The sequence below is a fragment of the Rhodovulum sp. MB263 genome (assembly GCF_002073975.1).
GTDB lineage: Bacteria > Pseudomonadota > Alphaproteobacteria > Rhodobacterales > Rhodobacteraceae > Rhodovulum.
In genome coordinates this window covers 3630001-3683013 of record NZ_CP020384.1, presented here as the reverse complement: position 1 = coordinate 3683013, position 53013 = coordinate 3630001, and the positions used below count along the sequence as shown (strand labels likewise).

General features: G+C 67.4%; 57 protein-coding genes, 1 tRNA gene and 1 pseudogene (2 of these 59 cut by a window edge). 24 read left to right on the top strand and 35 right to left on the bottom strand.

Features of this window, described 5'->3' with window-relative positions; all coding sequences use genetic code 11:
• The 7 genes in view from B5V46_RS17210 to B5V46_RS20295 are tightly spaced (at most 6 nt apart) and all read right to left on the bottom strand, a layout consistent with a single transcriptional unit that may run on beyond the window.
• Window positions 1-285 carry the 5' portion of a phage tail tube protein gene (locus B5V46_RS17210; RefSeq protein WP_080614696.1) on the bottom strand. The gene continues 117 nt to the left of window position 1, outside the view, so the window shows 285 of its 402 coding nt (coding positions 1-285); it begins with the start codon at window positions 283-285; its stop codon lies beyond the left edge, outside the window.
• 6 nt (window positions 286-291) lie between these two features.
• Window positions 292-693, bottom strand: a complete 402-nt coding sequence (locus B5V46_RS17205; protein WP_080617729.1) for a DUF3168 domain-containing protein — start codon at window positions 691-693, stop codon at window positions 292-294.
• A 1-nt stretch (window position 694) separates the two neighbouring features.
• Complete coding sequence (locus tag B5V46_RS20015; protein WP_155774112.1) at window positions 695-847, bottom strand: hypothetical protein; 153 nt, start codon at window positions 845-847, stop codon at window positions 695-697.
• Entirely contained in the window at window positions 844-1233 is a 390-nt protein-coding gene (locus tag B5V46_RS17200) for a hypothetical protein (protein ID WP_155774111.1), read from the bottom strand. Before B5V46_RS17200 ends, B5V46_RS20015 begins: the two co-directional genes overlap by 4 nt.
• Window positions 1230-1580 carry a phage head closure protein gene (locus B5V46_RS17195; protein ID WP_080617727.1) on the bottom strand — a complete coding sequence of 117 codons (351 nt, stop codon included), beginning with the start codon at window positions 1578-1580 and terminating at the stop codon, window positions 1230-1232. The genes B5V46_RS17200 and B5V46_RS17195 overlap by 4 nt, the downstream gene beginning before the upstream one ends.
• Window positions 1565-2047: a head-tail connector protein gene (locus B5V46_RS17190; RefSeq protein WP_080617726.1), complete on the bottom strand. Its 483-nt coding sequence runs from the start codon at window positions 2045-2047 to the stop codon at window positions 1565-1567. The genes B5V46_RS17195 and B5V46_RS17190 overlap by 16 nt, the downstream gene beginning before the upstream one ends.
• Window positions 2044-2202, bottom strand: a complete 159-nt coding sequence (locus B5V46_RS20295) for a hypothetical protein (protein ID WP_196774284.1) — start codon at window positions 2200-2202, stop codon at window positions 2044-2046. The genes B5V46_RS17190 and B5V46_RS20295 overlap by 4 nt, the downstream gene beginning before the upstream one ends.
• Window positions 2203-2243: 41 nt before the next feature.
• Here B5V46_RS20295 and B5V46_RS17185 point away from each other — a divergent pair, with 41 nt between their 5' ends.
• On the top strand, window positions 2244-2792 hold the full coding sequence (locus tag B5V46_RS17185) for a hypothetical protein (RefSeq protein WP_155774110.1): 549 nt from the start codon (window positions 2244-2246) through the stop codon (window positions 2790-2792).
• 63 nt (window positions 2793-2855) lie between these two features.
• Here the strand turns inward: B5V46_RS17185 and B5V46_RS17180 are convergent.
• The 6 genes from B5V46_RS17180 to leuC all read right to left on the bottom strand — a co-directional run bounded on the left by B5V46_RS17180 (window position 2856) and on the right by leuC (window position 8725).
• A tRNA-Pro gene (locus tag B5V46_RS17180) sits at window positions 2856-2932 on the bottom strand.
• 762 nt (window positions 2933-3694) lie between these two features.
• Window positions 3695-4798, bottom strand: a complete 1104-nt coding sequence (leuB, locus tag B5V46_RS17175; protein ID WP_080617724.1) for a 3-isopropylmalate dehydrogenase — start codon at window positions 4796-4798, stop codon at window positions 3695-3697.
• A 58-nt stretch (window positions 4799-4856) separates the two neighbouring features.
• Window positions 4857-5969 (bottom strand): endonuclease/exonuclease/phosphatase family protein, encoded by a 1113-nt coding sequence (locus tag B5V46_RS17170; protein ID WP_080617723.1) that lies wholly within the window; start codon window positions 5967-5969, stop codon window positions 4857-4859.
• Window positions 5970-5974: 5 nt separating this feature from the next.
• On the bottom strand, window positions 5975-6580 hold the full coding sequence (gene leuD / locus B5V46_RS17165) for a 3-isopropylmalate dehydratase small subunit (RefSeq protein ID WP_080617722.1): 606 nt from the start codon (window positions 6578-6580) through the stop codon (window positions 5975-5977).
• A gap of 48 nt (window positions 6581-6628) precedes the next feature.
• A complete protein-coding gene (locus B5V46_RS17160; RefSeq protein WP_080617721.1) occupies window positions 6629-7162 on the bottom strand; it encodes an HdeD family acid-resistance protein in 534 nt (177 codons plus the stop codon).
• A 147-nt stretch (window positions 7163-7309) separates the two neighbouring features.
• Window positions 7310-8725, bottom strand: coding sequence for a 3-isopropylmalate dehydratase large subunit (gene leuC / locus B5V46_RS17155; RefSeq protein WP_080617720.1), 1416 nt, complete (start codon window positions 8723-8725; stop codon window positions 7310-7312).
• Between the two features lie 542 nt (window positions 8726-9267).
• Here leuC and B5V46_RS17150 point away from each other — a divergent pair.
• The 11 genes and pseudogenes from B5V46_RS17150 to B5V46_RS20000 form a co-directional block, all read left to right on the top strand.
• The gene (locus tag B5V46_RS17150) at window positions 9268-10641 is read left to right on the top strand and encodes a mechanosensitive ion channel family protein (protein ID WP_080617719.1); all 1374 of its coding nucleotides are present in this window, start codon (window positions 9268-9270) and stop codon (window positions 10639-10641) included.
• A 3-nt stretch (window positions 10642-10644) separates the two neighbouring features.
• Window positions 10645-11235, top strand: coding sequence for a heme-binding protein (locus B5V46_RS17145; RefSeq protein ID WP_080617718.1), 591 nt, complete (start codon window positions 10645-10647; stop codon window positions 11233-11235).
• Between the two features lie 157 nt (window positions 11236-11392).
• Window positions 11393-11761, top strand: coding sequence for a ribosome silencing factor (rsfS, locus tag B5V46_RS17140; protein WP_080617717.1), 369 nt, complete (start codon window positions 11393-11395; stop codon window positions 11759-11761).
• The gene (gene rlmH, locus B5V46_RS17135) at window positions 11761-12231 is read left to right on the top strand and encodes a 23S rRNA (pseudouridine(1915)-N(3))-methyltransferase RlmH (RefSeq protein ID WP_080618097.1); all 471 of its coding nucleotides are present in this window, start codon (window positions 11761-11763) and stop codon (window positions 12229-12231) included. The genes rsfS and rlmH overlap by 1 nt, the downstream gene beginning before the upstream one ends.
• Window positions 12232-12399: 168 nt before the next feature.
• Window positions 12400-13920, top strand: a complete 1521-nt coding sequence (gene gpmI / locus B5V46_RS17130) for a 2,3-bisphosphoglycerate-independent phosphoglycerate mutase (RefSeq protein WP_080617716.1) — start codon at window positions 12400-12402, stop codon at window positions 13918-13920.
• Complete coding sequence (locus B5V46_RS17125; protein ID WP_080617715.1) at window positions 13917-15092, top strand: murein hydrolase activator EnvC; 1176 nt, start codon at window positions 13917-13919, stop codon at window positions 15090-15092. Before gpmI ends, B5V46_RS17125 begins: the two co-directional genes overlap by 4 nt.
• A gap of 15 nt (window positions 15093-15107) precedes the next feature.
• On the top strand, window positions 15108-16457 hold the full coding sequence (locus B5V46_RS17120) for a S41 family peptidase (RefSeq protein WP_080618096.1): 1350 nt from the start codon (window positions 15108-15110) through the stop codon (window positions 16455-16457).
• A gap of 44 nt (window positions 16458-16501) precedes the next feature.
• On the top strand, window positions 16502-17005 hold the full coding sequence (locus tag B5V46_RS17115) for an RNA pyrophosphohydrolase (protein WP_080617714.1): 504 nt from the start codon (window positions 16502-16504) through the stop codon (window positions 17003-17005).
• Between the two features lie 1350 nt (window positions 17006-18355).
• The gene (locus tag B5V46_RS20005; RefSeq protein ID WP_155774109.1) at window positions 18356-18532 is read left to right on the top strand and encodes a hypothetical protein; all 177 of its coding nucleotides are present in this window, start codon (window positions 18356-18358) and stop codon (window positions 18530-18532) included.
• Between the two features lie 4 nt (window positions 18533-18536).
• Window positions 18537-19967 carry a mannitol dehydrogenase family protein gene (locus tag B5V46_RS17110; protein ID WP_231119168.1) on the top strand — a complete coding sequence of 477 codons (1431 nt, stop codon included), beginning with the start codon at window positions 18537-18539 and terminating at the stop codon, window positions 19965-19967.
• A 154-nt stretch (window positions 19968-20121) separates the two neighbouring features.
• Window positions 20122-20334 (top strand): annotated as a pseudogene (locus tag B5V46_RS20000) (hypothetical protein); the annotation flags it as partial.
• Window positions 20335-21273: 939 nt separating this feature from the next.
• On the opposite strand, the gene B5V46_RS20290 reads toward B5V46_RS20000, so the two are convergent.
• The 7 genes from B5V46_RS20290 to dapA form a co-directional block, all read right to left on the bottom strand.
• Complete coding sequence (locus tag B5V46_RS20290; protein WP_196774283.1) at window positions 21274-21441, bottom strand: hypothetical protein; 168 nt, start codon at window positions 21439-21441, stop codon at window positions 21274-21276.
• 609 nt (window positions 21442-22050) lie between these two features.
• Window positions 22051-23580, bottom strand: a complete 1530-nt coding sequence (locus B5V46_RS17095) for an AMP-binding protein (RefSeq protein ID WP_080617712.1) — start codon at window positions 23578-23580, stop codon at window positions 22051-22053.
• A complete protein-coding gene (locus B5V46_RS17090; RefSeq protein WP_080617711.1) occupies window positions 23577-23993 on the bottom strand; it encodes a DUF3830 family protein in 417 nt (138 codons plus the stop codon). The genes B5V46_RS17095 and B5V46_RS17090 overlap by 4 nt, the downstream gene beginning before the upstream one ends.
• Before the next feature lie 11 nt (window positions 23994-24004).
• Window positions 24005-25291 carry a TRAP transporter large permease gene (locus B5V46_RS17085; RefSeq protein WP_080617710.1) on the bottom strand — a complete coding sequence of 429 codons (1287 nt, stop codon included), beginning with the start codon at window positions 25289-25291 and terminating at the stop codon, window positions 24005-24007.
• Window positions 25291-25806, bottom strand: a complete 516-nt coding sequence (locus B5V46_RS17080; protein WP_080617709.1) for a TRAP transporter small permease — start codon at window positions 25804-25806, stop codon at window positions 25291-25293. Before B5V46_RS17080 ends, B5V46_RS17085 begins: the two co-directional genes overlap by 1 nt.
• A gap of 69 nt (window positions 25807-25875) precedes the next feature.
• A complete protein-coding gene (locus B5V46_RS17075; protein WP_080617708.1) occupies window positions 25876-26850 on the bottom strand; it encodes a TRAP transporter substrate-binding protein in 975 nt (324 codons plus the stop codon).
• 68 nt (window positions 26851-26918) lie between these two features.
• The gene (dapA, locus tag B5V46_RS17070; protein WP_080617707.1) at window positions 26919-27800 is read right to left on the bottom strand and encodes a 4-hydroxy-tetrahydrodipicolinate synthase; all 882 of its coding nucleotides are present in this window, start codon (window positions 27798-27800) and stop codon (window positions 26919-26921) included.
• Window positions 27801-27917: 117 nt separating this feature from the next.
• Between dapA and B5V46_RS17065 the strand changes: the two genes are divergently transcribed.
• The 4 genes from B5V46_RS17065 to B5V46_RS17050 all read left to right on the top strand — a co-directional run bounded on the left by B5V46_RS17065 (window position 27918) and on the right by B5V46_RS17050 (window position 30635).
• Window positions 27918-28283: a hypothetical protein gene (locus B5V46_RS17065; protein ID WP_080617706.1), complete on the top strand. Its 366-nt coding sequence runs from the start codon at window positions 27918-27920 to the stop codon at window positions 28281-28283.
• Between the two features lie 67 nt (window positions 28284-28350).
• On the top strand, window positions 28351-29493 hold the full coding sequence (locus tag B5V46_RS17060) for an acyl-CoA dehydrogenase family protein (RefSeq protein ID WP_080617705.1): 1143 nt from the start codon (window positions 28351-28353) through the stop codon (window positions 29491-29493).
• On the top strand, window positions 29490-29933 hold the full coding sequence (locus B5V46_RS17055) for a MaoC/PaaZ C-terminal domain-containing protein (RefSeq protein WP_080617704.1): 444 nt from the start codon (window positions 29490-29492) through the stop codon (window positions 29931-29933). Before B5V46_RS17060 ends, B5V46_RS17055 begins: the two co-directional genes overlap by 4 nt.
• A gap of 3 nt (window positions 29934-29936) precedes the next feature.
• On the top strand, window positions 29937-30635 hold the full coding sequence (locus tag B5V46_RS17050) for a GntR family transcriptional regulator (protein ID WP_080617703.1): 699 nt from the start codon (window positions 29937-29939) through the stop codon (window positions 30633-30635).
• Between the two features lie 66 nt (window positions 30636-30701).
• On the opposite strand, the gene hydA is transcribed toward B5V46_RS17050, so the two are convergent.
• From hydA to B5V46_RS17030, 4 genes are all read right to left on the bottom strand, one after another.
• Window positions 30702-32114: a dihydropyrimidinase gene (hydA, locus tag B5V46_RS17045; RefSeq protein ID WP_080617702.1), complete on the bottom strand. Its 1413-nt coding sequence runs from the start codon at window positions 32112-32114 to the stop codon at window positions 30702-30704.
• Between the two features lie 77 nt (window positions 32115-32191).
• Entirely contained in the window at window positions 32192-33157 is a 966-nt protein-coding gene (locus B5V46_RS17040) for a TRAP transporter substrate-binding protein (protein ID WP_080617701.1), read from the bottom strand.
• Between the two features lie 37 nt (window positions 33158-33194).
• A complete protein-coding gene (locus B5V46_RS17035; protein ID WP_080617700.1) occupies window positions 33195-34475 on the bottom strand; it encodes a TRAP transporter large permease in 1281 nt (426 codons plus the stop codon).
• Complete coding sequence (locus tag B5V46_RS17030; protein WP_231119167.1) at window positions 34472-35029, bottom strand: TRAP transporter small permease; 558 nt, start codon at window positions 35027-35029, stop codon at window positions 34472-34474. Before B5V46_RS17030 ends, B5V46_RS17035 begins: the two co-directional genes overlap by 4 nt.
• Before the next feature lie 307 nt (window positions 35030-35336).
• On the opposite strand from B5V46_RS17030, the gene B5V46_RS17025 reads away from it, so the two are divergent.
• Window positions 35337-36029: an HpcH/HpaI aldolase/citrate lyase family protein gene (locus tag B5V46_RS17025; RefSeq protein ID WP_369822845.1), complete on the top strand. Its 693-nt coding sequence runs from the start codon at window positions 35337-35339 to the stop codon at window positions 36027-36029.
• Here B5V46_RS17025 and B5V46_RS17020 read toward each other — a convergent pair.
• The 9 genes from B5V46_RS17020 to B5V46_RS16980 all read right to left on the bottom strand — a co-directional run bounded on the left by B5V46_RS17020 (window position 36024) and on the right by B5V46_RS16980 (window position 43005).
• The gene (locus tag B5V46_RS17020; RefSeq protein WP_080617698.1) at window positions 36024-36950 is read right to left on the bottom strand and encodes a LysR family transcriptional regulator; all 927 of its coding nucleotides are present in this window, start codon (window positions 36948-36950) and stop codon (window positions 36024-36026) included. The two genes, B5V46_RS17025 and B5V46_RS17020, sit on opposite strands and share 6 nt — an antisense overlap.
• A gap of 31 nt (window positions 36951-36981) precedes the next feature.
• Entirely contained in the window at window positions 36982-37272 is a 291-nt protein-coding gene (locus B5V46_RS17015; protein ID WP_080617697.1) for a DUF4286 family protein, read from the bottom strand.
• Window positions 37265-38191 carry a dihydrodipicolinate synthase family protein gene (locus B5V46_RS17010; protein WP_080617696.1) on the bottom strand — a complete coding sequence of 309 codons (927 nt, stop codon included), beginning with the start codon at window positions 38189-38191 and terminating at the stop codon, window positions 37265-37267. The genes B5V46_RS17015 and B5V46_RS17010 overlap by 8 nt, the downstream gene beginning before the upstream one ends.
• Window positions 38191-39120 carry a dihydrodipicolinate synthase family protein gene (locus tag B5V46_RS17005; protein WP_080617695.1) on the bottom strand — a complete coding sequence of 310 codons (930 nt, stop codon included), beginning with the start codon at window positions 39118-39120 and terminating at the stop codon, window positions 38191-38193. Before B5V46_RS17005 ends, B5V46_RS17010 begins: the two co-directional genes overlap by 1 nt.
• A complete protein-coding gene (locus B5V46_RS17000; RefSeq protein WP_080617694.1) occupies window positions 39117-39551 on the bottom strand; it encodes a MaoC/PaaZ C-terminal domain-containing protein in 435 nt (144 codons plus the stop codon). Before B5V46_RS17000 ends, B5V46_RS17005 begins: the two co-directional genes overlap by 4 nt.
• A 6-nt stretch (window positions 39552-39557) precedes the next feature.
• Complete coding sequence (locus tag B5V46_RS16995; protein ID WP_196774282.1) at window positions 39558-39947, bottom strand: MaoC/PaaZ C-terminal domain-containing protein; 390 nt, start codon at window positions 39945-39947, stop codon at window positions 39558-39560.
• Between the two features lie 16 nt (window positions 39948-39963).
• Entirely contained in the window at window positions 39964-41124 is a 1161-nt protein-coding gene (locus B5V46_RS16990; RefSeq protein ID WP_080617692.1) for an acyl-CoA dehydrogenase family protein, read from the bottom strand.
• A 5-nt stretch (window positions 41125-41129) separates the two neighbouring features.
• A complete protein-coding gene (locus B5V46_RS16985) occupies window positions 41130-42344 on the bottom strand; it encodes a CaiB/BaiF CoA-transferase family protein (RefSeq protein WP_231119165.1) in 1215 nt (404 codons plus the stop codon).
• 235 nt (window positions 42345-42579) lie between these two features.
• Window positions 42580-43005 (bottom strand): helix-turn-helix domain-containing protein, encoded by a 426-nt coding sequence (locus tag B5V46_RS16980; RefSeq protein WP_080617690.1) that lies wholly within the window; start codon window positions 43003-43005, stop codon window positions 42580-42582.
• A 102-nt stretch (window positions 43006-43107) separates the two neighbouring features.
• Here B5V46_RS16980 and B5V46_RS16975 point away from each other — a divergent pair, with 102 nt between their 5' ends.
• The 4 genes from B5V46_RS16975 (at window position 43108) to B5V46_RS16960 (ending at window position 47055) form a co-directional block, all read left to right on the top strand.
• Complete coding sequence (locus tag B5V46_RS16975) at window positions 43108-45393, top strand: heavy metal translocating P-type ATPase (protein WP_080617689.1); 2286 nt, start codon at window positions 43108-43110, stop codon at window positions 45391-45393.
• 90 nt (window positions 45394-45483) lie between these two features.
• Window positions 45484-46377, top strand: a complete 894-nt coding sequence (locus B5V46_RS16970; protein WP_080617688.1) for an SPFH domain-containing protein — start codon at window positions 45484-45486, stop codon at window positions 46375-46377.
• Window positions 46377-46643, top strand: coding sequence for an NfeD family protein (locus B5V46_RS16965; RefSeq protein WP_080617687.1), 267 nt, complete (start codon window positions 46377-46379; stop codon window positions 46641-46643). The genes B5V46_RS16970 and B5V46_RS16965 overlap by 1 nt, the downstream gene beginning before the upstream one ends.
• Complete coding sequence (locus B5V46_RS16960; RefSeq protein ID WP_080617686.1) at window positions 46633-47055, top strand: NUDIX hydrolase; 423 nt, start codon at window positions 46633-46635, stop codon at window positions 47053-47055. Before B5V46_RS16965 ends, B5V46_RS16960 begins: the two co-directional genes overlap by 11 nt.
• A gap of 10 nt (window positions 47056-47065) precedes the next feature.
• Here the strand turns inward: B5V46_RS16960 and pyrF are convergent, their stop codons facing one another.
• Window positions 47066-47776, bottom strand: a complete 711-nt coding sequence (pyrF, locus tag B5V46_RS16955; protein WP_080617685.1) for an orotidine-5'-phosphate decarboxylase — start codon at window positions 47774-47776, stop codon at window positions 47066-47068.
• Window positions 47777-47976: 200 nt separating this feature from the next.
• On the opposite strand from pyrF, the gene clpB reads away from it, so the two are divergent.
• The gene (gene clpB, locus B5V46_RS16950; protein ID WP_080617684.1) at window positions 47977-50592 is read left to right on the top strand and encodes an ATP-dependent chaperone ClpB; all 2616 of its coding nucleotides are present in this window, start codon (window positions 47977-47979) and stop codon (window positions 50590-50592) included.
• 76 nt (window positions 50593-50668) lie between these two features.
• On the opposite strand, the gene B5V46_RS16945 is transcribed toward clpB, so the two are convergent.
• The gene (locus B5V46_RS16945) at window positions 50669-51115 is read right to left on the bottom strand and encodes a DUF302 domain-containing protein (RefSeq protein ID WP_080617683.1); all 447 of its coding nucleotides are present in this window, start codon (window positions 51113-51115) and stop codon (window positions 50669-50671) included.
• Window positions 51116-51227: 112 nt separating this feature from the next.
• On the opposite strand from B5V46_RS16945, the gene B5V46_RS16940 reads away from it, so the two are divergent.
• Complete coding sequence (locus B5V46_RS16940) at window positions 51228-52727, top strand: FMN-binding glutamate synthase family protein (protein WP_080617682.1); 1500 nt, start codon at window positions 51228-51230, stop codon at window positions 52725-52727.
• Between the two features lie 67 nt (window positions 52728-52794).
• On the top strand, window positions 52795-53013 hold the beginning of the coding sequence (gene msrP / locus B5V46_RS16935) for a protein-methionine-sulfoxide reductase catalytic subunit MsrP (protein WP_080617681.1). It continues 687 nt past the right edge of the window; only the first 219 of its 906 coding nucleotides appear in the window; it begins with the start codon at window positions 52795-52797; its stop codon lies off the right edge, out of view.

Here is a 53013-nt window from a genome sequence, read left to right as displayed (position 1 = left end):
GACCTTCCCGCCGGTCGGCAGGTTGATGGTGACGGGCGGGGTCTCGTAGGGCGCGCCCGCGAGGCAGGCAGCGATCAGCGTCTCGTCGCCGGTGATGCCCTCGACCGACCATTCGGACGAGATCACGCCCGGTTCGGGAAGGAAGGTCTGGAAGCCCTGATCGTCGTCCGAGGTGATGTCGATCCCCTCGCGCGAGAAGCTGGCGGTCTTGTTCTTCACGCCCTTGATGATGGTGCCGTCCCACTCGATGGTGAGCTGACGGCCGGAAAAGCCTGCGGTTGCCATGGGGCCTCACTCCTTGTGCATGATGATCCGGTAGCGCTGCACGCCATGCCGGGTTTTGCCGTCGGGGCCGACGGAAACGGTGGAAAACTCGCGCAGGCAATCGAGCAGCTTGAAGCCTGGCGCGGTCAGGGCGGCCCGGTGCAGACGCCCGAAGGCCTCGCCCATCAGCGCCTTGACCTGCTTGTTGCCGGGCACGCGGGACCAGAAATGGATGGTGATCGTCGCCTGGGCCCCGATCACGTCGTCTGCCTCGTCCGCGACAAGGGTGTCGTCGCCGATCACCACATAGGGGAAATCGCTGTCGGGCAGTCCTTCCGGCAAGGGGGGCGGGGTGTCCTCGACCGGGCAGGACATCGCGCCGTCGAGCGCGGCGAAGATGGCGGTCTGTGCCGCCGTCTCGAAGCCCATCTCAGCCCGCCATATACTTCAGGCAGGCGCCGATGATCAGGACGGTTTGCGCATAGCTCAGAGCCAGGCGGATGCCGAGGCCGATCCGCCGCCCGAGGCGCCGTTCGGGGCTTTCCATCCGGCGCAGCATCGCGTCTCTCTGATTGGGGATCATCCGATCTTCTCCTGCAGTTTCGCGGCCAGCGTCTGTTCGGCTTTGGCGGTGGCCTCTTCGAAGCTCGGCACCAGCCATGGCCGCGCCTCCATGCTTTCGGTGCCGAATTCGAGGTGATAGCCGTGGATCTCGTCCGACCCGACGCGGGACTGGCGGGGCTCGTGGGTCGCTGTGACCGACTCCGCCAGCCGTCCGCTTTGCTGGTGGGGATAGGACCCGGCCGGCGCCGACCCGGCGGCGGCCTTCATCTCGCGCCTGGCGATCTCGGCGGTATCCTCGGCCAGCTCGCGCGCCGTTTCCCGCAGCGCATCCTCGCCATCGGCCAGCAGATCGCGCAGCATGTCCTGCAGGGCCTCGAAGCCCCTCAGCTCGACCTTCACTTTCACGACACGCCCTCGGAAATCCCGATCTCGATGAAGCGCTCGCGGCCGCCATAGGGCAGAGCGCTGTCGATATTGTAGGTCCGGCCGCGCCAGACCAGCCGGTCGGCGGGGGTGCAGAAGGGCTGGCCCGCAGCGTCGCCCTGCCAGTGGATACGGACCTTCATCCGCGCTTCGGGCGAGACCCGCATCGCCTCCCATTTCTCGGTGCCGCGCACGGGCAGGATCTGCGCCCAGACCGTGGTGATGGGTGCCCAGGTCTCGGTGGCGCCGCCCATGCCGTCCGGGGCGCGGGACACGCGCTCGATGGTGACGCGCTGGTCGAGTGCGGTCACCGTCAGACCGCGCGCCATCTGAGCGCCTCCATCATCGCGCCGAAGGCCGGTGACAGGTCGGAGCCGTCATAGAGATGCGCGATGTAAAGCTTGACCGCGACCTCGGCCGCGCGGAGCTGCGCGGCGGGCAGCCCGCAAGTGTAGCGCAGCGTCACAGCCTCCACCGGCTCGGCCAGCGTCACCAGGGGGCCGAGGGCGGTCGTCTCGACGCGGACCGCGCCCCCGGCCGAGGCCGTGATCTCGGACACATCGGGCATCGCCAGCAGATAGGGGCCCGGCCCGACATGGGTTTCCTGCCAGATCTGAGGCATGATCGCCCGGCCGAGCACCCCGCGCCAGCCGTCGAGATGGGCCGTCGCGGCCAGGACCAGCCCCTCGATCATCGCATCCTGATCGGCATGGTCGATCCGCAGATGCGCCTTGGCCTCCTCCAGTGAGACCACCGGCACCGCGGGCGGCGTCACCAGAACCGGGATCGCCCTCATTTATCGGCCGTCTTCCGGGTGCGGCGCCCCTCGTCCAGGGCGCCAGCTTCGCGCGCGGCCTGCTCGAGAGCGGCAGGGCATTGCTCGCCCGCGGGGATCTCGCGCGGATAGATCTCGCCGGGCGGTGCGGCGAACAGCGGCTTCGTCAGTTTCATGGCATCCTCCGGTCGGCTCATGAAAGGGGCGGTTGAACGACATGACCCCGACCTCCCCGAAGGAGGGCGCGAACCCGCGCGCCGTGATCGGCGGGAATGCTCCGCCCGACCCGCTGGACGAGGCGCTGGCCCCCTATGGCGATTTCATCACCGAGGCCGAGGGCTGGCTTGACGGAACGCAGGTCACGACCGCGGCCCAGATGAAGGCGGTCGATGATCTGGCGAAGGAGATCAAGGCAGCCGAGAAGGCCGTCAGCACGGCCCGGGACGCGGCCACGAAGCCGCTCCATGCGGCATGGCAGGCCGAGATCAAGCGCTGGAAACCGACGCTGGAAGACCTCGACCGGATCAAGAAAGGGCTCGCCGCTCTGGTGAGCGCCTTCAAGGTCATCCGCGATGCCGATCTGCCCGATGTCACGCCTCACACCCTCAAGCATACGGCGGTGACATGGGCGATGCACAAGGGCGTCCCGCTGGCGGATGCTGCGGGCTTTTTCGGCACGACCGTCGCCACGCTCGAATCGGTATACCTGCACCATCACCCGAGCTTCCAGGAAGCTACCGCGAAGGCCCTGGACGGCTGGAAATGAGGGGTTTATTTGCAGTTTCTTTGCAGGGCGAGATTTCGGAAATCTACAAGCCGCTGATTTTATTGGTCGGAGTGAGAGGATTCGAACCTCCGGCCCCTGCCTCCCGAAGACAGTGCTCTACCAGGCTGAGCTACACTCCGACCGCGTGACGGGGGACTTAACGCGGTCCGCAGACTTTGGCAAGAGCTCATTCCGGGGTCTCTTCGAGAGGCAGAAGCACCGGGGCCGGAGCGAGCCAGGCGCGGTCGGTGGCATCTGACGCGGCCAGGGTCGTGAAGACCCGCATGCGGCCTTTGCCCTGGAGCCCGACCGCGCCATCGCCCGGCGGGGAGCACCGGGATTGTCTGGAATAAAAGGGCGCCGCGCAGTCCGGCGAGGCGCGCCCAAGGCGAGCGCATGGGGCTGTCACTACCGCGCTCGGGATGCGAATGACTGTCCGTCAGGTTCGGTCCGCCCCCGGCCCGGGCAGCGGTGGGGTGCACCGGTCGTTTAGGGCTGCGCCGGGGCCGAGGCGGGAAGGGGCCGGTGTCGGTCAGGGAGGCGTTGCGAAGCCCCGGTCGGCCAGCAGGATGTCCGGCATCGATGCGGCGGGGCGTGGCGCCATCCGGCCCTTGCGAAGAGGAGGCCCTCACCCTGACCGATGAGGAGAGGCATGATCCAGCAAGCCGCATTGCGCCGTAGAAGACCAGGATCTCTGTCGCATTTTCATGGATGCGGAGGCGCGTCGGCAGGTCACTCCAGCGGACACAGATCGCGAACCGTCAGCGCGATTCCCGCCCTGGGGCGGGCGAGGCTGGGGAGACGTCGCGCAGGAAGCCGCGATGCCCGCCCTGCGCCCGCATTTGCGGCGCCCGGGGCGGCGGGGCAGGGCGCGCGCAAGCAGGCGCGCGCCCCGTGTCGGGTCAGAGGCTCGCGTCAAGCGCGGCGAGGATCGCGTCGCCCATCTGAGAGGTCGAGACAGGGGTGCCGCCCTCGGACTGCATCAGGTCGGCGGTGCGGACGCCATCGGCCAGCACCTTCTCGACCGCCTTTTCCAGACGGGTTGCCTCGGCGCCCTGATCGAAGGAATAGCGCAGCGCCATGGCAAAGCTCAGGATGCAGGCGATGGGGTTGGCCTTGCCCTGGCCCGCGATGTCGGGGGCCGAGCCGTGAACGGGTTCGTACATCGCCTTGGGCCGGCCGTTCTCCATCGGCGCGCCGAGGCTTGCCGAGGGCAGCATCCCGAGCGAGCCGGTCAGCATCGCGGCCACGTCCGACAAAAGGTCGCCGAAGAGGTTGTCGGTCAGGATCACGTCGAACTGCTTCGGCCAGCGGCAGAGCTGCATGCCGCCGGCATCGGCATACATGTGGCTCAGTTCCACGTCGGGATAGCTTTCGTCATGGACCTTCTGGACGACCTCGCGCCAGAGGATGCCCGATTCCATCACATTGGCCTTCTCCATCGAGCAGACCTTGTTGCCGCGCTTCTTCGCCAGCTCGAAGGCCGAGCGCGCCACGCGGTCGATCTCGGCTTCGGTATAGCGCTGGGTGTTCAGGCCGACGCGCTGGCCGCCTTCCTCGATGATGCCGCGCGGCTCGCCGAAATAGATGCCCGAGGTCAGCTCGCGCACGATCATGATGTTGAGGCCCGAGACCACGTCGCGTTTCAGCGACGAGAAATCGGCCAGCGCATCGAAGCATTGCGCCGGGCGCAGGTTGGCGAAGAGATCCATCTCCTTCCGGAGCCGCAGCAGGCCGCGCTCGGGCTTCAGGCTGAAATCGAGATTGTCGTATTGCGGGCCGCCGACGGCGCCCAGCAGGACCGCGTCGACCTCTTGCGCCTTGGCCATGGTGGCGTCCGACAGCGGCATGCCATGGGCGTCATAGGCCGCGCCGCCCACCAGATCCTCGGTCACGTCGAAGCTGAGACCGCGCTTGTCCCCGAACCAGTCGATGATCCGGGTGACCTCGGCCATCACCTCGGGGCCGATGCCGTCGCCGGGCAGGATCAGAAGGGTGTTGCTCATGAGCGGATGTCCTTGTCTTGAAGGGTTATGGGTGGGGTAGCGGGCCGGTCCGGAGGCGTCAAGGCAGCGCCAGATCGGCCCAGACGAGACGGTGGCGCGAGGCGGTGCGCACGGTCTCGGCCAGCGGGCCGTCGGCGGGCCAGAAGACGCCCGCGCCGGTAACTTCGATCCCGGAAGAGGGCAGAACGTAATCGACGCGAAGATTTCCGGGGGCGGCCCCCTCGGGGGTATCGTCCCATTCGGCGGTGTCGCGCGCCGGATCGCCCCGCTGGGTGGCATTGGCTCCGGTCTGCGGGGCCGCGGCGGCGCCCGGGCTCGTGGGCCGGGGATCGGTCAGGCGCGGATCGGCGAGGAAGGCACGCATCGCGGCGCTGCGCCCGTCGCCATCCTCGGGGTCGAGATTGGCATCGCCCAGCACCACGAAGGGGCCTTCGGGCGGCGGCACATCCAGCGCGCCATCGATATAGAGCGTCCAGAGCCGAAGCTCGTCGCGGTTCCTCAGCCCGTTCCGGTCCTCGGGGCCGTCGAAGACGGGCGGGCTGGCATGGAAGGTCAGCAGATGCAGGACGGTGCCGCCCAGATCTACCGGCACATCCCAATGCCCGGTGGTCGAGAGCCGCTGCACCGCCTGCGCCCCGGCCGAGGGAAAGGGGGTGCCGTCCATCTCGGGCAGGGTCGCGCCGGGCAGGTCGCGCCAGAGCATCGCCGAGAAATCGCGGACCTCATCGGTCAGGATGGGAAAGCGCGACAGGATCGCCATGCCGTCCTGCCCGGCGAAATAGCCGAAGCCCTGGGCATCGCCCGGCCCGCCCACGCGGCCGTCGCCATCGAGATCGAGCCCGGTGCGCAGGCCGGTATTGGGTCTCAGCGCCAAGCGATGGGGATAGTCGAGATCGCGGGCGCGGAGCCGCTCGGCCAGCGCCGTCAGCGCCAGACCGTCGAGATCGTAATCGATGCCCTGCAGCGCAAGGATGTCGGGGCGTGCAGCCGCGATCACGTCGAGCACGGCCGCCACCTGCGGGTCCTTGTCCGAGAGGATGTCGCGCAGCATGAGGCCGGGGCCCTTGCGCGACAGATCTGTATTGAAGCTTGCCACGCGCAGATCGGCGGCGGCCGGAAAGGCGCAAAAGGCGGCAAGCAGGCCCGGCAGCAATGCGGCGGGCCTGCGCATCCGGGTCAGACCCAGGGCCGTTCCTGGGCCATCTTCGACTCGAATCCGTCGATGGCGGTCGCCTTGTTCAGGGTCAGGCCGATATCGTCGAGCCCCTCCAGCAGGCAATGCTTGCGGAACGGGTCGACCTCGAAGGCGATCTCGACCCCGTCCGAGGTGGTGATCGTCTGGTTCTCGAGGTCGATGGTCATGCGGGCATTGGCGCCCTTCTCGGCATCCTTCATCAGGATGTCGACCTGCTCCTGCGGCAGCGGGATCGGCAGGATGCCGTTCTTGAAGCAGTTGTTGAAGAAGATGTCGGCAAAGCTGGGTGCGATCACGCAGCGGATGCCGAAATCCTTGATCGCCCAGGGGGCGTGTTCGCGCGAGGACCCGCAGCCGAAATTGTCGCCCGCGACCAGGATCTGCGTCTCGCGATAGGCGGGCTTGTTCAGCACGAAATCGGGGGTCTCGTTGCCGTCCTGATCGTAGCGCATCTCGTCGAACAGGTTCACCCCCAGCCCCTCGCGCTTGATCGTCTTGAGGTATTGCTTGGGGATGATCATGTCGGTGTCGATATTGACCAGCGGCAGCGGCGCGGCGATACCGGTGAGTTTCTCGAATTTATCCATTCGTTTCAGGTCTCCTAGGGCCGGACGCGCCGCATGCGGGCGGCAGGGTCAGGCAGGTGTTTCAACATGGCGCGGCCGCCGCGCGACGATCCCGAAGGCGATCAGGCCGATCCCGTCCACGATCAGCTCGATCCCCAGCAGCAGCCCCAGAAGCGTGGTGGCGGCAGCAAAGAAGTTCGAGAAGATCAGGACCCCGATCAGGACCGAGGCGGCCCCGGTCAGAAGCAGCAGCCAGAACAGGTTGGTATGGCGGAAGGTGAAGGACAGCATCGCCCGCATGACGCCCATGGCCATGAAGAGCAGGCCAAGCAGAAGCGTCATCCAGGCGGCTCCGACCAGCGGGTTGATCAGGATCGACAGGCCCGCCAGCAGGAACAGAATGCCGACGAAGCCGTTGAGCCAGCGGTGACTGTCAGGCCCGCCTCGCATCACCGTGATCGTCTGGAGCAGACCGGCAATCAGGAACACGAGCCCGACGATCTGCGTTGCCGCGATGGTGGCGGCGAAGGGGTTGGCCAGCGCCACCACTCCGCCGATTAAGAGCGCGAGGCCGATGAGCGTGTAGATGAGCCAGTTTTTCATGGGAACCTCCTTGATGTAAGATTGTGTCGCCAGATCAACAGCCAGGGCGACCGATGGGTTCCCACGCGCGGATCCCGCCCGGCGGCCGCCCGGGCCGCCTTGAAACTGGGAGGAATCCGGCGCTTCATTGCCTTCGACGCCTTTTGTTCAGACAGTCTCGGCCAGCAGCTCGCGCACGTCGGTCAGGTGTCCCGTGACCGCCGCAGCGGCCGCCATGACCGGGCTCATCAGATGGGTGCGCCCGCCCCGGCCCATGCGGCCCTCGAAGTTGCGGTTCGAGGTGGCGGCACAGCGTTCGCCCGGCGCCAGCTGGTCGGGGTTCATGCCAAGGCACATCGAACAGCCTGCAAGCCGCCATTCGAAGCCCGCCTCGGTGAAGACCTTGTCGAGCCCCTCTTCCTCGGCCTGCGCCCGCACCAGGCCCGAACCCGGCACGACCATGCCGCGCACGCCCGGCGCCAGTTTCTTGCCCTTCAGGATCTCGGCCGCGGCGCGCAGATCCTCGATCCGGCCATTGGTGCAGGAGCCGATGAAGACGGCATCGACCTTGATCTCGGTCAGCGGCGTGCCGGGTTTCAACCCCATATAGTCGAGCGAGCGGCGCGCGGCCTCGACCTTGCCGCCCTGGAAGTCCTCGGGCGCGGGCACGGCGCCGGTGATCGGCAGCACGTCCTCGGGCGAGGTGCCCCAGGTCACCACGGGGGCGATGTCTTCGGCGCGGATCGTGATGACCTTGTCCCAATGGGCATCGTCGTCGGATTTCAGCGTCTTCCACCAGGCAAGCGCGGCTTCCCATTGCGCGCCCTTCGGCGCATGGGGGCGGCCCTTGACGTATTCGAAGGTGGTTTCGTCAGGCGCGATCAGGCCCGCGCGCGCGCCGCCCTCGATCGCCATGTTGCAGACCGTCATTCGGCCTTCCATCGACAGCGCGCGGATCGCCTCGCCGCAATATTCGATGACATAGCCGGTGCCGCCCGCTGTTCCGGTCTTGCCGATCACCGCAAGGGTGATGTCCTTGGCCGTGACGCCCGGCGGCAGCGTGCCGGTGATCTCGACCTTCATGTTCTTCGATTTCTTTTGGATCAGCGTCTGGGTGGCCAGAACATGTTCCACCTCGGAGGTGCCGATCCCGTGCGCGAGCGCCCCGAAGGCGCCATGGGTCGCGGTATGGCTGTCACCGCAGACAACGGTCATGCCGGGCAGGGTCCAGCCCTGTTCGGGGCCGACGATGTGGACGATCCCCTGCCGGATATCCGAGACCGGGTAATAGACAACGCCGAAATCGCGCGCGTTCTTGTCGAGCGCCTCGACCTGGATGCGGCTTTCCTCGTTGTCGATCTTCGTCTCGCGCCCTTCGGTGGTGGGCACGTTGTGATCGGGCACGGCGATGGTCTTTTCGGGCGCGCGCACGGTGCGGCCCGTCATCCGCAGCCCTTCGAAGGCCTGCGGGCTCGTCACCTCATGCACGAGATGGCGGTCGATATACAGAAGGCAGGTGCCGTCCTCGGCCTGGTCGACCAGGTGGGCATCCCACAGCTTGTCATAGAGGGTCTTGCCGGTCATGGAATTCTCCGCGGCTATGTCACTTGGCAAATGGAGAAACGGGTGCTGACGCCGCCTCAAAGGCGGGCGAGCACCGATCGGGTCGCGCCGAAGAATCGCCAGGGCAGGCGCGCGCGGTCGTCCATGTCGAAGACGCGTTTCATGAGAGCGGGATACTCCTTTGCCCCGCGTCGATCAAGGGCATGCGCTTGTCGGGGCGGAGGGGCATCCTGACGATGTAGATGCATCCTCTGCCGCATGCCGCATATCTTGCGGCGATGACGGAATGCAGTCGTTCAAGCCTGGTGCGCCCCATATCTCTGTTGCCCCGCCCGACGCCCACCCATGCCGCCGAGGCCCGGCGTTTCCATCCGGGGGCAAGGCTTCCGCCTTTGCGACTCCGTGCCGGCATGTCGTGATGCCGAAGGGCGGCAAGGGCACTATCCCGACAGGCCCGGTCGCCTGCGATCCCTGTGCGGCCTCGAACTCCATGCCTGAGAGCCGCTGCGGGAAGCCTTTGGCTTTCTGTCCTCCTGACCTAAGCTAGGAAAAAAGGAGGCCCGATGGAGAGCGATCCCTCCCCGATCCTGCAGGAATTGCAGATGCTGGCCGAGCAGGCCCGGGGCTTCGGACAGAGCCTAACCCGCCCGGGCTGGCGGATGTATCAGATCGGCATCCTGCTGGGGCTTTTCGTAGTGGCGCAACTGGGGACCTGGGCGTTTTACGGGCGGCTATATGGCTGGCTCCGGGCGCGCGAGGGCTGGCCGATCTGGCGTTTCCGTACCGCGCTGATCCTGCTGCGCCGACTTCGGATCATCCTTCTGGTATGTCTGGCCTGGATCACGGTCTGGGCGATGCGCGAGCTGACATGGCCCTCGCGCAGCTATCTGGTGGCCATCGGCGCGACGCTGGCCACGGCCTGGCTTTTCGTCGGTCTGGCCGCGCGGCTGGTACGCAACCCCTTCCTGCGGCGGCTCGTGACCTGGGGGCTCTGGGTCTATGTCACGCTTTACGTCATCGGCCTGGACGACGAGGCGGCGGCGCTGCTCGATTCGCTCCGGCTCGGCATGGGCGATCTGCACATTTCGGCGCTGACCCTGATCAGGGCCGCTGTGGTGACCGGCGTGCTCTTCACAGGCGCCCGCCTGATCGCCACCACCTCGGCCGCACGCATCCGGCGCGATGACGACATCTCGCCCTCGATGCGGGTTCTGATCGTCAAGATCCTGCAGATGAGCCTTTACGGCGCCGCGGTCTTCCTCGGGCTCAAGCTGGCCGGGTTCGACCTGACCGGTCTCGCCGTGTTGTCGGGCGCCATCGGCGTCGGGCTCGGCTTCGGCTTGCAGAAAGTGGTCTCGAACCTTGTCTCGGGCGTCATCATCCTGCTCGACAAGTCGATAAAGCCCGGCGACGTGATCTCGCTTGGCGACACCTTCGGCTGGATCAACGCGCTTGGTGCGCGCTATGTCTCGGTCGTCACCCGCGAGGGCAAGGAATACCTCATTCCGAACGAGGATCTGATCACCAGCCAGGTGGTCAACTGGTCCCATTCCAACGAATTCGTCCGGCTCGACATCTTCTTCGGCACCTCCTATGGCGACGACCCGCATCTGGTGCGCAGGCTGGCCATCGAGGCCGCCGCCGGCGTCGACCGGGTGCTGGCCGAGCGCCCGCCGGTCTGCCATGTGGTCGGCTTCGGCGACAGCTCGGTCGATTTCATCCTGCGATTCTGGATCGTCGATCCGAGCGAGGGCCTGACCAATGTGCGCGGCGCGGTGTTCCTCGCGCTCTGGGATGCGTTCAAGGCCAATGGCGTCACCATTCCCTTCCCGCAGCGCGAGGTGACGGTCCTGCCCGGCAGCCGACTTGCCGCAGAGCCTTTGCCCGACACCGTTTCCGACCAGTCTCTGTCGTCGAAATCATCGAAGGAGTCCTGACCGATGCGCCTTTCCGTCCTTCTGGCCGGGCTTGTCCTGGCCACTGCGTTATCCGGGGGCCTTGCCCGCGCCGAGACCTATCGCGGCTACCCGGAAGTTCCCTATACCGCCGAGCGCCTTTCCGGCGCGCTCGAGCTGCGCCATTACCCTGCGCGCACCATTGCCGAAGTGGTTGTCGACGGCACGCGATTTGGCGCCATCAATCGCGGCTTCAGCGAATTGGCGCATTATATCTTCGGCGAGAATGCCGCAGGCGAGAAGATCGCCATGACCGTTCCGGTTGGCCAGACCCGTACCGATCTGGGCTGGGCGATCCGCTTCACCATGCCCGAAGGCTCTGTTCCCGAAACCCTGCCCGAACCCGCGAAAACCTGGGTCAAGCTGCGTCGGCTGCCGCCCGAAACCCTTCTGGTGACGCGTTTTTCCGGCCGCGCCACGGCCGGGAAGCTGAATGCCGCCGGGCGCGAGCTGGTGGCCGAGGCCAGGGCGCGGGGGCTGCGCCTGAGCGGCGCCGCACGGCTGATGTTCTACGACGATCCCTTCACCATGCCCTGGAACCGCCGCAACGAGGTCGCCTATCTCGTGGCGCGATAACGCCGTCCGGCTGCCGTGCGCATTGAGATTTTAACCGCCCGATGCTAAATAGGACTCATGCCCAGCGCCGGGGCACCGACGGCGCGCCACGTAGGAGGACAATGTCCTGTCTCACAATCTTGAGGTGGCCTTTGACGGGGCCGCAGCAAACGCAGCCATGAGCGCGCTGCTTCCGGATGTGTCGAGCGAAGAGCTCCTCGAACGCATTCTCGCTTCTCTCGACGACGACAAGGCCGAAGACGTGGTCCGGATAGACCTGCGCGGCAAGTCCAGCGTGGCCGATTACATGGTCATCTGTTCGGGCCGCTCGACCCGCCAGGTCTCTGCCATCGCGCAGAAACTGAAGGACCGGCTCAAGGAAGAGCTGGGCCGCAGCTGCAAGATCGAGGGCGAGGATCAGGGCGACTGGGTGCTGGTCGATATCGGCGACGTGATCGTGCATGTCTTCCGCCCCGAGGTCCGCGAGTTCTACCAGCTCGAGAAAATGTGGATGCCCGCCGCGGCAATGGCCCCCGCCCGGGCCTGATGCGGGTTCATGTCTGCGCCGTGGGGCGTCTGCGCAAGGGCCCCGAGCGCGACCTGATCGAGGATTACACCGCCCGCTTCGACCGGACCGGCCGGGGCCTTGGCCTCGGCCCGCTGAGCTTTGCCGAGGTCGAGGACCGCAAGGGCGGCGGCGCTGCTGCCGAGGCCGCGCTCCTGAGCCGCGCCGTGCCGCAGGGCGCGGCGGTTTGCGCCCTCGACGAGCGCGGCCAGACCCTCGGCTCGCCCGATCTCGCGGCGCTGCTCGCGCGCTGGCGCGATGCCGGGCGCGGCGATGCGGCCTTCGTGATCGGCGGCGCCGACGGGCTCGATCCGGCGCTGGTCGCCCGGGCGGATGCGGTGCTGTCCTTCGGCCCGATGGTCTGGCCCCATATGCTGGCCCGGACCATGCTGAGCGAACAGCTCTACCGCGCTGCCACCATCCTCGCCGGCCTGCCCTATCATCGCGCCTGAGCGTCTTCCCGGCCCGGATACCCCTGAAACCGCAGCCGAAAGGCGCCACCTTCGGCAGATGAACCGCCCGGGGCCGCCGGTCCTGTGACGCCCTGGCATCGAAGCCCGCTGTTGTTCTCTCGCCCCGTGCCTTTTAGAAGGGGCGCAACCGCAGAAGGGCCCCTTGCCATGACCACACCGAAACCCGTCGTTCTTTGCATCCTAGACGGCTGGGGCATCGGCCCCACCCATGACGACAATGCCCCGCTTCTGGCCGAGACGCCAAATTTCGACCGGCTGATGCAGACCTGCCCGCATGCCGTCCTGACGACTTTCGGTCCGGATGTCGGCCTGCCTACCGGGCAGATGGGCAATTCCGAGGTCGGCCATACCAATATCGGCGCCGGCCGGGTGGTGGCGATGGATCTGGGCCAGATCGACCTGTCGATCGAGGATGGCAGCTTCTTCGCCCGGCCCGCCCTCACCGAGTTCATCGACAAGATGAAGGCCTCGGGCGGCACCGCGCATCTGATAGGTCTGGTCTCCGATGGTGGCGTGCATGGCCATATCGCGCATATCCTCGCGGCCGCCCGCTGCATCGCCGAGGCAGGGGTTCCGGTCGCGATCCACGCTCTGACCGATGGCCGTGACGTGCCGCCGCAATCGGCCGACCGTTTCATCCCCGAGCTTGCCGGGGGCCTGCCCGAGGGCGCCCGCATCGCCACTGTGATCGGGCGTTATTACGCCATGGACCGCGACAATCGCTGGGAGCGGGTGAAGCTGGCCTATCACGCCATGGCCAACGGGCTCGGCGAAGAGGTGGCCAGTGCCGCAGAGGCGGTGCAGAAGGCCTATGACCGGGGCGAAACCGACGAGTTCATCCACCCCTCGGTGGTTGCGGGCCATGAGGGCATGAAGGATGGCGACGGGCTGTTCTGCCTCAATTTCCGCGCCGACCGCGCCCGCGAGATCCTGCGCGCCTTCGTCCAGCCCGATTTCGACAATTTCGACACCGGCACCCGGCCGGATTTCGCGGCGGCGCTGGGGATGGTCGAATATTCGGTCGAGCATAACGCCTGGATGTCCACGGTCTTTCCCAAGCGCAAGATCGTCAACACGCTCGGCGAATGGGTGGCAAAGCAGGGGCTCAGGCAGTTTCGCCTCGCCGAGACCGAGAAATACCCGCATGTCACCTTCTTCCTGAATGGCGGCAAGGAAGCGCCCGAGACCGGCGAAGACCGCTTCATGCCCTCGAGCCCCAAGGTCGCGACCTACGACCTGGCGCCCGAAATGTCGGCCGAAGCGGTCGCCGACAACCTGGTCGAGGCGATCGAGGCGCGCTACGATCTGATCGTGGTCAATTTCGCCAATCCAGACATGGTCGGCCATACCGGCATTCTCGCCGCGGCGATGAAGGCCTGCGAGGTGGTCGACAAGGGGCTTGGCCGGGCACTTGCCGCGCTTAAGGAGGTCGGGGGCGCCATGATCGTCACCGCCGATCACGGCAATTGCGAGACGATGATCGACCCGGCCACCGGCGGTCCGCATACCGCCCATACGCTGAACCCGGTGCCGGTGATCCTGTTCGGAGGTCCGGAAGGGGCGCGGCTGCGCGACGGCCGGCTCGCCGATCTGGCCCCGACCGTGCTTCAGCTCATGGATCTGCCGAAGCCGCCCGAGATGACGGGCGAGACCCTGATCGAGCGGTGAGACGGGCGGGCGGTCCGGGGCGTGCCCTTCTGATCGCCGGGGCCGTGCTGGCCGTGCTTTCCGGCCCGTTCGGGTTTGCCCCGGCTCTGGCCGCCAGCGCCAGCGCCGATCCGGCCGAGACCGCCCGCGAGGCCGCCGGCGCCCTTCGCGACGCGACGGAACGGCTGCGGGCTGCGGGTGGCGCCCGGGACCGGGTCGCGGCCCTGACCGAAACCGTCCGTGCCTATGAGGAGGGGCTGGCCGCGCTGCGCGAGGGGCTGCGGCGTGCGGCCCTGCGCGAGCAGACCATCGCCGCCGTGCTCGATGCCCGGCGCGAGGAGATCGCCCGGCTGGTCGGCGTGCTCGCCGGGCTCGAACGCAATCCCGAGGCCTTGGTCCTCTTGCATCCGACCGGGCCGCTCGGCGCGGCGCGGGCGGGCATGATGCTGGGCGAGGTGACCCCGGCGCTGCAGGCCGAGGCCGAGGCGTTGCGGCGCCAGCTGGACGAGATCGCGCTGATCCGCGCCCTGCAGGAAAGCGCGGCCGAGGATCTGGCGGCGGGGCTTGCAGGGGTGCAGACCGCGCGCACCGAGCTCAGCCAGGCCATCGCCGACCGCCGCGACCTGCCGCAGCGCTTTGCAGCCGATCCCGGGCGGCTGGCCCATCTCGCGCTGAGCAGCGAGACGCTCGATGGCTTTGCCGAAGGGCTGGCCGAAGTCGGGGGGATGGCGCCCGAAGGCAGCGCGGGCCCGGGCTTCGAGGCCTTGCGCGGGAGCCTGCCCCTGCCGGTCGAGGGCACCCTGCTGCGCGGCTTCGAGGAGGCCGACGCGGCGGGTGTGCCGCGCCCCGGACTGGTGCTGGCGACCCGGCCGCTGGCGCTGGTGACGACGCCCGTCGCGGCCACGATCCGCTATCGCGGACCGCTGCTCGACTACGGAAATGTGATGGTTCTGGAACCCGCCGAGGGATATCTGCTGGTGCTTGCCGGAATGGCGCAGGTCTATGGTGGCGAGGGCCAGGTCCTGCCCGGCGGCGCGCCGGTCGGGCTCATGGGCGGCGCCGATCCCAACAGGGCGGCGTTTCTGGACGCGGCGGCAGAAGGCGGTGGCAATGACCGGCCGGAAACGCTTTATATGGAATTGAGACAGGGCGGCAGCCCCGTGGACCCGGCGCCGTGGTTCGCGCGACAGTAAGGATTGAGGATGCCGATGAAGAAATTCGTGGTCGCCGCACTGGGCGGCGTGGTTGCCGGAACGCTCGTCGCCACGCAGGTGGCCGGCCCGCTTCTGGCCGATGAGGCCAAGTCGAACGGCTCGGTCTATGAACAGCTCGATCTCTTCGGCGATGTGTTCGAGCGGATCCGCTCGCAATATGTCGAGGAGGTCGACTCGACCAAGCTGATCGAAGCCGCGATCAACGGCATGCTGACCTCGCTCGATCCGCATTCGAGCTATCTGCCGCCGAAGGATTTCGACGACATGCAGGTGCAGACCCGCGGCGAATTCGGCGGCCTCGGGATCGAGGTCACGCAGGAGGACGGTTTCGTCAAGGTCGTCTCTCCGATCGACGGCACCCCGGCCGAGGAGGCGGGCATCGAGTCGGGCGATTTCATCACCCATGTGAACGGCGAGAGCGTGCTCGGGCTGACGCTGGACGACGCGGTCGAGAAGATGCGCGGCCCGGTCGGCAGCGAGATCGTCATCACCGTGGTCCGCAAGGGCGCCGACGAGCCCTTCGATGTCACCATCACCCGCGACACCATCAAGCTGACCGCGGTGCGGTCGCGGGTCGAGGGCGACACCGTCGTGCTGCGCGTCACCACCTTCAACGACCAGACCTATTCGAATCTCGAGAAAGAGTGGACCAAGTCGGTCGACGAGCTTGGCGGGATCGAGAATGTCGACGGCGTCGTGCTCGATCTGCGCAACAATCCCGGCGGGTTGCTGCCGCAGGCGATCAAGGTTTCGGATGCTTTCCTCGATGCGGGCGAGATCGTCTCGACCCGGGGGCGCGATCCGCAGGACAGCGACCGCTACAATGCCACCAAGGGAGATCTGACCGGCGGGCTGCCGATGGTGGTCCTGATCAATGGCGGCTCGGCCTCTGCCTCGGAAATCGTGGCGGGTGCGCTGAAGGACCATCGCCGCGCCATCGTCGTCGGCACCCGCAGCTTCGGCAAGGGCTCGGTCCAGACCGTGATCCCGATGAAGGGCGAGGGCGCGATGCGGCTGACCACGGCGCGCTACTACACCCCCTCGGGCCGGTCGATTCAGGCGCTGGGCGTCGCCCCCGACATCGTGGTGGAACAGCCCCGGCGTGACCCGGCCGCCGCCGAGAAGACCGAGGATCAGCCCTCGTCGGCGCTGCACATGCGCTCCGAGGCCGATCTGCGCGGGGCGCTCGACAATGACAGCATGACCGAGGACGAGCGCAAGCAGGCCGAGGACGAGCTGGCCAAGGCCGAGGCTGCGGCGAAGCTGCGCGAAGAGGATTACCAGCTGGCCTATGCGGTCGACATCCTCAAGGGCCTCGCGGCGCTCGACCCCGAACACAAGTGACAGGAAGGGAGGGGGCCGGGTCGCACCGGCCCCGAAGGTATCGGATGACTCGCGAAGAGATCGAGAAACTGCCCTATCGCCCCGGCGTGGGGATCATGCTTGTGAACGGCGCCGGCCGCGTCTTCGTCGGCCAGCGCAAGGACTGGGCCGAACCGGCCTGGCAGATGCCACAGGGCGGGATCGACAAGGGCGAAGAGCCCGAAGAGGCGCTGTTGCGCGAGCTTTGGGAAGAGACCGGGGTGACCGCCGATCAGGTCGAGATCCTGGCCCGCACCGAGAACTGGATCGAGTACGACCTGCCGCCCGAGCTTCTGGGCACGGTCTGGAAGGGAAGATATCGCGGCCAGAGGCAGCTCTGGTACCTGCTGCGCTTCCTCGGGGCCGACGATCAGGTGAACATCGCGACCGAGCATCCCGAATTCGAGGCCTGGACCTGGATCGACGCCGAGGCGCTGGTCGATCATATCGTGCCCTTCAAGCGCGCGCTCTATGAACGCGTGGTGGCCGAGCTCGCGCCGCGCATTCCGACGCAGGAAGGGGCCGCCTGAGGCGTTTCCGGCTGATCTGGCGCATATGCGGGGTTGGGCCTCGCCCGCGCGCCTTCAGGCGTTGATGTCAAGGCTGGTGCAAGGCCGTCCTCCGATCCTCGAAAAGGGGACGGATCGCCCCGGGGGGGCTCCTCGGGGCGCTTTCATTCGGCCGGCACGGGACGCCCCGGTGGCCCTCTCGAGGGACGAAGGGGCCTTCAGGCTTTGGATCTCTCGGCCGGATGTGTCGCGACCGGCCTGTCTGGCCGCCCGCGGGCCGCGCCAATCGCCTCTCGAGGCGGGGCAGACGGACGGTTCGGGGCGCCGGTCCGACGGCAGCCAACTGCTTGTCTCCGCGGTTCGAGTCGCGCACCAGGCGCTGGAATGGGGGCAAGGCCCATGGCACAGCTCTGTACGGCAGACCGGCGCAGCCATGAACGCCGATCACAAGCTTCAACCGCAGCTCCGAGCCAGGCATTCGCGAGAGAGCCGGGTGGGACAGGGATCCGCCGGATCCTTGCAGGGCCAGACCCGAAGACCATCGTGAAAGCACGCCGGTCGTGGGCGCGCTCCAGTGAACAGGGTCGTATCATCCGGACGTCCGGGCCGGACAGAGCTGCCGTCGCTCCGATCCACCGGATGCCGGGCCCGTCCGCAGTTTCCTTCCGCAGGCAGCCCGGAAAGAAGGTTAAGCGGGCAGGTCGAGGTCAACGTCATCTCCATACACATGAGCAATTGTGTCGGCGTAGACGTCAGCCGCCGTGACGGGCACCAGACAGCCTCTCCAACGCTGATATCTTCCCTGAATCGCTGCGACAGCTTGCGGGCGCCTCATGGCCTTCATCAGATCTGTCACCGCCCCTATGCCGCCCGGTGTTCCGGCGCCTTCGCATCATTCGCCGACCTCGCTGGGCAGGAGCCCATTCATGGGCATTGTCCCATTGCACGGCGCTGGGGCCACAACTCCATGTCACGAAGTGCCCATCCCCTTCATATGCAAAAGGCGCCGGAGCATCCGTCCCGGCGCCTCAATCAGCGTCTGTCAGAGATCACCACAAGGGCACCGGGTGACAGGTTTCACCCCTGATACCACTCGCGCAGGCCTATGCTTTCGTTCGTGAATTCATGAGCTTACTCTGACCGAGACCCGCACCGGCCGGCAGGCGCTGCCCTCGGAGCAGCCACTCGGCGAAGGCGCCGCGAGCGAAGCGGGCGCCGGCGGCGGAACCATCGCTGCCGTCACCGGTATTGAGCGCGGGGGAAAGGTGATATACTAGAATGTCAGTTGCAACGGGGGCTCGCATCCACCGCAGTCGTGTCCGACATCGCAGATGGCGGAGCGAGGACCCGGACGGTTTCAGGGAGTATTTCATGGCGCCGTGCAACCCCGGCAAGTTCTTTGCGCGCGATCCCGGCGCCCGGAAGATCGTTTCCGAGATCGCAGCCGAACCCGAGACCACCCCCGAACCGTCGATTTTCCCTGTTTCTCCGCATCGCGGCGGTCGTGGCGCGGAGTTGAATGCAGATGGAGGCAGGCTTGTCCGCTGACCGAATGACCCGTACCGCGAAGGCCCCCGAACCCGGCATCGTCCATCTTGGCCTCGGTGCCTTCTTCCGCGCGCATGGCGCGATCTATACCGAAGAGGCCATGGCCCGCTCGGGCGGCGCCTGGGGCATCATCGGCGTCTCGCTGAAATCGCCCGGCACGCGCGACGCGCTGGCACCGCAGGGCTGCGCCTATACCGCGCTCGAGCTGGGCGCCGAGGGGGCCATCGCCCGCCCGGTCGAGATCATCCGCGAGGTGCTGGTCGCGCCCGAGGACCCGCAGGCGGTGCTCGAGGCGATGGCCGATCCGGCGATCCGCATCGTCACGCTCACCATCACCGAGAAGGGCTATTGCCACGACCCGGCGACCGGGGCGCTGAACCTCGAGCATCCCGACATCGTGCACGATCTGGGCGCGGCCCATCCGCTCTCGGCGCCGGGCTATCTGGTGCGGGCGCTGCAGCTTCGCCGCGACCGGGGCCTCCGGCCCTTCACCGTTCTGACCTGCGACAACCTCCCCGAGAACGGCCGCCTGGTGCGGGGCGTGGTGCTGGCGCTCGCCGCGCGGATCGATCCCGCGCTTGCCGACTGGATCGGCAACGAGGGCCGCTTCCCCGCCACCATGGTCGACCGGATCGTGCCCGCCACCAGCGCCGAGGACATCGCCCGGGTCGAGGCCCTGACCGGATACCACGACGCCGCCCCGGTGATGCACGAGCCGTTCCGGCAATGGGCGATCGAGGATGATTTCGTCGATGATGCGCGGCCCGACTGGGGCGCGGTCGGCGCCGAGCTGGTGGCCGATGTCACCCCCTACGAACACATGAAGCTGAGGATGCTGAACGGCGCGCATTCGGCGCTGGCCTATCTGGGCTATCTGGCCGGGCACGAGACCATCTCGGACAGCGTGGCCGATCCGGCGCTGGGAGGCTTCGTGCGCCATCTCTGGGCCAAGGAGATCACTCCGTCGCTGACCCCGCCGCCCGGCGTCTCGCTGTCGGCCTATGCCGAGGCGCTGGCCGCGCGCTTCGCCAACCCCGCGATCCGTCACCGCACCTGGCAGATCGCCATGGATGGCAGCCAGAAGCTGCCCCAGCGCATCCTTGCCACCCTGTCTGACAATCTCGTCGAGGGCCGCGCGAGCCCCGGGCTGATCCTGACCGTCGCGGCCTGGATGCGCTATGTCGGCGGCATCGACGAGGCGGGCCAGCCCATCGATGTGCGCGACCCGCTGGCCGAGCGGCTGCGCGTGCTGAGCGACGGCGCCGACACGCCCGAAGGCAAGGTCGAGGCGCTGCTCTCGGTCCGCGAGGTCTTCCCGCAGGCGCTGTCCCTGACCCTCAAGCGCCAGCTTGCCGAGGCCTATTCCCGGCTTCTGAGCGAGGGCGCGCGGGTGGCGGCCAGCGCCGCTTGTGCCGAAACGGCAGAGGCGGACTGACAGGGCGGGGGGCCAGCGGCCGTGCCGGCCCCCGAATGCCCGCCGCATCTAGATTGTTCCGTCGCCTGATCGGGGTTGCCAAAGATCCGGAGCGCGCAGGCCCGCCCGCCTGCGCGTCAGGGCTGCGCCCGGCCCCGGACAGGAGGACCCGCAGATGACCGACTTCTTCCACGGTATCGACAAGATCGCCCATGAAGGCCCCGACAGCCCCAATCCGCTGGCTTTCCGCCATTACGATCCCGACGCGCTGGTGCTGGGCAAGCGGATGGAGGATCATCTGCGCTTTGCCGGGGCCTATTGGCACAGTCTCTCCTGCGCGCGCCGCCGTCATCCGTTCATCGCGAGGGCTTGGTGGGGGGGCGTTCCGCTCCGGCGACCCCGTCCCGGCGCCTCCCCTGCGATGCGCCGCCGCGCGATGGCGGACGGCGTGACGCCCGACATGATGGGCAAGCTGTGATGATGGGCAAGCGGCGCCGCGAGCTGGCCCGGATACTCAGTGCCACTGACTTGCGGCTCCGGCCCCAGATCCCGATCAGCGGCCATCTTGCCAGGGCGTCCCGCCTCTCTGACCATTGGGGCGACCGGGGCTGCCGGTGATGTCGTCCCCTGGCGCTCTCCGCGAACCTGTTCGGGGTCGACAGCGGGGGCCGGCCCGAACCGGGCTCTGGCCATATCGGAGGTCATGGCCGGAAGAGGGCGGCTGCCGCGGAAGCGATGGCTGACAAAAAGCGCTTCGGGCATCTGTCCTCGCGGGCGTTTTGGTCACGGGGGGGCCTGCCGGGGTTGCTGGGCGTCTTCTCTTGCCTTTCGATGCGGCCCGAAGCCCGTTGGCATTATCGCCCCGATCTGCGATCACCCGGTCGACAGAGGCCGGAGCCCCCGAGATCGCGCACACGCAGCGCTGGTCGTTGAGCAGAGCGGGACAGGATCGTCGCTCGGGCCAATCGCGGTCCGAAACATGGGGATGCGAAGGCGCGCGCGCGAGCAGATGCCTCGGGATCTTCCATGTGGTGCGCCGATGGCCTTCCTGACGAGACGGTCGGCGGCAAATCGGCCGGTATGGTCGAAGATCGCGAAGAGCTTCGCCATGGTGCTGGCAACTGTCCGAAGCCCATGGTGGGCGCGTGCCTTCAGGGTCTGCATTTCGGCCTTCACGACTGGGTTCAAACCGGCGGCGCCTTCGATGGCGTGCCGCTGGACGCGTTGTCGCCTGGGGTGTTTCCTTCGACATCCGGCAATCGCGAAATGCCGTGGCGACGAGATGCAGTGGCGATTGCGTCAGATCCGGAATTGCGGGCTCAGGCGCCTATGCCCGGGTGGCCGGTTGCGTGTCGGTCGGCGTGTCCCGTGCCATGTGCCAGCGCTGCGAGCGCGCGGCGCATGGCTGGCGCCAGCGGGCAGGGCGCTGGGGCGCGGCATCGATATGAACGAAGACGCCCTCGTCATCGCGGAAAAGCGCGATCTCGCAGCGCATCGGGCCTCGGCCCAGATGGGCGACCCTGATCGCGGCCCTGAGCCGGTCTGGAAAGGCTATCTCGGAATGATGGTGGCCGTCGGTCTCTGCTACGCGCCCGATTTTTGCGCCGCTCCGGATGTCGAGCCCCCTGCTTCTGACCGCCATCCGCTGACCGCGGTGGCGAACCGCGCAGGATGCACCACATTGCTCATGTGGCGGTAAATGTCCTTGTCTTTCCTGCGGGTGGCCATGCTGCGGAAGCTCTTGAAATCGGCGCGGCCGGCAGGGGGCTCTCAGTTGGTCGTCGGTTGGGATCCCCCTGATCCTGCGGCTGCGCTCGTCTGCCAAGAACTTCTCTGGGGGGCTGAAATCGGCCGCCTCCGGTCCGGGATAAGGCGTTGTCTTCGCCCGGTTTCGGAGATCGGGGTGACGACCCCGCGGAAATGTCGCGAGGAACGCAGCCGCAATTCGCGGGCGCCCCGGTCATGGCCCGGCGCTGGTCCGAAGGCCCAAGTCCCCGGCCGCCGAAAGCGTATCTGCGCAGGGTAGCACCTTTTCCGGCGGCCCGGCAACGCCACCGGCTGCCGGGATACGGGGAAGACGCGCGGGGCCATGTGCTTAGCGGGGTCAGGCGCAGGATGAGGCGCTGCCGGGGCCGTCTTCGGTCCTGTCGGGTTCGAACTCGGCGCGGAGCGCCTTGCGGCGGATCTTTCCGAAACCGTCGCGGGGCAGGGTGCGGCGCAGCTCGAAGCGCTTGGGCACCTCGGCCGGGGCGAGATGGGCGGCGCAGAAATCATGCAGTTCGGCCGGGTCGGGGCTGACGCCTTCTGCCGGCACGATGCAGGCCAGCACGCGCTGACCCCAGTCGCGATCCGAGATCCCCAGCACCACCGCATCGGCGACCTGCGGATGGCGCAGCAATTCGGCCTCGACCACCTCGGGATGGACCTTGACCCCACCGGTATTGATCACGTCATCCGAGCGGCCCGCGAGATAAAGATAGCCCTCGTCGTCGAGCCAGCCCATGTCGCCGATGCTCTGGAACCCGTCCTCGTCGCGGCGGGGCTCGGGCGCGTCCGGACCCAGATAGCGGCTGCGACCGGACAGATCCTCGGGCCGCATGAAGATCTCGCCGCGCGCGCGCGGGCCCAGCTGCGCGCCCTCGGGGTCATAGATCCGGATCTCGGTCTCGAAGCCGCGCCCGACCGAGCCCTTGCGCGCCAGCCATTCGGTGCCCGTGATGACGGTCTGCCCGGTATTCTCGCCCGAGCCGTACATCTCGAAGACGCGCTCGGGCCCCAGCCGCTCGATCCAGGCGGCCTTGAGCCAGGCCGGGCAGGGCGCGCCGGTATGATAGAAGGCATGCAGGCTGTCGAGGGCCGCGCCGGTGGCCTTGAGCCGGTCGAGCATCCGCACCATCATCGTCGGCACCACCATGGCAAAGCCGACCCGGAAGCGGTCGATGGCCAGAAGTGCCCGGTCGGCGTCGAATTTCTCCAACAGGATCAGCTGGTTGCCTTCGAAAAGCCCGTTCTGCGCCCAGGTCTGCGGCGCGTTATGGGCCAGCGCTCCCGCGACCAGCTGCACCTGATCGGTGCGGAACCCCAGCGCGGGCGCGATCCGGCCCCAGCTGGCGCCGGGGATACGGGTATGGGGCCGGTCGTCGGCCATCATCTTGGGCAGCCCGGTCGAGCCGCCCGAGAGCACGATCTTGCCCGGGCAGGAGACCGCGTCCGCGACCGGGGTCGCGGGGGCGAAGGCGGCCAGCCGTTCCAGCGCGGCGCGGTCCAGATCGCCCCGGCCCGGGGTCTCGGCAATCCAGAGCCGGGCGCCGATCCGGGCCTTCAGCGCGGCGGCAAGCTCGGGCGCCAGATGCGGGTCGGCGACCAGCGTCGTCGCGCCCAGCCGCCAGACCGCCAGCGAACTCGCCAGATGGGTGGGCGTGTTGGCGAGCCCGATGCCGACCACATCGCCCTGAGCGACCCCGCGTGCCGCCAGCACATGGGCGATGCGGTCGACCGAAGCGTCAAGCGCATCCCAGCCGATCGCCTCTTCCTGCCCGTCGGCGACCAGAAAACGGACGGCCTCGGCCGCGCCGCGCGCCTGCGCGAGCTGGCGCAGACGGGCGCCGAAGGCGATGGGCCGGGAGGCTGTCACGCGTCGACCTCTTCGAACAGGATCTCCTGGGCGCCTTCATACAGCACCTTGGGCCCGAGCTCGGCCAGTTTGTCGGTATTCGAGGTCAGGGTGATGAAATGATTGCCCGCAAGCTGGCCGAGCTTCGAGGCGAAATGCACGCCGCCATAGGCCAGCAGGATCTCGGTCTCGCTGATCCCGCCCGGATAGAGGATGATCTGGCCCGGCGCCGGGTAGCTGGTGTGGTTCTCGTAGCCGAGGCCGAAATCGGTCTCGCCCAGCGGGATCCAGACACCCTCGCCCGACCAGCGGACATGGACGACCTGGCCCTTGAAGGGCATCCTGGCGCGGAAGGCGGCGACGGTCTTTGGCGCGGCATCTTCGAAACGGGCGTCGAACTCGATCCCGGCGATGGTGACCTTGAGTTTTGTCATGGCAGTCTCCTTCAGTCGATGAGGCCGGCAAGGCGCGGCAGTAAAAGCGGAAGATCAGGGATCAGCGTCACCGCAACCAGCACGGCGAACAGCCCGGCCAGCGGCAGCGCGAGTTTCTTCGCCACCGACAGCACCGGTCGTCCGGCGACGCTGGAGGCCACGAAGAGCGACACGCCATAGGGTGGCGTCACCGTGCCGATGGCGCAGTTGAGGATGATCAGCAGCGAGAAGTGGATCGGGTCCACCCCCATCTGGGCTGCGATGGGCGACAGCACCGGCACGATGATCAGGATCGCGGCGATGGTCTCGAGGAACATGCCGACGAAGAGGAACAGCAGGTTCGCGATCAGGAGGAACATCAGCGTCGAGGAGGACACGCTGGCGATCCAGTTGCCGAGAAGCTGGGGCACGTTGGCATTGGCGATGAGCCAGGAAAAGACGCTGGCGGTGCCGATGATCAGCATCACCGCCGAAGACAGCGAGACGGTGCGCAGGATCAGGTCGGGCAGGCGCCTGAGGTCGAGATCGCGGTAGAGGAAGGCGCCGACCAGAAGCCCGTAAAAGCCCGAGACGGCGGCGGCCTCGGTCGGCGTGAAGACGCCCCCGAGAATGCCGCCGAGGATCAGCACCGGCATGCCGGCGGCGGGCAGCGCGGCCCAGCCGGTGCGGGCCAGCCGGGCAAAGGTGAAGGGCTCGGTCTCGCGATAGGCGGGGCCGCCCTTCCGGGCATGGAAATAGGCGATGACCATCAGGATCGCGATGCACATCAGCCCAGGCACCACGCCCGACAGGAACAGCGCGCCGATCGACACGTTCGACACGACCGCGAGGATCACCATGGTCAGGCTGGGCGGGATCACCTGGGCGATGGACCCGGCCGAGGCGATGATCGCGGCGCCGAAATCGACATCATAGCCGCGGCGTCGCAGTTGCGGCTGCATAATCGCCGAGATCGCCGCCGTGTCGGCCGAGCCCGAGCCCGAGATCGCGGCCAGCCCGGCGGCGGCAAGGCAGGAGACCTGCAACAGGCTGCCCACCACCCAGCCGATGACGGCCGAGGCGAATTCGACGATCCGGCGCGAGATGCCGCCCGCATCCATGATCACGCCCGCGAAGACGAAGAACGGGATCGACATCAGCGTGAAGGTGTTCAGCCCGGCAAAGACCCTCTGGCTGACGATGGCGACAGGGACGTCGGTCGTGGTGACCAGCGCCAGCACCGCCGAGGCGCCCAGCACGAAGACGACCGGCACGCCCGCGAGCAGCAGGAAGACGAAGGCAACGGCAATCACCAGCATCAGATCGCCTCCTCTTCATGGTCGAGGCTGGGCGGCGGGAACGGGTCGTTCCAGCGCAGGATCACCGAGAGCAGCAGCTCCAGCGCGATATAGCCCGCGCCCACCGGCAGGCAGAGATACATCCAGGCCATCGGCATCTGCAGCGACGGCGAGGTCTGGAACGCGCCCATCCGCAGGAGCGGCTGGCTGCCCCAGGCGAGAACCGCAAGGAAGGCGGCAGAGACGAGCGCGATGAAGATCAGCGCGGCCCGCGCCCAGGGCAGCGAGAACCGCGCGGGCACCATGTCGATCGCGACATGCTGGCCCCGGGCCATGGCGACGCCCGCCCCCAGCAGCACCAGCCAGATCTGGCAGAAGGTCGCGATCTCCGAGGCCTGGGCGATGGAATAGTTGAAGATGTAGCGCCCGGCGATCTGGATCAGGACAGCTGCCATCATCACCGAGAACAAGAGGATCACCGCGGCCGAAACAAGCCGGCGCAGCATGAGAAGGGTGCGTTCGATCAGCGGCAGCATGACGGTCCTCCGGGAAAAACGGGAAAGGCCCGGCCGCGCAAGGCGGCCGGGAGGTCGGGGAGGGAACGGTCAGTTCACCGCCTGCAGCAGCTCGAACAGCTCTTTCTGCGCATCGGTCTGGATGTATTTCTCCTGGATCGGGGCTGCGGCGGCGCGGAAGGCGGCATCGTCGGGATGCGAGATCCTGACGCCCACCGCCTCGAGATCGGCAAAGCGCGCAGTGTCGCTGTCGCGATAGGTCTGGCGCTGGAACCGGCCGGCCTCGATCCCGGCTTCGTCCAGCGCGGCCCGGACGTCGGCGGGCAGCGCCTGATAGGCGGCCTCGCCCATGATCACCGGCGCCACCAGTTCCAGCCAGCCGATCACCGCCCAGTCGGGGGACACCTCGTAGAACTTTTTGGCGTAGTAATTGGTGTTGGCGGCCTCGGCCCCGTCGACGACACCGGTTTCGAGCGCGCCGTAAAGCTCGGTATAGGCCAGCGGCGTCGGGTTCGCCCCGAAGGCCTTGAAGGTGTCGACATGGGCCGGGTTCTGCATGGTGCGGATCTTCAGCCCCGCAAGGTCGTCCAGGGTCTGGATCGGGGTCTTGGTCATGATGTGACGGGTGCCCGCCGAGAAGAAGCTGACGAGGTGAAAGCCCTTCTGGTTCAGGATCTCCTGGGCCTTGGTGATGACCGCCGGATCGCTCAGAGCGCGGTCCATCTGATCGGCATCCCTGAACAGGAAGGGCAGGCTGAAGACGGCCAGATCGGGCACGAAATTGGCCAGCGTCTCATTCGCGGTCACGGCCAGGCCGACCGTGCCCATCTGGGTGCCCTGGATGCTTTCCATCTCGTCGCCGAGCTGGGCATTGTCGAAGACCTGGATGGTGGCCTTGCCGCCGGATTTCTCTTCGAGAATCTCGGCCATCTTGCGCATGCCGACGCCATAGGGCTCTTCGGCATTGGCGTTATGGCTGGCCTTCAGCACGATCTCCTGGGCGAAGGCGGGCAGCGCGGCCGAGGCGCCGAGGGCAAGGCAGAGCGCGAGGTTGGTCAGTTTCATGGGGCGTTTCCTTTCGGGGGTCTCTCTGTCGGGGCGGATGTTCGTGCGGGGCTTCTGGCGGCCCCGATTCAGGCTTCCGCCAGAAGCCCGAGATCGTCGAGGATGCGGCGCAGCTGGTCCTGCCTGTCCTGCGGCAGCGGCAGCCGCGGCGGGCGCGGCGCGCCCATCGGCCGGCCGATCATCGCCATCGCGGCCTTGGTGGCCGAGACGTAGAGATCGCCGGCCAGCGCATTGATCAGCGGCAGGCATTTCACGTAGATCTCGCGGCCCTTGGCGGCATCGCCGTCGAGGGTTTCGGTGAACATTTCGGCCGAGAGCCGCGGCGAGATATTGGCCATGACCGAGCTGTAGCCCATCGCGCCGCAACGGTAGCTTTCCCATGGGTAATAGCCCGCGAAGACCGTCAGCCGGTCGCCGCACAGCTCGATCAGTTCGGTCACCCGGTGGACGTTCTTCGAGGTGTCCTTGATCGCGACGATATTGTCGATTTCCGAGAGCCGCGCGACCAGCGGCGCGGTCAGGTCGACATTGGCGGTGAAGGGGTTGTTATACAGCATGACCGGGATCGACAGCGCCTCGGCCACGCGGCGGAAATGGGTGAACAGCTCGTCATCGGTGGGCGAGGAATAATAGGGCGGGACCAGCATCACCCCGTCGGCGCCCAAGGCCTCGGCATCTCTGGACAGCGCGATCGCCTCGTCGGTCCATTCGGCAGACGTGCCGATCAGCACCGGCACCCGGCCCCCGGCCTGACCGATCACCGCCTCGGCGACCTGCCCCCGTTCCTCGCGCGTCAGCGACAGGAACTCGCCGGTCGAGCCCAGCGGCACCAGCCCATGCGCGCCCTCGGCGATCTGCCAGTCGGTATAGCTGCGCATGGCGGGCAGGTCGATCCGACCCTCGTCGTCAAAGGCCGTGACGCAGACCGTGTAGCTTCCCCTGAATCTCATTCCGATTCCCATTTTAGATCTCAAACTGTTTATTGCAGAATTGATATGATCATGTATCCGGTCAACATCCGGCCCCGCTCCGGGCGCCGGGCGCCCCCGTCACGACAGGAGATCGCCATGCCCTTCATCGAAGTCTTCGACCGCGAACCCGTGCAGGAAACACGGGCACTTGCCACCTCCCTGATGACCGATGGTCTCTGCGCAGCCTTCGGAATCAAGCCGGAAATCGTCACCGTCTATTATTTTTCGACCCCCGAAAATTCCTACGGACATGCCGGAAAATATGGCAAAAATGCTGAAATATTCCGCATTTTTGCAAAGGTGCATGCCTTCCCCAGGTCGGCCGGTGCCAAGGCCGAGGCGGCGCGCGCCCTGACCGGCGCGCTCTGCCGCGCCTATGGTGCGCAACCCAAGGACGTCATCGTCTACTTCTTCGACCGCGATCCGGGCGATGCCTTCCATGGCGGTGTCGCTTCGGCTTGACCCGCGCCTTGCGTCACGGAATGCTTGTGATCAGATTTATACATATAGACCTCAAAGGAGATCGCTCTTGGATCAGTTCTTCACCGAAGAGCAGCGCATGGTGCGCGATACCGCGCGCAAGCTCAGCGATCAGGTGATCGCGCCCGCCGCTGCCGCCATCGACCGCGACGACGTCTTCCCCCGCGCCATCTACGAGACCCTTGCCGAGCAGGGGCTGTTCGGCGTCGCCCTGCCCGAAGAGGCCGGGGGCGTCGGGCTCGACGCCATGGCCGCCTGCATCGTGATGGAGGAAATCGCGCGCGGCTCGGGCGCGGTCGGCAATGCCTTCGCGATTCCGGTCGAGGCGGCGCTGTTCCTGAACCACCATGGCAGCGACGAGACCCGCAAATGGATCCCCGGCATCGTCGAGGGCCGGGTCATTCCCGCCACCGCCGTCACCGAACCCGATTGCGGATCGGATGTCGCGGCGATGAAGACCACCGCCCGGCGCGATGGCGACGATTACGTGATCAAGGGCAGCAAGGCCTGGGTCACCTTCGGCCAGATTGCCGATGTCGTCATGGTCTTTGCCAAGACCGACCCCGAGGCCGGACATCGCGGCATTTCCTGCATCCTGGTCGAGACCGACCGTCCCGGCGTCCATCGTGGCAAGTCCGAGGAGCTTCTGGGGATGCACGGGCTTGCCGATTGCATGCTCAGCTTCGACGAGGTGCGGGTACCGGTGGCGAACCGGATCGGGCCCGAGCATGGCGCCTTCAAGATGGCGATGGAGAATTTCAACTTCTCGCGGCTGATGATGTCCTCGATGGCGCTGGGCATGGCCCAGGCCGCGATGGAGGATGCCGTCGCCTATGCCAATGACCGGCGGCAGTTCGGCAAGCCGATCTTCGATTTCCAGGCGATCCAGTTCATGATCGCCGACATGTCGAAGGATATCGCCGCCGCGCGCCTGCTGATCCATCACGCCGCGAAGCTTTACGATGCGGGCCGTCCCATCGCGCTGGAGGCGGCGCAGGCCAAGCTGTTCACCACCGACATGGCCCAGGTCCATATCTCGAACGCGCTGCAGATCCATGGCGGCAACGGCTATTCCCGCGAATACCGGATCGAGCGGCTGTTCCGCGACGTGCGGCTCAGCCAGATCTACGAGGGCACCAACCAGATCCAGCGCATGATCATCGCCCGCCAGGTGCAGAAGGCCTGCGCATGAGCCTGTATTACGAGGATATCGAGATCGGGGCGCGGTTCACCACCGCCTCCCATGTCATCACCGAGGCCGACATCGCCGGTTTCTGTCGGCTGACGCGGGACCATCACCCGCTGCATACCGACGAGGCCTATGCGAAACAGGCCGGGTTTTCCGGCATCATCGCGCATGGGCTTTACGGGCTGGCGCTGATGGAGGGGCTGAAGACCGGGCTGAAGCTTTACGAGGACAGCTCGATTGCCTCGCTCGGGTGGAACGCGGTGCGCTTTGTCCGGCCGATGGTGGCGGGCGACGAGGTGCATGTCGAGATGGCCTTCACCGACCGGCGCGAAAGCCGGTCGCGGCCCGCGGGTGTCGTGACCGAGGCCGTCGATCTGATCCTGGCCGATGGCAGCCCCGCGATCACCGCCGAACATGTCTCGTTGATCCGCAAGCGGGGCTAGGCCATGGTCGCGCCCGGACCCGGACCGCTGAAGGACAGAAAACTGGAACCCGCCGCCAATTCGGTCGATCAGGCCACCCGTCAGATCCGCGAGGCGATCCTTGCGGGCCGGTTCGCGCCGGGCGAACGGCTGAAGGTGGCCGAACTGGCGGCCTCGCTGGGCTTTTCGACCATGCCGCTGCGCGAGGCGCTCAGAAAGCTCGAGGGCGAGGGGCTGGTCGAGATCGAGCCCAATCGCGGTGCCACCGTGCGCCGGCTCGACCGCGCCTATATCTCGGATCTCTTCGAGCTGAACACCGAGCTTCGGATCTTTGCGCTGAGACGGGGCATGCGGAATCTGACGCTGGAGCGGCTGAAGGAACTCGAGGCCCTGGCCGAGACCTATGCCGCGCATCTGGCGGCGGGCGCAGAGGTCGAGGCGCTGGAGATCAACCGCCGCTTCAACGGGCGCCTGGTCGAGTTCGGCGGCAATCGCGAGGCGCTGCGGATGTTCCTGCGTGGCTGGGAGCTGATCTTCGCCTTCCGCCGCAGCTTCGGCTACGGGCCGGGGCGGCAGGCGGTGCTGGCCGAGGAGATGACGCTGATGGTCGAGGCGCTCAGGCGTCAGGACCTGCCCGCGGCCGAGGCGATCCTGCGGATGCAGAATGCGGCGATGATGGAAGACCTCGCCGCCCGGGTCGATCCCGAGGGCAGCCGGCTCTGAACGCCTGCGGGGCGGAGGGAAGGGGCCGGGGGCAGGCGGCTGCCGCCCGGCCGTTTCCTGCCCGGCTCAGCCGGGGAAGGCCTCGCCGCTGATTTTGCGGGGCAGGTACTGGCCCTCGGCCGGGCTGCCGGTCACCTTGCCATCGGCCGCGACCGTCTTGCCGCGCAGGATCGTCCGGACCGGCCAGCCCTTCACCGCCATCCCCTCATATGGGGTGTAGTCGCAGCCGTGATGCATCTTGGCCTGGGTGATGGTGGTCTCCATCTCGGGGTCCCAGAGCGCGATATCGGCATCCGAGCCGATAGCGATGCTGCCCTTCTTCGGATAGAGCCCGTAAAGCTTCGCCGGGTTCGTCGCGGTCAGCGCCACGAAGCGTTCGGCCGTGATCCGGCCCTTCGACACGCCCTCGGAAAACAGCACGGGCAGCCGCGCGGCGATGCCCGGAATGCCGTTCGGCACCCATTTGAACGAGGTCCGCGCTCCCTTCACATCCTTGCCGGCCGGGTCTTCATAGCGGAACGGGCAATGGTCGGACGAGAAGATGTCGAAGGTGCCGTCCCGCAGCCCTTCCCAGATCGCCTCCTGGCTGTCGGTATCGCGCGGCGGCGGCGAGCAGACATATTTGGCGCCCGAGAAGTCCATGTTCAGACCCTTCAGGTCGTCCCGGGTCAGGGCGATATATTGCGGGCAGGTCTCGGCGAAGATCTTGCGGCCGCGCCGCTTGGCCCACTGGATCTGTTCCATCGGCTCGCGGCCCGAGACATGGACGATGACGATCGGCACATCGGTCAGCTCGGCATGGCTGATGGCGCGGTGGGTGGCCTCGCGCTCGGCCACGGCGGAATGCGAGATCGCGTGGTAATAGGGCGCGGTCCTGCCCGCCTCTTCCAGCTTGCGGGTCATGAACTTGATCGCGTCATGGCCCTCGGCATGGACCATCACCAGCGCCTTCTCGCGCTGCGCGGTATCGAAGACCTCGAGCAGCTCGGCATCGTTCAGGATCAGGTCGTCATAGGTCATGAAGACCTTGAACGAGGTATAGCCGTCCTTGATCAGCGCGGGCAGCTCCTGGCCCAGAACCTGCGGCGTCGGGTCGGTGATGATCAGGTGGAAGGACACGTCGACATGGCACTTGCCCTCTGCCTGTTCGTGATAGGCCTGCACCGCCTCGCGCAGCGTCTGGCCCTTCTGCTGCAGCGCGAAGGGCAGGACGGTGGTGTTGCCGCCCGCCGCGGCTGAGCGGGTGCCGGTCTCGAAATCGTCGGCCATGACCACGCCGCCGCCCTGGGGTTGGGCCAGATGGACATGGGCGTCGATGCCGCCGGGCATGGCCCAGAGGCCGGTGGCGTCGATCTCTTCGCGGGCCTCGCCCACGCGCTCGGCGATTTCGACGATGCGGCCGTCGCGGATGCCGATATCGGCGACATAGCGGTCGGCGGCGGTGACGATCTGGGCGTTTCGGATGGCGAGGTCGAGCATGGCAGGATTGCTTCTTCTGTTGGAAAAGAGGATGCCGCGTCCCGCAAGGGGCCGCGGCAAGGCAGGCAGGGCGGGCCCTATTTCGCGGTCAGCGCCTTGAACAGGGCTTTCTGGCCGGGGGTCTTCAGCTCGCTCTCGTAAAGCGGCAGCGAGGCCTCGCGGAAGGGCTCGGTATCGGGGGTGGTGATGGTCACGCCCTCGGCCCTGAAGCTGTCGATCAGCGGCTGTTCCTGATCCTCGACATAGCTCCGTTGCCATTGGGCGGCTTCCTGTCCCGCCTCCATCAGCGCGGTCCGGATGCTCTCGGGCAGCGCGTCGAAGGCCGCCTTCTGCATCACCACCGGGGCGGTCATGTTCAGCCAGCCGACAAGGGCGAAATCGGGCGCGACCTCGTAGAATTTCATGCCGTCATAGCCGCTCGAGGCGGCCTCGGCCCCGTCCACCACACCCGATTGCAGCGCGCCGTAAAGCTCGGAATAGGCCATCGGTGTCGGGTTGGCGCCATAGGCGCGCCAGGCCTCGACATGAACCGGGTTCTGCATGGTGCGGATCTTGAGGCCCTGGACATCGTCGATGCCCGTGACCGGCTTCGAGGTCATCAGGTGGCGGATGCCCGAGGAGAACACGCCCAGCAGCTGAAAGCCCGACCCGTTCGCGCTGTCTTCCATCAGGCTCCAATTGGCATCGACCTTCTCGCCCAGCGCCGAGATCGAGGGGAAGAGGAAGGGCATGTCGAAGACGCGGAAATCCTCGATATAGTTCGACAGAAGCGAATTCGAGGTCATCGACATGTCGAGCGAGCCCAGCATCACGCCCTCGATGAGCTGCGCCTCGTCGCCGAGCTGGCCGCCCGGATAGATGTCGAGCGTCGCGGCGCCGTCGGTCTTCTCTTCCAGCAGCTCGCGCATCTTCTGCAGGCCCTTGTCCTGCACCTCGTCGGCGGCGTTGGTATGGGCCACCTTGAAGGTGAAATCGGCGGCCATCGCCGGCAGGCCGGTCAGCATGGCCAGAAGGGCGATGGCGGGGAGGGCTCTGTTGGACATCAGGGGATTTTCCTTGTTTTTTAGGGGCGAAGTCGGGTCAGTTTATCATCAGCGCGGGCAGCCACAGCGAGACGGCCGGCACGAAGGTCACCAGCATCAGCGCGAGGAACATGCACAGGAAGGGCAGCCAGATCCGGCGCGAGACCTGCTCGATCCGCCGTCCGGCCACCGAGGCGGCGACGTAAAGGCAGATGCCGTAGGGCGGCGTGATCAGCCCGATCGACAGGTTCAGCGCGGTGATGATGCCGAACTGCACCGGGTCGATGCCGTAGCTGCGGGCGATGGGCAGAAGGATCGGCAGGAGGATCAGCACCGCCGAGATGCTTTCCATGAACATGCCGACCACCAGCAGCAGAAGATTGACGATCAGCAGGAAGATGATGGGGTTTTCGGTGATGCCGGTCAGCCAGCCGCTCAGCATCGCGGGCAGGCCCTGGGTCGCGATGATCCAGGTGAAGACAGAGGCCGTCGCAATGATGATCAGCACCGTCGCCGACAGGCTGATCGCCTTCAGCAGGATCCGGGGCAGATCGCGCGGTTTCAGCTCCTTGTAGATGAACATGGTCACGATCAGCGTGGTGAAGAGCGCGACGCAGGCGGCCTCGGTCGCGGTGAAGACGCCGCCGACGATGCCGCCGATGATGACCACGGGTACGATCATGCCGGGGGCCGCGTCGCGGAAGGCATGGGCGAGCCGGGCGAAGGTGAAGGGCGCGCCGTCGCGATAGGCGTCGCCGCCGCGGCGCGCGAACAGCCAGGCGCCCAGCATCAGCCCGAGCATGACGATCAGGCCCGGGACGATGCCGCCGAGAAACATCGCGCCGATCGACTGGTTCGCGGTGACGGCGATGACGATCATCACGATCGAGGGCGGGATGATCGAGGCCAGCGAGCCCGAGGCGGCGATGATCGCCGCGGCCAGGTCGATGTCGTAGCGGCGCTTCTTCATCTCGGGCACCATGACCGCGCTGATCGCGGCGGTATCGGCCGAGCCCGAGCCCGAGATCGCCGCGAGCCCGGTGCCGGTGACGACCGAGACCATGTAGAGGCTGCCGGTGATCCAGCCGACCATGGCGCCCGCGAGATTGACGAAGCGCCGGGCGATGCCGCCGGCCTCCATCAGCAGGCCCGCGGCCACGAAGAACGGAATGGCCATCAGGGTGAAGGACTGGATGCCGCCATAGACGCGCTGGGCCACGATCGAGATCGGTGCCGAGGTCGATAGCTCGATCGCCGCCAGCGCCGCGATGCCGAGGGCCAGCACGATCGGAATGCCCGAGATCAGAAGCAGGAGAAAACCGCCGATGGCCCAGATCATATGCCGGTCTCCCCGGTCGCGTCATGGCCGGGCCGCAGGATGCGCGGCAGGCTCGAAAGCGCGAATTCGAGAAGGAAATAGGCAAAGCCCACCGGCAGCGCCGAATAGGGAATGGCCATCGGGATGCGCAGCGCGGGCGATTTGACGATCATGCCGATGCCCACCATCGAGACCGAGCCGACCACGACGACGCCGAGAAACCAGGCGCCCAGCGCGAAAGCCGCGATGCTGAACACCCGCTGCACCGGCAGCGGCGCCTTCAGGATCAGGAAATCGACGCCCACATGCTGGTTGTGGCGCATCGCGATGCCCGCGCCCAGCAGCGCCAGCCAGATCTGCGCGAAGGTCGCCGTCTCCTCGCTCCAGGCGATGGAATAGTTGAAGACGTAACGCCCGACGATCTGCACCATCACCGCCAGCGCCATGTATCCCAGAAGCAGCAGCGCCGCGCCGTCGACAAGGCGCCGCAAGGCCCAGAGCGCGGCCGAAAGGGCTTTCGGGACGGGGCCGCGAAGGGTCGAAAAGGGGGGCTGTCCGCCCGGTCGGTCCGACACCGGCGCATCTCCTTTCGTCGCTGGCGAGGGGCGAAAGCCCGCCGCGCATCTGCCTGTTGCGATCAGGTTATCCGTAAAGCTCTGGGGCGAAAGGAAATGGTCTATTATTAAAGTGATGCGTAGTATTCGTTCCTGCGTTTTTGCGAATACTCAAGCGTGTTTCACGGTAGGATCGGCAGGGTCAAAACATGAACCGTGCAGTTCGGAAGCAGCCGGTTTGCCGCAAGGGATAATTTCTGTGCAGTCGAAAAACGCCGTTCTTCCGGACATCGGGCTGGCATTCTGCCTTACGGGGCGTGCCGAGGCCGTGCTTCTCGCCAAAGGTGCAGGATTCGGTTTCGCGGTCATGGACATGGAGCACGGGCCGATCGGTCTGTCCGAGCTGGGGCAGGCCGCCGCAGTCGGCAAGGCGGCCGGGTTTCCTGTCTATGCCAGGGTGACGGGGCCGGGTTCGCCCGATCTGGCGCGGGTGCTCGATTGCGGCGCGGCGGGGGTGATCGTGCCCCATGTCGACAGCGCCGATCAGGCCCGCGCGGTGGTCCGGACCTGCCGTTTCGCGCCGGTCGGGCAACGGGCCTTGCCGGGGCCGCTGCCGGTGGCCGATTATGTGCCGCTGCCCGCCGATGCGCTGGTCGAGGCGGCCGGGGGCGGGCAGGTGATGGCGATGATCGAAAGCGCCGGGGCGCTGGCCGCGGTCGAGGAGATTGCCGCCGTGCCCGGGCTCGATGCGCTGATCGTCGGCACCAACGATCTGGCCGACGGGATGGGGCTGCGCGGTCAGGTCGGGCATCCCGAGCTCCATGCCGCCTTCGGCCGGATCGCGGCGGCGGCACGGGCCTGCGGGCTGGCCTTCGGGGCGATGGGGCTGCCGCCTGCGCTGGTCGGAAGCCATGCGCTGGCGCTGGGCGCGCGCATCCTCGTGGCGACCAACGAGACCAATCTCATCGTCGAGGGCGGGGCCGCGCTGCTGGCCGACTTGCGTGCGCGGGCGGGATCATGACGGGTCGCGCCGGGCCTCGGTGCGCACCTCGGCGATCTGGGCGCGCACCTTCTCGGCGAAGGCGGTGATCAGGCGGCGGGTCTGGCGCGAGGTGGTCTTGGCGCGCGAGGTCGCGGCCGTCAGTTCGAAGCTGAGCGCAGGTTCGTAGGCCCGCACCACCAGCCCGGGGCGCAGCACGGTATGGGCGGACAATTCGTCGATCAGGGTCACGCCGCAGCCTTCGCGCACCACCCGCGCGGCGGCGTTCATGAAGCGGGTCTCGATGACGGGACTGTAGACATGGCCGCTGGCGCGGAAGCTGTCGGCGATCATCAGCCCGATCCGGTTCGAGACCTGCGGCCCCACCATCTGCCGCCCGATCAGATCGCGCGGTGTCACCGCGTCAAGTCGGGCCAGTGGATCGTCGGCGGGGCACAGGCAGACCGCGCGCAGCTCGACCAGTGTTTCGTAATCGAGCGCCTGCCGCTCATAGGCGGCAATGACGAAGGCGACATCGGCCAGTCCGTTCTCGACCACCTGCAGCACGCTGTCGAGCGGCCGGGTCTCGAGCGAGATCTGCACCTTGGGATAGGCCCGCGCGTAACCGGCGATCACGCCGGGCAGAACCGCCTCGGACAGTTCCGCGGTCGAGGCGATCCGGATCCGGCCGATCTGCCCGCGCCTCAGATCGGCGGCGCGCTGGTTCACCGCGTCGCGCAGCAGGAACAGCGGGTCCGCCTCTTCCAGCAGGATCAGCGCCTCTTCGGTGGGCACCAGCCGGTTCGAGACCCGCTCGAACAGCGGAAAGCCCAGAACCGTCTCGATATGGCGGATGGTGTTCGAGACCGAGGGCTGGGACATGCCCAGCCGCTCGGCGGCGCCCACGGTGGTGCGATACTGCACCACCGCACGCAGGATCTCGAGCTGTCGCAGGTTCAGCATCTGTCGGGCGTTCCCTCTTGCGGGCACGCGTTCAGTTATTGGTCAGACGCACCCGCCGGAAGTTGCGGATCCTGTCGGTGAACGGCCCGAAGCCCTTGATAGCGTCGAACTCTGGCGTTTCATAGGCTTCGGGGCCGGTGATCGTGTAAATCGCGACATGGCGCGGCCCGCCTTCCAGGCACTTCTCGCGCCGGGCATCCAGCCAGCCGGGGCAGGCGAGGATCTGGGGCAGGTGGGTGTTGTCGTACCAGTCGTCGAAGGCGGCCTCTTCTTCGGGGTCGATATCTACGAAGACCATGTGGGTCTGGCGGGGCTCAGTCATCTCGGGGCTCCAGGCAGGGGGCAAGCGCCGCGGCCAGACGGTCGGCTTCGGCCGGGTCGATCCTGGGCGTCGGGGCGCGGCAGGCCGGGCTGTCGATGCGGCCGAGCCGGGCGAGGCAGGTCTTGAGCCGGGCGGCGGCCAGATGGCCGGGTCGGGCATAGATCGCCTTGGCCAGCGGATAGAGCTTGCGGTGGATCGCCAGCGCGGCGTCGGTATCCTCGGCGCGGACGGCGGCATCGAGCGCAACGATCAGCCCGGGCACCACAGCGGCGAGGCTGACGGCGGAGCCGTCGCTGCCGAACTGGTAGCAGGCAAAGAGATGCTCGTCGCCCGAGGCCATCACCGCCACATCGGGCCGGAGCGTCCGGGTCAGGCGCAGCGTGTCCTCATAGGCGCGGGTCTCCCACGAACCTTCCTTGATGCCGACCACCGCTTCGATGTCCAGAAGGGCGGCGAGGGTGTCGGGCCCGTAATGCAGCCCGCCCGAGCCGACCGAGCCCTGAAACAGGTAAATCGGTCCTTCGGCGGCCTCGGCGATGCCCTTGTGATGGGCGACGATCGCACGCGGATCGGCGCCGAGCGCCCAGGAGAACGGCGCGAAGACCATGATCGCGTCGGCCCCGGCCGTGCGCGCGGCGCGGGCATCGGCGGCGGCTTCGGCGGTCGCCTCGGCGCTGACCGCAGCAAGCACCTTGCGGCCGGGCGCGATGGCTTTGGCATGGCGCACCACGGTCGCGGCCTCGTCGCGGCTGAGGAAAACACCTTCGCCCGCATGGCCGTTCAGCAAAATGCCGTCGAGCCCCCCGGTGGCCAGCACGGCCTCGAAATGCCGCTCGAGGCTGTCGAGATCCAGCGCGCCGTCTTCGCGCATGGGGCAGATGGTGGCGGCATAGAGCCCGCCATGGGGATGCGCGGCCATCACAGCAACTCCGCCTCGGTCAACGCGCGGCGGACGCCTTCGACGACGGCCCCGGAGGGCGGCAATAGCGGCAGGCGCGGGGTGGCGCATTTGATGATGCCCATCATCTTCAGCCCGTCCTTCATGCGGGTATGCATGTCGACGACCGGCGCGGGCCCGTAGATCGCGCGCACCACCGGGTAAAGCCGGTCGTTGACCGCGCGCATCCTTGCCAGGTCCCGGGCCTCGGACGCCTGCCAAAGTTCGGCCAGCAGGCCCGGCGTCAGCGAGGCAAGCCCCGACAGGATGCCGTCGCCGCCCAGCGCCAGCTGGGCGAAGAACCAGTGGAAGTTCGAGGGCAGGATCGCGACATCGGGGGCCACGGCCTTCACTGCGCGGCGGTTCTCGTCATAGGCCAGCATCGTGGCCGAGCCTTCCTTGATCGCGACGATCCCGGGGATCTGCGCGATCTCGGCCAGTGCCCCGGTCGAATAGCCGAAGCCCGAGGCGATCGGGAACTGGAAGACCGAGATCGGCATCGCGAGCTCGCGGGCGAGCTTTTCCATGAAGGCGACGGGGGCCCTGGTCGCGGCATTGCCGCCGCCCAGAGCCTCGGGCGGGAAGATCACGGCGACGTCGGCGCCGGCCTCGCGCGCGGCCTCGGCCTGGCGGATGGCGTCCGGGTAGCCCGTGGGCACCACGCCTGCCAGAAGCAGACGGTCCTTGCCGATCTGGTCGCGGGTCCGGCGGATCACCTCGTCGCGTTCGGCCTCGGTCAGGGCGGTCGCCTCGCCGGCATGGCCGTTGACGAAGACGCAATCGGTCGTCTCGGGCCGGGCGCAATGGTCGAGGACGGCCGCGTAGCCCTCCCAGTCGATGGCGCCCGTCTCGTCGAAGGGCAGAACGGTCGCGACCGTGATGCCGCGCAGGTCTTTTCCGGTCAGGCTCATGTGGTCACCTTCTTGCGGGGGAATTTCAGGGAGGCGTCGACCTTCAGCACCTCGGTGCCGTCCTCGTTGCGGGCCGAGGCCTTCCAGTCGACGGTGCGGGTCTCCTCGTCCTTGGCGCTGATCCAGATCTCGAAGGTCAGGGTGTCGCCGTAGCGGACCGCGCCGGTGAACCAGAAGCTGTCGCGGACCGAGATGCCCAGCGTGCCCACCAGTTCGGCGGTCAGGACCGAGGTGCAGATGCCCGCGACCAGAATGCCCGGCGCAAGGCGCTCGCCGAAGCGGGTGCCCGAGGCATAATCCTCGTCGACATGCACCGGGCCGAAATCGCCGGTCGCGGCGATATACATCGCGCCATCGGCCTCGGTCACGGTCTTGGTGACGCTGATGCGGTCGCCGACGCTCAGCTCGTCGATCTGACGGATGTCATACATCTGGGCTCAGACCTCCCGCAGGACGAGCACCGCCTCGCCGGTCACGACGGTGTGGCCGTCGATCTCGCCCGCCAGATGGCAGACCAGAGACTTGCCCTCGGGGCCGCCGCTGGTGGCGGTGGCGGCCAGCGTTTCGCCGACGGTCACGGTGCGGTGGAACGAGAAGGAAATCGTGCCGATCCGGTAGTCGGGTCCGGCAAGCCGCGACAGCGCGGTCGAGAACAGCGCGCCTGCCGCCAGTTCGAACACGGCCATGTCGGGCAGGCCCAGCGCCTGCGCCTTGACGCGGTCCACATGGGCCGGACCCAGATTGCCCGAAATGCCGGTGAAGAAGCCCTGTTCGGCCACGGTCATGGTCTTGCGGAAGGTGACCGACTGGCCCCGTTCGATGGTCATCGATGCCTCCATCGGCTCAGAGGGTCAGGCCGCGCTTGATCACCGAGCGGGCGATCAGCATGCGGTGGATTTCCGAGGTGCCGTCATAGATCCGGGTCACCCGCGCATCGCGATAGATGCGTTCCAGCGGCAGCTCCCTGGTGAAGCCGTAACCGCCGAAGGTCTGGATGCCGCGATCGGCGACCCGGCCCAGCATTTCCGAGGCCTGCACCTTGACCATCGATACCTTGTCGCGCGGGTCCATCCCTTGGTCGATCTCCCAGGCGGTGTTCAGCACCATCATCCGGGTCGCGAAGATCTCCATCGCGCTGTCGGCGATCATCTGCTGGACCATCTGGAACTCGCCGATGGGCTGGCCGAACTGCTTCCGCGTGGCGGCATGCCCGCGCATCAACTCGAGCACGCGCGAGGCCATGCCGACCGCCCGCGCGCCGATATGGCCAAGGCGAATGCCGCCGACATTGGCCATCATCACCCTGAAGCCCTCGCCGACCTCGCCGAGGATATGGTCCTTCGGGATGCGCACGTCGTCGAAGGTCATCTCGGCATGGCCATAGCCGCGATGGCCCATCATCGGCTGGTTCCGCGTGACCCTGAAGCCGGGCATGTCCTTGTCGACGATCAGCAGCGTGATGCCGCCCCGCGCGCGCTTCTCGGGATCGGTCACCGCCATGACGATGATGTAATCGGCGATGTCCCCGTCCGAGATGAAATGCTTGCTGCCGTTCAGCACCCAATGATCGCCGTCGAGCACCGCCCTGGTCTTGATCGCGGCCGCGTCCGAGCCCGCGCCCGGTTCGGTGATCGCCATGGCGCAGATCTTGTCGCCCCTGACGGTGGGATAGAGGTACTTGTCGCGCAGATCGCCCTTGAACTTTTCGAGCATCGGATAGACCTGCCCGAAGATCCGCCGGATCAGCGCGTCCGAGGTCTGGCCCAGCTGCTCCTCGACCAGGCACATGTCGAGAACCCCGAGTCCGCCGCCGCCGACCTCCTCGGACATGTTCAGCGCGTAAAAGCCCAGCGCCTGTGCCTCGGCCTTCACGGCCGCCAGCTTTTCGGGCGGGATCTGCGCATTGGCCTCGGTCTCCTGCTCCAGCGGCTGGACCTTCTCGCGCACGAAGCGGCCCACCGCCTCGGTCACCATCTTCATCTCGTCGGAAATCGTGAAATCCATGTCTCTTACCCCCGCATCCGGTCGGTCTGGGCCGCGGCACCGGCGGCAAGGAGCGCTTCGATTTCATCGGAACCAAGGCCCGCCTCGGCCAGCACCTCGCGGCTGTGCTCGCCCAGAGCGGGCGGCGTCATCCGGACGGGCGGCGTCTCGCCGTCATAACGGACCGGATGGGCCAGCATCACCATGGGCGAGCCGCCCCGGGTCTCGGCCTCGACGAAGGCGCCCAGATGCCGGACCTGCGGGTTGTCGGGAAGGGCATCGTAATCCTCGACGGGCGTGTGCCAGACCTCCGCGGCCTCCAGCAGGGGCAGCGCCTCGGCCATGCTCAGCCCCGCCATGCCCTGCTGCACCAGCGTCGCGATCTCGCCGCGTCTCGAAAAGCCGTCTTCCTCGGTGAAGGCGGCCAGTTCGGGCAGGTTCAGCGGTTCGGCCAGATCGGCGGGCTTGCACATCGAGATCATGACATGGCCGTCGCTGACCGCGTAGATCCCGTAGGGCGCCGGGCTGAACCAGTTGGCCAGCCCCGCCTCGCCGCGCGGACCCTTGCGGTTGGCGCCGTTCATCCAGGCGGTGATCGATTCGCCCTGCAGGTCGAGTGCCGCCTGCAGCATGTTGACCTCGACCTTGCGGGCGACGCCGGTGCGCTCGCGCTCGAACAGGGCCGCGACGATGCCGCCTGCGGTCAGCGCGGCGGCATGGTGGTCGATCGGCACCGTGCCGATGGCGACCGGCCCGCCCTCGAGGCTGCCGGTATGGGCGGCAAGCCCCGTCATCGCCTGCAAGAGCACGTCCTGACCGGGGCGCCTGGCATAGGGACCGTCGGCGCCATAGCCGGTGGTCGCGGCATAGATGATACGGGGATTGATCCGGCGCAGCTCGGCCTCGCCAAGCTCGAGCTTGTCCATCGTGCCGGGGCGGAAATTCTCCATCACCACATCGGCGGTCGCGATCAGCCGCCTGACCGCCTCAAGGGCCGCCGGCGCCTTGAGGTCCAGCGCGAGCGAGCGCTTGTTGCGGCCGGTGGTCATGTGGTTGACGCTGGTCTCGTCGACGAAGCGGTTGGCGACGGCCCAGTTGCGCTGGAAGGCGCCGCCGATAGGCTCGATGGCGATCACGTCGGCGCCCATGTCGGCCAGATGCTGCGCCGCCGCAGGGCCCGAGAGGAAATGGTTGAAACTGAGAATCCGAATACCGTCGAGCGCGCCCATATCTTTCCCCATGCAAAAGCCGGGATCAGAGTAGCGCCGGGCCGGGGTCAGCCGGAATATGCGTTTCTATCGTATTTCTTCGGTCGAAAATTCGAAAAGGCTATAGTTGGCCCGGATCGGCCCTGAGGTCTTGCAAGATCCGTGAGGCGGATGAAAGTCCGGCCGACCGGCCGTCAGCCGCCTTCGTGCCGGGCCACGGCAGGTCCATGGCGGCACCGGTGTCGCCGGGCGCTCGCGACGGTGGCGGTCAGGAGATGCGGGTATGGTCGGTACTGCAGAGCGCGTGATCGCCGATCGATTCCAGCACCCGGCATTCGGCCGCGCTGCCCCCGGCGCATTGCTCGATCATCCGTTCCAGTTCGGTCTTGAGCGCGGTCAGCCGGGCCAGCCGCGCCTCGACCGCGGTCAGTTGCCGCCGTGCCACGGCATCGGCCGCCGCGCAGGGTCGCTCGGGATGATCGGCAAGGTCGAGCAATTCGCGGATCGCATCCAGCGGAAAGCCCAGTTCGCGGGCATGGCGGATGAAGGCCAGTCGCTGAAGGGTGGCTGTCGGATAGAGCCTCTGATTGCCGCTGCTGCGCTCGGGGGCGGCCAGCAGGCCGATCTGCTCGTAATACCGGATCGTGGGCACCTTCACGCCCGCGGCCTTGCCGAGCTTGCCGATGGTGAGCATGAAAATGCCTCTTGAAGCTATAGCCGCTAGAGACATTAGGGTGCGAATCGGCAACGGGCAACAGGCCCGTCGCAGGTGTTTCAATTGTTTCACGAGGCCGCCATGACTGCCCTGACATCTCTGCGAACCTTCGAATGGACCGTGACCGGCATGGATTGCGGGTCCTGCGCGGGCAAGGTCCGCGGCGCGGTCGAGCGGTTGCCCGGGGTCGACGAGGTCGAGGTGTCGCTGATGCGCGAGAAGCTGCGGCTGCGGCTGGAGGCGGGAACAAGCTCGCCCGCCGAGGTCGAGGCCGCAGTGCGGGCGGTGGGCTTCGGGATCGGCCCGGCCGGGCCGCAGCCCGGGCAAGGCTCTGGGCAAGGGGCCGGGCAGGGGAATGGCGGTGAGTGCGGCTGTCATTGCGGCTGCGGTGGTTCCGGGGCCGAGGCCGGGCTGGCGGAGCCTGCCGCCGCGCCCGAGCAGGCAGCCAAGCCCTGGTATCGGACCGGGCGGGGCGGATTCGTGCTGGCCACGGGCGCGCTTCTGGCAGCGAGCTGGGCGGCGGGGCTGGTCTTGCCCGCCGCGCTGGCCGGGCTGCCCTTCGTGTTGGCCTGCCTGATCGGACTGGCGCCGGTGGCGCGCCGGGCCTGGTCGCTTGCGCGGGCGGGCATGCCCTTCACCATCGAGATGCTGATGACGCTGGCCGCGACCGGCGCGCTGGTGATCGGGGCCGCCCAGGAAGCGGCGATGGTGGTGTTCCTGTTCGCGGTGGGCGAGTTGCTCGAGGCGGTGGCGGCCGACCGCGCGCGGGCGGGCATCCGCGCGCTTTCGGCGCTCGTTCCGCGCCGGGCCCGGATCGAGGAGGCGGACGGTCGGCTGCGCGAGGTCGCGGCTGCCGACCTGCTGCCGGGGCAGCGCATGCTGGTGCGGCCGGGCGACCGGATCCCGGCCGACGGGACGATTGTCGAGGGCGTCTCGGGGATCGACGAAAGCCCCGTCACCGGCGAGAGCCTGCCGGTGACGCGCGGCCCCGGCGATACCGTCCGCGCGGGGTCGATCGCGACCGAGGCGGCGCTTCGGATCGAGGTCACGCGGGCCGGGGAGGACAGCACCATTGCCCGCATCGTCCGGCTGGTCGAGGAGGCCGAGGCGGCCCGCGCGCCGACCGAGCGGTTCATCGACCGCTTCAGCCGCTATTACATGCCGGCCATCGTCGGACTTGCGGCGCTGGTCGCGGTGGTGCCCCCGCTGGCCTTCGGGCAGGACTGGGGCACCTTCTTCTACCGGGCGCTGGCGCTGTTGCTGATCGGCTGTCCCTGTGCGCTGGTGATCTCGGTGCCCGCGACCATCGCCTCGGCGCTGTCCTCCGGCGCCCGGCGCGGGCTTCTGATCAAGGGCGGCGCGGTGATCGAGACGCTGGCCCGGGTCGAGACTGTCGCCTTCGACAAGACCGGCACGTTGACCGAAGGCCGGCCCCAAGTGACCGCGATCCTGCCGCTGGAGGGGCGCGGGGCCAATGAGGTGCTGGTGCTGGCCGCTGCGGTCGAAACCGGGTCGTCGCATCCTCTGGCCCGGGCGATTTTCGCGGCGGCCGAGGCCCGCGGGCTGGAGCTACCGCAGGCGCGCGGGGCCCGCAGCCTTCCGGGGCGCGGCGCCGAGGCCGAGGTCGCGGGGCGGTCTGTCTGGGTCGGGGCCCCGGATCATGCCCCCGGTATCGTCCCGGGCGCCGTCTCGGGCGATGGCCCGGACGAAGGCGGCGCGGGGCAGGAGGTGGCGGCAGCCGTGGCCGGGATCGAGGAAAAGGGCGGCTCTGCGGTGCTGGTGGCCGCGGAAGGGCGCGCGCTTGGCGTGATCGGGCTGGCGGATGCGCCCCGCGCGGATGCGGCCGAGGCGGTGGCCGCGCTTGCGGAAATGGGGCTCCGCTCGGTGATGCTGACCGGGGACAACCCCCGCGCCGCCCGTGCCATCGCCGAACCGCTCGGGCTCGAGCCGCGCGCCGGCCTCTTGCCTGAGGACAAGCTCGAGGCGGTCGCGGCGATGGCCGGCCGGGGCGGCGTGGCGATGATCGGCGACGGCATCAACGATGCGCCCGCGCTGAAACGGGCCGCTGTCGGCATCGCCATGGGGGCGGGCAGCGATGTCGCGCTCGAGACCGCCGATGCGGCGCTTCTGCGCAACCGCGTGACCGATGCCCCGGCGATGATCCGGCTCTCGCGGGCCGCGATGCGCACCATCCATCAGAACGTGGCGCTCGCGCTGGGGCTCAAGGCCCTGTTCCTCGTGACCTCGGTCACCGGCCTCACCGGCCTCTGGATGGCGGTTCTGGCCGATACCGGGGCGACCGTTCTGGTCACCGCGAATGCCCTGAGACTGCTGGCTTTCGATCCGCATCGTGCGACGCGCGGCTGATGGCAGAAACGCGCCGCCATGCGGCGGCGGGACTTCCGTTCCGCCGCGGCGCAGGGCATAGTCCAGGCGCTTTCACGAAAGGATTTACGAATGCCTCTGTCCGAACTTTTGGCGACCTTCATCGGCAGCAATCTCGTGGTCTTGCTGCTGGGCGGTCTTATCCTGCTGACGGTGTTCCTCGGGGTGCGGATCGTGCCGCAATCCGAGAAGCATGTGGTGGAGCGGTTCGGGCGGCTGCGTTCGGTGCTTGGGCCGGGTATCAACTTCATCGTGCCCTATCTCGACCGGGTCGCCCACCAGATCTCGATCCTGGAGCGGCAGCTTCCCAATGCCAGCCAGGATGCGATCACCGCGGATAACGTGCTGGTGCAGGTCGAGACCAGCGTCTTCTACCGCATCCTCGAGCCGGAAAAGACCGTGTACCGGATCCGCGACATCGATGCGGCCATCGCCACCACCGTTGCGGGCATCGTCCGGGCCGAGATCGGCAAGATGGAGCTTGACCAGGTGCAGTCGAACCGCTCGGACCTGATCGCCACGATCAAGGAAAGCGTCGAGGATGCGGTGGTCAACTGGGGCATCGAGGTCACCCGTGCCGAGATCCTCGATGTCAATCTCGATGCCGCCACCCGCGAGGCGATGCTGCAGCAGCTCAATGCCGAACGCGCCCGTCGCGCCCAGGTGACCGAGGCCGAGGGCAAGAAGCGCGCGGTCGAGCTGCAGGCCGATGCCGAGCTTTACGCCGCCCGCCAGGCTGCCGAGGCGCGCCGGGTTTCGGCCGATGCCGAGGCCTATGCGACCGAAGTCGTGGCCAAGGCCATTGCCGAGAACGGGCTTGAGGCGGCGCAGTATCAGGTGGCGCTGAAACAGGTCGAGGCGCTGACCAAGGTCGGCACCGGCACGGGCAAGCAGACGATCATCCTGCCCGCCCATGCGATGGATGCCTTCGCGGACGCGTTCAAGATGCTCAAGGGCCGCGGCTGATGCTCGAGACCTGGTGGGTCTGGCTCGCGGGGGCGGCTGTTCTGGGGATCCTCGAGATGCTGGCCCCGGTCCAGATCTTCTTCGGCGTCGCGGTCGGCGCGGCAGCCGTCGGGGTCGCGCTCTGGCTGGGGCTGGCTTTGGCCTGGCCCTGGCTTGTCGTGATCTGGGGACTGGTCGCGGGCCTGTCCTGGCTGGTGCTGCGCCGGGTGCTGGGCGTGCGCAAGGGCCAGGTCAAGATCTGGGATGACGACATCAATGAGGGATGAGCCCTTCGGCGGCGCAAAGCTTGCGCTGCTGACCGGGCGCGGGCTGGTCTCGATCCTCAGGGACGATGTGCCCCGTATCGCCTGGCCCGGGCATTGGGATTTCGCGGGCGGCGCGCGCGAGGGGCGGGAAAGCCCGTCCGCCTGCGTGCTGCGCGAAACCCGCGAAGAGCTGGGCCTTGAGCTCGATCCGGGGCGGCTGATCTGGCGCCGGACCTATCTCAACAGCAATGGTCGTCCGGTCTGGTTCTTCGTGGCCCGGATCGGTGCGGCCGAGATCGCCCGGATCCGCTTCGGCGATGAGGGGCAGGGCTGGGCGGTGATGCCGGTGGCCGATTATCTGGCCCATCCGAAGGGGATCGGCCAGATCAAGGAGCGGCTGGCCGATTACCTGGCGGTGCAGCCCGGCGCCTGAGCCCGCGCCGTCAGGCGCGCTCGGCCTCGGGCGCGGCCAGCTCGGCCTGAATGGCCAGCGCTGCCGCGCGCGGGTCCTCGGCCTGCCAGACCGGACGTCCGACCACGATGTGATCGGCCCCGTCTGCAACCGCCCGGGCCGGAGTCGCGACCCGCTTCTGATCGCCAAGCGCCGCGCCCGCGGGCCGCACGCCCGGGGTCACGATGAGGCGGCCCGCAGCTTCGGGCAGGGCGCGGATCATCGCGGCTTCCTGCGGGCTGGCAATCACCCCGTCGGCCCCGGCCGCGAAGGCGCGCCCGGCGCGTTCGGCCACGAGATCGGGCAGATCGCCCGCGCGGATCAGGCCGGCATCCAGATCGGCGCGGTCGAGCGAGGTCAGGAACGTCACGGCAAGGATCTTCGTCTGCGACCCGGCCGCACCCTCGCGCGCGGCGCGCACCACATGGGGGTCGCCATGGACGGTCAGGAAATCCAGATCGAAGCGGGCGAGGCCCCGGACAGCCGCCTCGACCGTGGCGCCGATGTCGAAAAGCTTCATGTCGAGGAAGATCCGCTTGCCGTGCTCGTCCTTCAGCTCGCGCGCGAGCGCCAGCCCGCCGCCCGTCAGCATCCCCAGCCCGATCTTGTAGAAGGAGATGGCATCGCCGATCCGGGTGGCGAGCGTCAGCCCGGCATGGGCATCGGGGACGTCGAGGGCGACGATCAGGCGGTCATCGGTCATGGGGGCGCTCCTTGGCGGACGGGGATCGGGTCGGGCCGGTTTCTACGGGGCCGCGCCAGCCCCGTCCAGCACGACAAAGCGTGGGCGTGGTCTTGCATCCGCCCCGCACCCTTCCCAGATTGCGAAACAAGGCCCGCAAAGGAGGATGCGCTGCGGGGCAGGCATCCCGGAGGCGGGCGCTTCTAGGAAAGGAGAACCCGATGAACCTCGAGAAGTTCACGGAACGGTCGCGTGGCTTTCTGCAGGCCGCCCAGACCATCGCGATGCGGGAAAGCCACCAGCGGCTGGCGCCCGAACACCTTCTGAAAGCGCTGATGGACGATGAGGAGGGCATGGCCTCGAACCTCATCCGCCGGGCGGGCGGTGCGCCCGAACGGGTGCTGGAGGCGGTCGAGGCCGCGCTTGGCAAGATGCCCAAGGTCACCGGCGATGCGGGTCAGGTCTATATGGACCAGGCCACCGGCCGGGTGCTGGACGAGGCCGAGACGCTGGCGAAAAAGGCGGGCGACAGCTTCGTGCCGGTCGAACGTATGCTGATGGCGCTTTGCATGGTGCCGTCGAAGGCCAAGGACGCGCTCGATGCGGGGGCGGTCACGGCGCAGAACCTCAACACCGCGATCAACGACATCCGCAAGGGTCGCACTGCCGATACGGCAAGTGCCGAGGACGGCTATGAGGCGCTGAAGAAATATGCGCGGGATCTGACCGAGATGGCCGAGGAGGGCAGGATCGACCCGATCATCGGCCGCGACGAGGAGATCCGCCGCGCCATGCAGGTGCTGAGCCGCCGGACCAAGAACAACCCGGTCCTGATCGGGGAGCCCGGCGTCGGCAAGACCGCGATCGCCGAGGGGCTTGCGCTTCGGATCGTCAATGGCGACGTGCCCGAGAGCCTGAAGAACAAGCGGTTGATGGCGCTCGACATGGGGGCGCTGATCGCGGGCGCGAAATATCGCGGCGAGTTCGAGGAACGGCTGAAGGCGATCCTGAACGAGATCTCGGCCGCGGCGGGCGAGGTGATCTTGTTCATCGACGAGATGCACACGCTGGTCGGCGCCGGCAAATCCGAAGGCGCGATGGATGCGGCGAACCTGATCAAGCCCGCGCTGGCGCGGGGCGAGCTGCACTGCATCGGCGCGACCACGCTCGATGAATATCGCAAGCATGTCGAGAAGGACGCGGCGCTGGCGCGGCGGTTCCAGCCGGTCTTCGTCGACGAGCCCACGGTCGAGGACACGATCTCGATCCTGCGCGGCATCAAGGAGAAATACGAGCTGCACCACGGCGTCCGGATCTCGGATGCGGCGCTGGTGGCGGCCGCGACGCTCAGCCATCGCTACATCACCGACCGCTTCCTGCCCGACAAGGCCATCGACCTTGTCGACGAGGCCGCCAGCCGCCTGCGGATGGAGGTCGACAGCAAGCCCGAGGAACTGGACGCGCTCGACCGCGACATCCTGCAAAAGCAGATCGAGGCCGAGGCGCTCCGGAAGGAAGACGACGAGGCTTCGAAGGACCGGCTTGAGAAGCTCGAGGCCGAACTGGCCGAGATGCAGCAGCAATCGGCCGAGATGACCGCGAAATGGCAGGCCGAACGCGACAAGCTGGATCGGTCCCGTCAGCTCAAGGAACAGCTCGACCGGGCCCGGGCCGAGCTTGACCAGGCCAAGCGCGAGGGCAATCTGGCCCGTGCCGGGGAACTGTCCTACGGCATCATCCCGCAGCTTGAAAAGGCGTTGTCCGAGGCCGAGAGCCGCGAGGATGACGTGATGGTTGCCGAGGCGGTGCGGCCCGAGCAGATCGCCCAGGTCGTCGAACGCTGGACCGGCATCCCGACCTCGAAGATGCTGGAAGGCGAGCGCGACAAGCTTCTGCGCATGGAAGAGGAACTCGGCCGCCGCGTGATCGGCCAGAAAGAGGCGGTGAAGGCCGTCGCCAATGCGGTGCGGCGCGCGCGCGCCGGGCTGAACGACGAGAACCGGCCGCTGGGGTCCTTCCTGTTCCTCGGGCCGACCGGCGTCGGCAAGACCGAGCTGACCAAGGCGGTGGCGGAATACCTTTTCGACGACGATCAGGCGATGGTCCGGATCGACATGTCGGAATTCATGGAGAAACACGCCGTCGCCCGGCTGATCGGGGCTCCGCCCGGATATGTCGGCTATGACGAGGGCGGCGTTCTGACCGAGGCGGTGCGGCGCCGGCCCTATCAGGTGATCCTGTTCGACGAGGTCGAGAAGGCGCATCCGGACGTCTTCAACGTGCTGTTGCAGGTGCTTGATGACGGGGTGCTGACCGACGGGCAGGGCCGCACGGTCGACTTCAAGCAGACGCTGATCGTGCTGACCTCGAATCTCGGGTCGCAGGCGCTGAGCCAGCTGCCCGACGGGGCCGATGCCGAGGCGGCGCGGCGCGAGGTGATGGAAGCGGTGCGCGCCCATTTCCGGCCGGAATTCCTGAACCGGCTGGACGAGACGGTGATCTTCCACCGCCTGACCCGCGAGGACATGGACGGCATCGTGACGATCCAGCTCCGGCGGTTGCAGAAACGGCTGGATCCCCGCGGTATCGTGCTCGATCTCGACGAGGCGGCGCGGAAATGGCTGGCCGATGCGGGCTATGACCCGGTCTATGGCGCGCGGCCGCTGAAACGGGTGATCCAGCGCAGTCTGCAGGACCCGCTGGCCGAGGCGCTGCTGGCCGGCGAGATCCGCGACGGCGGCAAGGTCGGGGTGACGGTGGGGACCGAGGGCCTGATCATCGGCGACCGCGTGGTTGGGTCGAACCGGCCGAAGCCGGAGGATGCAGTCCTGCACTGATGATCGGAAGCGCGGGACCGTAACGCGGCGAGATGGGGCGCCCGGGTCTGACGATCCGGGCGTCTTTTGCTGCCTTTCAGTCCAGCCCGACGACCTCGCGCACGATGGAGTCGAGCAGCGCCTCGACCTCCTTCATCGGCCCCTCGGGATAGGTGTTGTAGCCGATCGTCGTCTTCTCGGGCGATTGTGGATATTGCAGCACGAAGATGCCGTAGGGGCAGAACCGGATGTTGAGCGGGTCGATCTCCATCACCTTGCGCGAGAGCGCGGCCGGACAGAAGCTGTAGATATCGGCCTTGAGAAAGATCGTCTTGTCCGAACCCAGATCGGCCCGGGTCCGTTCCAGCATCTCGCCCGGATGGCTGACGCTGTCGATCACCAGGCCGCGATCGGTGATCGCTGCTTCAAGTTCGAAGGCGACGTCCTCGAAACTCTGGCTGGTGGTGTAGGTGACCGGGGCCGCCGCGACAGCCTTCGCCGCAAGAAATGCGGCAAGTATCGTCGCGGTAAGTATTGCTTTCATCTTTTCCTCCGAGGCTGGTGCCGCGCGGGGTTGTATCCGTTCTATTGTCCGCGCAGGTTATCCGAAACGGCGGGGCCGGCATCGTCCGCCCGCGCAGGCATACGAGGGCAGGATGGGCTGGGCCTATTACGCATTGCAAGTGCTGGCGGGTGCTTTTGCGCTGGTCATCGGTACCCTTCTTATGGTCAGCCTTGCGCTTTTCATCATCGACCGGACCCAGACCGGCGACGCGATCCGCCGCAACTACCCGGTGATCGGTCGGTTTCGCAATATCTTCACAAAGCTGGGCGAGTTCTTCAGGCAATATTTCTTCGCGATGGACCGCGAAGAAATGCCTTTCAACCGGGCACAGCGCGATTGGGTCGCACGGGCCGGGGCAGGCAAGAGCAATACCGTGGCTTTCGGGTCGACCCGAAATCTGAGCATTCCCGGTACGCCGATTTTCGTCAACGCGGCCTTTCCGCCGCTCGAAGGTCAGTTCGCCAGTACCGCGCCGATGAAGATCGGCCCCTTCGCCCGAATTCCCTATGTCACCTCGTCCTTTTTTCATATCTCGGGCATGAGCTACGGCGCGATTTCGAAACCTGCGGTGCAGGCGCTGTCGAAGGGCGCGGCCCAGGCGGGGATCTGGCTCAATACCGGCGAAGGCGGCCTCTCACCCTATCATCTCGAGGGCGGTTGCGACATCGTCTATCAGATCGGCACCGCCAAATACGGCGTGCGCGACGCCCATGGCCATCTGTCGGATGAGAAGCTGGCGGCGCTGGCGGCGATCCCGCAGGTGAAGATGTTCGAGATCAAGCTGAGCCAGGGCGCCAAGCCCGGCAAGGGCGGCATCCTGCCCGCAGCCAAGATCAACGAAGAGATTGCGCGTATTCGAGGCATCCCGTTGGGCGAGGACAGCTATTCGCCGAACCGCCATGCCGAGGTCGGCAATTGGGAGGAAATGCTGGACATGATCGGCCATGTCCGCAAGGTCACCGGCAAGCCCGTGGGCTTCAAGGCGGTGGTCGGGGGGCCCGAACCGTTCGAAGAGCTGTTCGATGTGGTGCGTGCCCGGGGCGCCACCTCGGCGCCCGATTTCATCACCATCGACGGCGGCGAAGGCGGCACCGGCGCCGCGCCGATGCCGCTTATCGACCTTGTCGGGCTGCCGATCCGAGAGGCGCTGCTGATGGTGTCGGACCTGCGCGACGCGGCGGGGCTGCATGATCGGGTGCGGCTGATCGCCAGCGGCAAGCTGGTCAATCCCGCAGATGTCGCCTGGGCGATCGCGGCGGGGGCCGATTTCGTCGCCTCGGCCCGCGGCTTCATGTTCGCGCTGGGTTGCATCCAGGCTCTGAAATGCAACCGAAACACCTGTCCGACCGGCATCACCACCCACCAGCCGCATCTGCAGAAGGGGCTGGTGGTCGAGGAGAAATACCACCGCGTCGCGCGTTATGCCGGGTCGGTGATTTCCGAGGTTGAGACCATCGCTCATTCGGTCGGCGTGTCCGAGCCCCGGCAGATGCGTCGCCGCCACGTCCGGCTGGTGCTGCCCGATGGCAGCACACGGCCGATGAACGAGGTCTATCCCCGCTCTGACCTGATCAACGAACTCGTGAGATGACGTTGTTTTGCCGCGCGGCGGCTGCGGTCTAGGTTTTCGCGCGGGGAACCGCGGAAAGGGAACGATCATGGCAGGGCGCTGGCGAAATCGGCTGAGCTGGTCCGAGGTGACGGCCGAGACGGTCTGGCTCGATCGTCGCCGGATCCTGGGCGGCCTCGCGGCTGCGGGGCTCGGGACTGTAGCCGGCGCGGCGAGTGCCGGGTCCGGGGATATGAGCCCGAACAGCTGGGACGAGATAACCAGCTACAACAATTTCTACGAATTCGGCACCGGTAAGGACGATCCC

What these genes read in the sequence shown, in the direction of transcription:
- B5V46_RS17205 (WP_080617729.1), bottom strand. Translation starts at nt 693, where the DNA reads ATGGGCTTCGAGACGGCGGCACAGACCGCCATCTTCGCCGCGCTCGAC.
- B5V46_RS20015 (WP_155774112.1), bottom strand. Translation starts at nt 847, where the DNA reads ATGATCCCCAATCAGAGAGACGCGATGCTGCGCCGGATGGAAAGCCCC.
- B5V46_RS17195 (WP_080617727.1), bottom strand. Translation starts at nt 1,580, where the DNA reads ATGGCGCGCGGTCTGACGGTGACCGCACTCGACCAGCGCGTCACCATC.
- B5V46_RS17190 (WP_080617726.1), bottom strand. Translation starts at nt 2,047, where the DNA reads ATGAGGGCGATCCCGGTTCTGGTGACGCCGCCCGCGGTGCCGGTGGTC.
- B5V46_RS20295 (WP_196774284.1), bottom strand. Translation starts at nt 2,202, where the DNA reads ATGAAACTGACGAAGCCGCTGTTCGCCGCACCGCCCGGCGAGATCTAT.
- B5V46_RS17185 (WP_155774110.1), top strand. Translation starts at nt 2,244, where the DNA reads ATGACCCCGACCTCCCCGAAGGAGGGCGCGAACCCGCGCGCCGTGATC.
- leuB (WP_080617724.1), bottom strand. Translation starts at nt 4,798, where the DNA reads ATGAGCAACACCCTTCTGATCCTGCCCGGCGACGGCATCGGCCCCGAG.
- B5V46_RS17170 (WP_080617723.1), bottom strand. Translation starts at nt 5,969, where the DNA reads ATGCGCAGGCCCGCCGCATTGCTGCCGGGCCTGCTTGCCGCCTTTTGC.
- leuD (WP_080617722.1), bottom strand. Translation starts at nt 6,580, where the DNA reads ATGGATAAATTCGAGAAACTCACCGGTATCGCCGCGCCGCTGCCGCTG.
- B5V46_RS17160 (WP_080617721.1), bottom strand. Translation starts at nt 7,162, where the DNA reads ATGAAAAACTGGCTCATCTACACGCTCATCGGCCTCGCGCTCTTAATC.
- leuC (WP_080617720.1), bottom strand. Translation starts at nt 8,725, where the DNA reads ATGACCGGCAAGACCCTCTATGACAAGCTGTGGGATGCCCACCTGGTC.
- B5V46_RS17150 (WP_080617719.1), top strand. Translation starts at nt 9,268, where the DNA reads ATGGAGAGCGATCCCTCCCCGATCCTGCAGGAATTGCAGATGCTGGCC.
- B5V46_RS17145 (WP_080617718.1), top strand. Translation starts at nt 10,645, where the DNA reads ATGCGCCTTTCCGTCCTTCTGGCCGGGCTTGTCCTGGCCACTGCGTTA.
- rsfS (WP_080617717.1), top strand. Translation starts at nt 11,393, where the DNA reads ATGAGCGCGCTGCTTCCGGATGTGTCGAGCGAAGAGCTCCTCGAACGC.
- rlmH (WP_080618097.1), top strand. Translation starts at nt 11,761, where the DNA reads ATGCGGGTTCATGTCTGCGCCGTGGGGCGTCTGCGCAAGGGCCCCGAG.
- gpmI (WP_080617716.1), top strand. Translation starts at nt 12,400, where the DNA reads ATGACCACACCGAAACCCGTCGTTCTTTGCATCCTAGACGGCTGGGGC.
- B5V46_RS17120 (WP_080618096.1), top strand. Translation starts at nt 15,108, where the DNA reads ATGAAGAAATTCGTGGTCGCCGCACTGGGCGGCGTGGTTGCCGGAACG.
- B5V46_RS17115 (WP_080617714.1), top strand. Translation starts at nt 16,502, where the DNA reads ATGACTCGCGAAGAGATCGAGAAACTGCCCTATCGCCCCGGCGTGGGG.
- B5V46_RS20005 (WP_155774109.1), top strand. Translation starts at nt 18,356, where the DNA reads ATGGCGCCGTGCAACCCCGGCAAGTTCTTTGCGCGCGATCCCGGCGCC.
- B5V46_RS17110 (WP_231119168.1), top strand. Translation starts at nt 18,537, where the DNA reads ATGACCCGTACCGCGAAGGCCCCCGAACCCGGCATCGTCCATCTTGGC.
- B5V46_RS20290 (WP_196774283.1), bottom strand. Translation starts at nt 21,441, where the DNA reads ATGCGCTGCGAGATCGCGCTTTTCCGCGATGACGAGGGCGTCTTCGTT.
- B5V46_RS17090 (WP_080617711.1), bottom strand. Translation starts at nt 23,993, where the DNA reads ATGACAAAACTCAAGGTCACCATCGCCGGGATCGAGTTCGACGCCCGT.
- B5V46_RS17085 (WP_080617710.1), bottom strand. Translation starts at nt 25,291, where the DNA reads ATGCTGGTGATTGCCGTTGCCTTCGTCTTCCTGCTGCTCGCGGGCGTG.
- B5V46_RS17080 (WP_080617709.1), bottom strand. Translation starts at nt 25,806, where the DNA reads ATGCTGCCGCTGATCGAACGCACCCTTCTCATGCTGCGCCGGCTTGTT.
- B5V46_RS17075 (WP_080617708.1), bottom strand. Translation starts at nt 26,850, where the DNA reads ATGAAACTGACCAACCTCGCGCTCTGCCTTGCCCTCGGCGCCTCGGCC.
- dapA (WP_080617707.1), bottom strand. Translation starts at nt 27,800, where the DNA reads ATGAGATTCAGGGGAAGCTACACGGTCTGCGTCACGGCCTTTGACGAC.
- B5V46_RS17065 (WP_080617706.1), top strand. Translation starts at nt 27,918, where the DNA reads ATGCCCTTCATCGAAGTCTTCGACCGCGAACCCGTGCAGGAAACACGG.
- B5V46_RS17055 (WP_080617704.1), top strand. Translation starts at nt 29,490, where the DNA reads ATGAGCCTGTATTACGAGGATATCGAGATCGGGGCGCGGTTCACCACC.
- B5V46_RS17050 (WP_080617703.1), top strand. Translation starts at nt 29,937, where the DNA reads ATGGTCGCGCCCGGACCCGGACCGCTGAAGGACAGAAAACTGGAACCC.
- hydA (WP_080617702.1), bottom strand. Translation starts at nt 32,114, where the DNA reads ATGCTCGACCTCGCCATCCGAAACGCCCAGATCGTCACCGCCGCCGAC.
- B5V46_RS17040 (WP_080617701.1), bottom strand. Translation starts at nt 33,157, where the DNA reads ATGTCCAACAGAGCCCTCCCCGCCATCGCCCTTCTGGCCATGCTGACC.
- B5V46_RS17035 (WP_080617700.1), bottom strand. Translation starts at nt 34,475, where the DNA reads ATGATCTGGGCCATCGGCGGTTTTCTCCTGCTTCTGATCTCGGGCATT.
- B5V46_RS17020 (WP_080617698.1), bottom strand. Translation starts at nt 36,950, where the DNA reads ATGCTGAACCTGCGACAGCTCGAGATCCTGCGTGCGGTGGTGCAGTAT.
- B5V46_RS17015 (WP_080617697.1), bottom strand. Translation starts at nt 37,272, where the DNA reads ATGACTGAGCCCCGCCAGACCCACATGGTCTTCGTAGATATCGACCCC.
- B5V46_RS17010 (WP_080617696.1), bottom strand. Translation starts at nt 38,191, where the DNA reads ATGGCCGCGCATCCCCATGGCGGGCTCTATGCCGCCACCATCTGCCCC.
- B5V46_RS17005 (WP_080617695.1), bottom strand. Translation starts at nt 39,120, where the DNA reads ATGAGCCTGACCGGAAAAGACCTGCGCGGCATCACGGTCGCGACCGTT.
- B5V46_RS17000 (WP_080617694.1), bottom strand. Translation starts at nt 39,551, where the DNA reads ATGTATGACATCCGTCAGATCGACGAGCTGAGCGTCGGCGACCGCATC.
- B5V46_RS16995 (WP_196774282.1), bottom strand. Translation starts at nt 39,947, where the DNA reads ATGACCATCGAACGGGGCCAGTCGGTCACCTTCCGCAAGACCATGACC.
- B5V46_RS16990 (WP_080617692.1), bottom strand. Translation starts at nt 41,124, where the DNA reads ATGGATTTCACGATTTCCGACGAGATGAAGATGGTGACCGAGGCGGTG.
- B5V46_RS16985 (WP_231119165.1), bottom strand. Translation starts at nt 42,344, where the DNA reads ATGGGGAAAGATATGGGCGCGCTCGACGGTATTCGGATTCTCAGTTTC.
- B5V46_RS16980 (WP_080617690.1), bottom strand. Translation starts at nt 43,005, where the DNA reads ATGCTCACCATCGGCAAGCTCGGCAAGGCCGCGGGCGTGAAGGTGCCC.
- B5V46_RS16975 (WP_080617689.1), top strand. Translation starts at nt 43,108, where the DNA reads ATGACTGCCCTGACATCTCTGCGAACCTTCGAATGGACCGTGACCGGC.
- B5V46_RS16970 (WP_080617688.1), top strand. Translation starts at nt 45,484, where the DNA reads ATGCCTCTGTCCGAACTTTTGGCGACCTTCATCGGCAGCAATCTCGTG.
- B5V46_RS16965 (WP_080617687.1), top strand. Translation starts at nt 46,377, where the DNA reads ATGCTCGAGACCTGGTGGGTCTGGCTCGCGGGGGCGGCTGTTCTGGGG.
- B5V46_RS16960 (WP_080617686.1), top strand. Translation starts at nt 46,633, where the DNA reads ATGAGGGATGAGCCCTTCGGCGGCGCAAAGCTTGCGCTGCTGACCGGG.
- pyrF (WP_080617685.1), bottom strand. Translation starts at nt 47,776, where the DNA reads ATGACCGATGACCGCCTGATCGTCGCCCTCGACGTCCCCGATGCCCAT.
- clpB (WP_080617684.1), top strand. Translation starts at nt 47,977, where the DNA reads ATGAACCTCGAGAAGTTCACGGAACGGTCGCGTGGCTTTCTGCAGGCC.
- B5V46_RS16945 (WP_080617683.1), bottom strand. Translation starts at nt 51,115, where the DNA reads ATGAAAGCAATACTTACCGCGACGATACTTGCCGCATTTCTTGCGGCG.
- B5V46_RS16940 (WP_080617682.1), top strand. Translation starts at nt 51,228, where the DNA reads ATGGGCTGGGCCTATTACGCATTGCAAGTGCTGGCGGGTGCTTTTGCG.